Source organism: Vibrio harveyi NBRC 15634 = ATCC 14126 = KCTC 12724 (assembly GCF_001591145.1).
In the GTDB taxonomy this organism is placed as follows: Bacteria; Pseudomonadota; Gammaproteobacteria; order Enterobacterales; family Vibrionaceae; genus Vibrio; species Vibrio harveyi.
Map to the genome: position 1 here is coordinate 57,672 of NZ_BCUF01000013.1, position 51,414 is coordinate 109,085.

45 protein-coding genes and 1 other annotated feature (1 of these 46 cut by a window edge) are annotated in these 51,414 nt (G+C 44.8%); of the genes, 28 read left to right on the top strand and 17 right to left on the bottom strand.

The annotated features are described in order from the left end of the window. The 4 genes from prfB to VHA02S_RS09095 form a co-directional block, all read left to right on the top strand. Window positions 1-534, top strand: a protein-coding gene (gene prfB, locus VHA02S_RS09080) for a peptide chain release factor 2 (RefSeq protein ID WP_100208484.1); it begins 565 nt to the left of the window's first position. Within the gene, window positions 1-534 belong to an annotated coding region that runs on past the window's edge; the region does not span the whole gene. Between the two features lie 34 nt (window positions 535-568). Continuing rightward, a complete protein-coding gene (gene lysS, locus VHA02S_RS09085) occupies window positions 569-2,086 on the top strand; it encodes a lysine--tRNA ligase (protein ID WP_005447896.1) in 1,518 nt (505 codons plus the stop codon). A 246-nt stretch (window positions 2,087-2,332) separates the two neighbouring features. Further along, window positions 2,333-3,667: a cyclic-di-GMP-binding transcriptional regulator VpsR gene (vpsR, locus tag VHA02S_RS09090; RefSeq protein WP_005447897.1), complete on the top strand. Its 1,335-nt coding sequence runs from the start codon at window positions 2,333-2,335 to the stop codon at window positions 3,665-3,667. A 527-nt stretch (window positions 3,668-4,194) separates the two neighbouring features. Beyond that, a complete protein-coding gene (locus VHA02S_RS09095) occupies window positions 4,195-4,446 on the top strand; it encodes a hypothetical protein (protein WP_005447902.1) in 252 nt (83 codons plus the stop codon). Between the two features lie 142 nt (window positions 4,447-4,588). On the opposite strand, the gene VHA02S_RS09100 is transcribed toward VHA02S_RS09095, so the two are convergent. Further along, window positions 4,589-5,623, bottom strand: coding sequence for an NADP(H)-dependent aldo-keto reductase (locus VHA02S_RS09100; protein WP_005447904.1), 1,035 nt, complete (start codon window positions 5,621-5,623; stop codon window positions 4,589-4,591). 154 nt (window positions 5,624-5,777) lie between these two features. On the opposite strand from VHA02S_RS09100, the gene VHA02S_RS09105 reads away from it, so the two are divergent. Further along, window positions 5,778-6,089, top strand: a complete 312-nt coding sequence (locus VHA02S_RS09105) for a DUF6482 family protein (protein WP_005447906.1) — start codon at window positions 5,778-5,780, stop codon at window positions 6,087-6,089. A 139-nt stretch (window positions 6,090-6,228) separates the two neighbouring features. Here VHA02S_RS09105 and mutH read toward each other — a convergent pair whose 3' ends face one another. Further along, window positions 6,229-6,909: a DNA mismatch repair endonuclease MutH gene (gene mutH, locus VHA02S_RS09110; protein ID WP_005447908.1), complete on the bottom strand. Its 681-nt coding sequence runs from the start codon at window positions 6,907-6,909 to the stop codon at window positions 6,229-6,231. A 618-nt stretch (window positions 6,910-7,527) separates the two neighbouring features. Here mutH and rppH point away from each other — a divergent pair. Genes rppH through VHA02S_RS09135 form a run of 5 tightly spaced genes read left to right on the top strand, consistent with a single transcriptional unit; the run spans window position 7,528 to window position 12,823 of the window. Continuing rightward, window positions 7,528-8,046 carry an RNA pyrophosphohydrolase gene (gene rppH / locus VHA02S_RS09115; protein WP_005434895.1) on the top strand — a complete coding sequence of 173 codons (519 nt, stop codon included), beginning with the start codon at window positions 7,528-7,530 and terminating at the stop codon, window positions 8,044-8,046. Window positions 8,047-8,055: 9 nt separating this feature from the next. Next, window positions 8,056-10,302 carry a phosphoenolpyruvate--protein phosphotransferase gene (gene ptsP, locus VHA02S_RS09120; RefSeq protein WP_017190105.1) on the top strand — a complete coding sequence of 749 codons (2,247 nt, stop codon included), beginning with the start codon at window positions 8,056-8,058 and terminating at the stop codon, window positions 10,300-10,302. A 7-nt stretch (window positions 10,303-10,309) separates the two neighbouring features. Then, window positions 10,310-11,101 carry a sulfite exporter TauE/SafE family protein gene (locus VHA02S_RS09125; RefSeq protein WP_005447912.1) on the top strand — a complete coding sequence of 264 codons (792 nt, stop codon included), beginning with the start codon at window positions 10,310-10,312 and terminating at the stop codon, window positions 11,099-11,101. A gap of 39 nt (window positions 11,102-11,140) precedes the next feature. Beyond that, window positions 11,141-11,962: a prolipoprotein diacylglyceryl transferase gene (gene lgt, locus VHA02S_RS09130; protein WP_005447915.1), complete on the top strand. Its 822-nt coding sequence runs from the start codon at window positions 11,141-11,143 to the stop codon at window positions 11,960-11,962. 9 nt (window positions 11,963-11,971) lie between these two features. Further along, window positions 11,972-12,823 carry a thymidylate synthase gene (locus VHA02S_RS09135; protein WP_038899375.1) on the top strand — a complete coding sequence of 284 codons (852 nt, stop codon included), beginning with the start codon at window positions 11,972-11,974 and terminating at the stop codon, window positions 12,821-12,823. Window positions 12,824-13,206: 383 nt separating this feature from the next. Here VHA02S_RS09135 and VHA02S_RS09140 read toward each other — a convergent pair whose 3' ends face one another. Next, the gene (locus VHA02S_RS09140) at window positions 13,207-14,352 is read right to left on the bottom strand and encodes a Na/Pi symporter (protein WP_026000321.1); all 1,146 of its coding nucleotides are present in this window, start codon (window positions 14,350-14,352) and stop codon (window positions 13,207-13,209) included. A gap of 386 nt (window positions 14,353-14,738) precedes the next feature. Between VHA02S_RS09140 and nhaR the strand changes: the two genes are divergently transcribed. Both nhaR and VHA02S_RS09150 read left to right on the top strand, forming a co-directional pair. Continuing rightward, window positions 14,739-15,629 (top strand): transcriptional activator NhaR, encoded by an 891-nt coding sequence (gene nhaR / locus VHA02S_RS09145; protein WP_005447920.1) that lies wholly within the window; start codon window positions 14,739-14,741, stop codon window positions 15,627-15,629. A gap of 127 nt (window positions 15,630-15,756) precedes the next feature. Next, on the top strand, window positions 15,757-16,062 hold the full coding sequence (locus VHA02S_RS09150) for an ArsR/SmtB family transcription factor (protein ID WP_005447923.1): 306 nt from the start codon (window positions 15,757-15,759) through the stop codon (window positions 16,060-16,062). Window positions 16,063-16,193: 131 nt separating this feature from the next. Here VHA02S_RS09150 and rpsT read toward each other — a convergent pair whose 3' ends face one another. Continuing rightward, window positions 16,194-16,454 (bottom strand): 30S ribosomal protein S20, encoded by a 261-nt coding sequence (rpsT, locus tag VHA02S_RS09155; protein ID WP_005447926.1) that lies wholly within the window; start codon window positions 16,452-16,454, stop codon window positions 16,194-16,196. A 294-nt stretch (window positions 16,455-16,748) separates the two neighbouring features. On the opposite strand from rpsT, the gene murJ reads away from it, so the two are divergent. The 6 genes from murJ to ispH all read left to right on the top strand — a co-directional run bounded on the left by murJ (window position 16,749) and on the right by ispH (window position 24,372). Next, window positions 16,749-18,311 (top strand): murein biosynthesis integral membrane protein MurJ, encoded by a 1,563-nt coding sequence (gene murJ, locus VHA02S_RS09160; RefSeq protein WP_005447928.1) that lies wholly within the window; start codon window positions 16,749-16,751, stop codon window positions 18,309-18,311. Window positions 18,312-18,381: 70 nt separating this feature from the next. Then, on the top strand, window positions 18,382-19,317 hold the full coding sequence (gene ribF, locus VHA02S_RS09165) for a bifunctional riboflavin kinase/FAD synthetase (RefSeq protein ID WP_005447930.1): 936 nt from the start codon (window positions 18,382-18,384) through the stop codon (window positions 19,315-19,317). 64 nt (window positions 19,318-19,381) lie between these two features. After that, window positions 19,382-22,210 carry an isoleucine--tRNA ligase gene (gene ileS / locus VHA02S_RS09170; RefSeq protein ID WP_038899374.1) on the top strand — a complete coding sequence of 943 codons (2,829 nt, stop codon included), beginning with the start codon at window positions 19,382-19,384 and terminating at the stop codon, window positions 22,208-22,210. A gap of 73 nt (window positions 22,211-22,283) precedes the next feature. After that, on the top strand, window positions 22,284-22,790 hold the full coding sequence (lspA, locus tag VHA02S_RS09175) for a signal peptidase II (protein WP_005440576.1): 507 nt from the start codon (window positions 22,284-22,286) through the stop codon (window positions 22,788-22,790). 160 nt (window positions 22,791-22,950) lie between these two features. Then, entirely contained in the window at window positions 22,951-23,382 is a 432-nt protein-coding gene (fkpB, locus tag VHA02S_RS09180; RefSeq protein WP_005447933.1) for an FKBP-type peptidyl-prolyl cis-trans isomerase, read from the top strand. A 24-nt stretch (window positions 23,383-23,406) separates the two neighbouring features. Continuing rightward, window positions 23,407-24,372: a 4-hydroxy-3-methylbut-2-enyl diphosphate reductase gene (gene ispH / locus VHA02S_RS09185; RefSeq protein WP_017190109.1), complete on the top strand. Its 966-nt coding sequence runs from the start codon at window positions 23,407-23,409 to the stop codon at window positions 24,370-24,372. Window positions 24,373-24,485: 113 nt separating this feature from the next. On the opposite strand, the gene btsR is transcribed toward ispH, so the two are convergent. The 3 genes from btsR to VHA02S_RS09200 all read right to left on the bottom strand — a co-directional run bounded on the left by btsR (window position 24,486) and on the right by VHA02S_RS09200 (window position 28,536). Next, window positions 24,486-25,214 carry a two-component system response regulator BtsR gene (gene btsR / locus VHA02S_RS09190; RefSeq protein WP_038899373.1) on the bottom strand — a complete coding sequence of 243 codons (729 nt, stop codon included), beginning with the start codon at window positions 25,212-25,214 and terminating at the stop codon, window positions 24,486-24,488. A gap of 32 nt (window positions 25,215-25,246) precedes the next feature. Further along, window positions 25,247-26,923, bottom strand: coding sequence for a sensor histidine kinase (locus VHA02S_RS09195; RefSeq protein WP_038899372.1), 1,677 nt, complete (start codon window positions 26,921-26,923; stop codon window positions 25,247-25,249). Between the two features lie 128 nt (window positions 26,924-27,051). Continuing rightward, window positions 27,052-28,536 (bottom strand): carbon starvation CstA family protein, encoded by a 1,485-nt coding sequence (locus VHA02S_RS09200; RefSeq protein WP_005447938.1) that lies wholly within the window; start codon window positions 28,534-28,536, stop codon window positions 27,052-27,054. A 316-nt stretch (window positions 28,537-28,852) separates the two neighbouring features. Between VHA02S_RS09200 and VHA02S_RS09205 the strand changes: the two genes are divergently transcribed. Both VHA02S_RS09205 and VHA02S_RS09210 read left to right on the top strand, forming a co-directional pair. Further along, window positions 28,853-29,194: a DUF2799 domain-containing protein gene (locus VHA02S_RS09205; RefSeq protein WP_005425322.1), complete on the top strand. Its 342-nt coding sequence runs from the start codon at window positions 28,853-28,855 to the stop codon at window positions 29,192-29,194. Between the two features lie 110 nt (window positions 29,195-29,304). Next, a complete protein-coding gene (locus VHA02S_RS09210) occupies window positions 29,305-29,634 on the top strand; it encodes a hypothetical protein (protein ID WP_005447939.1) in 330 nt (109 codons plus the stop codon). Window positions 29,635-29,720: 86 nt separating this feature from the next. Here VHA02S_RS09210 and murQ read toward each other — a convergent pair whose 3' ends face one another. Then, a complete protein-coding gene (gene murQ, locus VHA02S_RS09215; protein WP_038899371.1) occupies window positions 29,721-30,647 on the bottom strand; it encodes an N-acetylmuramic acid 6-phosphate etherase in 927 nt (308 codons plus the stop codon). 64 nt (window positions 30,648-30,711) lie between these two features. Further along, window positions 30,712-31,824, bottom strand: coding sequence for an anhydro-N-acetylmuramic acid kinase (locus tag VHA02S_RS09220; RefSeq protein WP_038899370.1), 1,113 nt, complete (start codon window positions 31,822-31,824; stop codon window positions 30,712-30,714). 100 nt (window positions 31,825-31,924) lie between these two features. Between VHA02S_RS09220 and nagZ the strand changes: the two genes are divergently transcribed. From nagZ to tyrA, 3 genes are all read left to right on the top strand, one after another. After that, a complete protein-coding gene (gene nagZ, locus VHA02S_RS09225; protein ID WP_038899369.1) occupies window positions 31,925-32,908 on the top strand; it encodes a beta-N-acetylhexosaminidase in 984 nt (327 codons plus the stop codon). Between the two features lie 238 nt (window positions 32,909-33,146). Further along, a complete protein-coding gene (locus VHA02S_RS09230; protein ID WP_005447945.1) occupies window positions 33,147-34,220 on the top strand; it encodes a 3-deoxy-7-phosphoheptulonate synthase in 1,074 nt (357 codons plus the stop codon). Between the two features lie 24 nt (window positions 34,221-34,244). After that, window positions 34,245-35,372: a bifunctional chorismate mutase/prephenate dehydrogenase gene (gene tyrA, locus VHA02S_RS09235; protein ID WP_005447947.1), complete on the top strand. Its 1,128-nt coding sequence runs from the start codon at window positions 34,245-34,247 to the stop codon at window positions 35,370-35,372. A 79-nt stretch (window positions 35,373-35,451) separates the two neighbouring features. Here the strand turns inward: tyrA and VHA02S_RS09240 are convergent, their stop codons facing one another. From VHA02S_RS09240 to ettA, 3 genes are all read right to left on the bottom strand, one after another. Then, window positions 35,452-36,453, bottom strand: a complete 1,002-nt coding sequence (locus VHA02S_RS09240; RefSeq protein WP_038899368.1) for a M23 family metallopeptidase — start codon at window positions 36,451-36,453, stop codon at window positions 35,452-35,454. Between the two features lie 29 nt (window positions 36,454-36,482). Continuing rightward, entirely contained in the window at window positions 36,483-36,851 is a 369-nt protein-coding gene (locus VHA02S_RS09245) for a PilZ domain-containing protein (protein WP_009697646.1), read from the bottom strand. Between the two features lie 257 nt (window positions 36,852-37,108). Further along, window positions 37,109-38,776, bottom strand: coding sequence for an energy-dependent translational throttle protein EttA (ettA, locus tag VHA02S_RS09250; protein ID WP_005447952.1), 1,668 nt, complete (start codon window positions 38,774-38,776; stop codon window positions 37,109-37,111). Between the two features lie 375 nt (window positions 38,777-39,151). Here ettA and sltY point away from each other — a divergent pair, with 375 nt between their 5' ends. Beyond that, window positions 39,152-41,098, top strand: a complete 1,947-nt coding sequence (gene sltY, locus VHA02S_RS09255) for a murein transglycosylase (protein ID WP_038899367.1) — start codon at window positions 39,152-39,154, stop codon at window positions 41,096-41,098. 13 nt (window positions 41,099-41,111) lie between these two features. Next, entirely contained in the window at window positions 41,112-41,414 is a 303-nt protein-coding gene (gene trpR / locus VHA02S_RS09260; RefSeq protein ID WP_038899366.1) for a trp operon repressor, read from the top strand. 93 nt (window positions 41,415-41,507) lie between these two features. Here trpR and yjjX read toward each other — a convergent pair whose 3' ends face one another. The 5 genes from yjjX to VHA02S_RS09285 all read right to left on the bottom strand — a co-directional run bounded on the left by yjjX (window position 41,508) and on the right by VHA02S_RS09285 (window position 46,509). Continuing rightward, entirely contained in the window at window positions 41,508-42,041 is a 534-nt protein-coding gene (gene yjjX, locus VHA02S_RS09265; protein WP_005447955.1) for an inosine/xanthosine triphosphatase, read from the bottom strand. 24 nt (window positions 42,042-42,065) lie between these two features. Further along, complete coding sequence (gene pheA / locus VHA02S_RS09270; protein WP_005447956.1) at window positions 42,066-43,244, bottom strand: prephenate dehydratase; 1,179 nt, start codon at window positions 43,242-43,244, stop codon at window positions 42,066-42,068. A gap of 13 nt (window positions 43,245-43,257) precedes the next feature. Then, window positions 43,258-43,379: a sequence feature (Phe leader region), on the bottom strand. A gap of 108 nt (window positions 43,380-43,487) precedes the next feature. Further along, the gene (gene hpf / locus VHA02S_RS09275; RefSeq protein WP_005447957.1) at window positions 43,488-43,814 is read right to left on the bottom strand and encodes a ribosome hibernation-promoting factor, HPF/YfiA family; all 327 of its coding nucleotides are present in this window, start codon (window positions 43,812-43,814) and stop codon (window positions 43,488-43,490) included. A 360-nt stretch (window positions 43,815-44,174) separates the two neighbouring features. Then, window positions 44,175-45,659 carry an MltF family protein gene (locus VHA02S_RS09280; RefSeq protein ID WP_009697650.1) on the bottom strand — a complete coding sequence of 495 codons (1,485 nt, stop codon included), beginning with the start codon at window positions 45,657-45,659 and terminating at the stop codon, window positions 44,175-44,177. A 121-nt stretch (window positions 45,660-45,780) separates the two neighbouring features. Then, a complete protein-coding gene (locus VHA02S_RS09285; protein ID WP_005447960.1) occupies window positions 45,781-46,509 on the bottom strand; it encodes an outer membrane protein assembly factor BamD in 729 nt (242 codons plus the stop codon). Window positions 46,510-46,645: 136 nt separating this feature from the next. Between VHA02S_RS09285 and rluD the strand changes: the two genes are divergently transcribed. The 3 genes from rluD to clpB all read left to right on the top strand — a co-directional run bounded on the left by rluD (window position 46,646) and on the right by clpB (window position 51,073). After that, a complete protein-coding gene (gene rluD, locus VHA02S_RS09290; protein ID WP_038899148.1) occupies window positions 46,646-47,623 on the top strand; it encodes a 23S rRNA pseudouridine(1911/1915/1917) synthase RluD in 978 nt (325 codons plus the stop codon). Window position 47,624: 1 nt separating this feature from the next. Then, the gene (pgeF, locus tag VHA02S_RS09295) at window positions 47,625-48,353 is read left to right on the top strand and encodes a peptidoglycan editing factor PgeF (RefSeq protein WP_038899149.1); all 729 of its coding nucleotides are present in this window, start codon (window positions 47,625-47,627) and stop codon (window positions 48,351-48,353) included. A 146-nt stretch (window positions 48,354-48,499) separates the two neighbouring features. Beyond that, complete coding sequence (gene clpB / locus VHA02S_RS09300) at window positions 48,500-51,073, top strand: ATP-dependent chaperone ClpB (RefSeq protein ID WP_005447963.1); 2,574 nt, start codon at window positions 48,500-48,502, stop codon at window positions 51,071-51,073. The last annotated feature ends 341 nt before the right edge of the window (window positions 51,074-51,414 follow it).

Sequence of the window (51,414 nt, forward strand, 5' to 3'; positions counted from 1 at the left end):
TACGGCTGGCTACGCACAGAAACAGGCGTTCACCGCCTAGTTCGTAAATCGCCATTCGATTCAGGCGGTCGTCGTCATACTTCATTTGCTTCTGCGTTTATCTACCCAGAGATTGATGAAAACATTGATATCGACATTAACCCATCTGACCTACGTATCGACGTTTACCGTGCGTCAGGTGCTGGTGGTCAGCACGTAAACACCACCGAATCTGCGGTTCGTATTACACACGTACCAACGAACACAGTGGTTCAGTGTCAGAATGACCGTTCTCAACATAAGAACAAAGATCAGGCAATGAAACAGCTTCGAGCGAAGCTATTTGAGCTTGAATTGCAAAAGCAAAACGCGGAAAAACAAGCTAATGAAGACGCTAAGTCTGACATTGGCTGGGGTAGCCAGATCCGTTCTTACGTATTGGATGACTCACGCATTAAAGACCTCCGTACGGGCGTTGAAAACCGTAATACTCAAGCGGTTCTTGATGGCGATCTGGACAAATTTATTGAAGCTAGCCTGAAATCAGGTCTATAAAGCTTTTCACCGACAAAAACAGGATACATCGAAAATGACTGATGCTGTTCAAAACGAAACTGTACAAGAAGAAAACAAGCTAATTGCTGAACGCCGCGCTAAACTGGATGAAATCCGAAAGAGCTGCAAAGCAAATGGCCACCCAAACGACTTCCGTCGTGACGCACTAGCGGGCGACCTTCAAAAAGAGTTCGGTGAAAAGACGAAGGAAGAGCTAGAAGAGCTTAACCACGTAGTTGCAATCGCTGGTCGTATCATGGCTAAGCGTGGTCCATTCCTAGTAATCCAAGAGACTTCTGGTCGTATTCAAGCTTACGCTGACAAAGCGGTTCAAAAAGTACTAAAAGACAAATACCAAGGTCTTGATATCGGTGACATCATCGGTGTTAAAGGTGCGCTGCACAAATCAGGTAAAGGCGACCTATACGTGAACATGGAAGAGTACGAGTTGCTAACTAAAGCACTTCGTCCACTACCAGAGAAGTTCCACGGTCTAACTGACCAAGAGATGCGTTACCGTCAACGTTACGTTGACCTAATCGTTAACGAAGATTCTCGTCAAGCGTTCGTAGTACGTTCTAAAGTAATGTCTGCAATCCGTAACTTCATGATCTCTAAACAGTTCATGGAAGTTGAAACGCCAATGATGCACGTTATCCCTGGCGGTGCGAGTGCGCGTCCATTTATCACGCACCACAACGCACTAGACATGCCAATGTACCTACGTATCGCGCCTGAGCTATACCTGAAACGTCTAGTTGTTGGTGGTTTTGATCGCGTATTCGAAATCAACCGTAACTTCCGTAACGAAGGTCTTTCTCCACGTCACAACCCAGAATTCACAATGATGGAATTCTACATGGCGTACGCGGATTACAAAGATCTTATGGACCTAACTGAAGAACTACTAAGCTCAGTCGCTCTAGAAGTTCTAGGCTCAACGTCAATGCCTTACGGTGATGACACGGTTGAGTTTGGTGGCACTTACACTCGTATGAGCATGTTTGAAGCAATCAAGCACTACAACCCAGACCACGCACAAATCCAAGCGCTAACAGAAGAAGACATTCAAAACCGTGACCTAATGGTTTCTATCGCGAAATCAGTGCACGTTGAAGTCGAACCTTTCTGGACATGTGGTCAGCTTCTTGAAGAAATCTTCGGTGAAACTGCAGAACCTAAGCTAATGCAGCCAACGTTCATCACTGGCTACCCAGCGGACATCTCTCCTCTGGCTCGTCGTAGCGATGACAACCCATTCTTCACAGACCGCTTTGAGTTCTTCATCGGTGGTCGTGAAGTAGCAAACGGCTTCTCTGAGCTTAACGATGCAGAAGACCAAGACGCGCGTTTCAAAGCACAGGTGGAAGCGAAAGAGTCTGGTGATGACGAAGCAATGTTCTACGATGCAGACTACATCACTGCACTAGAGCACGGTCTACCACCAACAGCAGGTCAAGGTATCGGTATCGACCGCCTAGTTATGCTGCTGACTAACACGCACACTATCCGTGACGTGATCCTATTCCCAGCGATGCGCCCACAAGCGTAATCTCCTCGCTGAGTAATGAAAAAACCACCTTCGGGTGGTTTTTTTGTATCTTTAATTTGAATAAATTCAACTGTTTGCATTTGATTGTATATAAGAGGTCTAAATAAGCATTCGCCAAATCTCAATCTGTTGCATAGTCTTAATATTGAGACAGACTTCAGCGCGCGTAGTCTCGATAATGTTACCCGTTCGCAAAGATGGGTTTGTGGCGCGAAATTTCTATGAACAATCAATAAGGGTTAGAGAATGGCTGGGCAGTTTAAGATGGATTCCATTCCGGGATCGCTTGTAGTAGTTGGCGGTACTTATGAACCTTGGCTTTCGGTGCTAGAGCAAGTGGGATGGAAATGTCACCAAGTGGGTGATTTACGTAAAGCCAACACATTGTTAGAAGATATTGGTCCATGTATTGGTATAGTTGACCTTAGCCATGACGAGTTCAGTCTTAATGGTTTGGCGAACTTAGTGAGTTCTCACAAGCACGTTCGTTGGTTAGCATTCATCCGTGAATCTCAACTCGGAACTGATACCATCTGTCAGTTCATTGTGAACTTCTGTATCGACTTTTTCACGGCACCAATCCCTGATGCACAGCTATTGAGTACCATTGGTCACCAACTTGGTATGTTGAAGCTAGAGAAAAAAGTATGGCCAAGCTTTGGTAGCAGCTTAGACATGGGGCTGATCGGCGAATCTATCCCAATGAAACGTCTACGTGACCAAGTGAAACGTATCGGTCCAACCGATGTAAGTATTCTAATCTATGGTGAAAGCGGTACAGGTAAAGAAGCTGTTGCACGTGCGATTCATAAAGTATCCTCACGTTCTCACAAGCCATTCCTATCAATTAACTGTCGCGCACTTAACGAGCAACGCTTCCAAGCCGAAGTCTTTGGCATTGATGCTGATGACGATATGGAAGCAAGTCTGCTTGAGCAGGCTGATGGTGGTACCGTGCTTTTCAACGATATCTTGACCATCTCTAAAGAACAGCAGATGAACCTTCTGCGTTTCTTGCAAGAAGGCACGATTGAAACTCGTGATGGTGCGAAAAATGTTAACGTTCGTATTCTTGCTGCTAACTCTTCTGATGTTGAAAAAGCACTGATTGATGGTGACTTCAATGAAGAGCTTTACCATTACATCAATGTGCTTCGCATTAATGTGCCAAGCTTGAAAGAACGCGCAAGTGATATCGCACTATTAGCGCGCTTCTACCTACAAGAGTTCTCAAAAGAATATAACTCGCAGGCGAAAAGCTTTTCTGAAGATGCGCTGAAAGCACTGACACGTTACTTCTGGCCAGGTAACGTGCGTGAGTTGATGAACCAAGTCAAACGTGCTGTACTGATGTCGGATAGCGTAATGATTGAAGAACATCATCTTGATCTTCCGCAACGCAATGATTCTAAACGTAGCTTGAAGTCAATTCGTGAAAAGAGCGAGCGTGATGCACTGCTTGTTGTGTTGGAATCACATTCCGGTCAGGTATCGAACGCAGCGAAAGAGCTTGGCGTATCGCGCGCAACCATGTATCGACTATTGAACAAGCATAATTTGATTTCAGAGCAGACGGTTTAATCTAATTTGAATCAGTAAGTGCTGACGAAACAACTTGTCCCAAAAAGGAGTGCATATGCGCTCCTTTTTTGTGAATAGAATTCGGTTATTTATAAAACTCGATGTTTTATATATTCCTTAGTTGAATATGTTATTCAAAAAACCATATGAAACCTAATTTTAGGTCATTGGTTTGTTTTTAATCGAAAGGATAAAAATTGTTTGATAAATATCCTCCGTTGCTTACAATTTAGCCGTAACTCAAAGAGTTATACCACATCAATCACGGATTAATTTTTAGCTAGGAGGCGCAAGATGAAACATTACGTTGTTAACACCACTGCTTGCGCTGATCGTATGCCTGCTGTTCGCTCAACCTTTGATGCGACTAAACAGGATGCCACTGGCTCATTAGATTAAATTAATCCGTAACCTATCTCTTTTACTAGGCTGCGGAAAAGTAGCGGCTTAGTCTCAACAGAATTTTTCTGTCCAATTACGCACTATTTTTCCCAGTCGATCCTTTATCGCAATTTGGAGAATAAGTTATGCGTCACTCTATCTATCTGAAACTAGCAACTGTGCTATTGAAAGCAGATCTAAAACGTGAAGAAAAACAATGGCAACGTATGGTTCGTCGTAGCTCACATGATATTCCATGGACTAACGAACACTTGCTAAAAGATATTGGCTTAGATAAAGACGGCCGCTCAACTCGAACTAGCGTCCCAGACGCCGTAAAAGTTGATCGTCGAGTTCGCCATCTTCGCCGAGTTTTAACTTCGCGAATACTGACGTAATCAAAAGCCCAAATTGAACTTTCCTTAATGTACTTGGTTCAATTTGGGCTTGATAGAAACAAAACAGGCTGACCATTATGGTCAGCCCGTTTTGTTTTTAGTGTCCGTTACTTTAGTGTGTTGGTCACGTCAACATGAAGTCTTACGGACAAGGGTTTGAGTAAGTGGTGCCAATCGCTTGGATGTCATTGAGTAATGCTTCACTGAGGTGAACATCGATACTGTCGATATTGGATTTAAGTTGTTCTAGGTTAGTAGCGCCAATAATATTAGAACCCACAAATGGTCGCTGATTGACGAAGGCAAGTGCCATTTGCGAAGGATCCAAACCATGGTCACGAGCTAGATTGACGTATGCTTCTGTTGCTTTCACGCCTTGTGGAGTGAAGTAACGAGCAAAGCGTTCCCAAATAGTGCATCGGGCACCTTCTGGCTTCGCATCGTTGAGGTATTTACCGCTTAAACAACCAAAGGCTAGAGGTGAGTAAGCAAGTAGCTGAACACCTTCATAATGGCTGATTTCAGACAAACCAACTTCAAAGCTGCGGTTCAACAAGTTATATGGGTTTTGGATTGAAACTATTCTAGGCAGATCGTGTTTTTCTGCTAAACGCAGCAGTGACATCACACCCCATGGGGTTTCGTTCGATACACCTATGTAACGTACCTTGCCTGCTTTAACTAGTTCGGTCAGTGCTTCAAGTGTTTCGATCAGTGTGACTTCTTCTTGCTTATCTGGGTAAGGGTAGTTGAGTTGACCAAAGCAGTTGGTTTGGCGTTGTGGCCAGTGCAATTGGTATAGATCGACATAATCGGTTTGTAGACGCTTGAGACTGTCATCGATAGCGGTATGAATATGGCGACGATTCAGACTCATGTTCTCTCGAATATAAGGCACGTTGCGTGGACCAGCGACTTTCGTTGCCAATACCACTTTTTCGCGCTTGCCACTTTTCGCTAACCAATTTCCAATATATTGCTCAGTGAGTCCTTGTGTTTCTGCTTTTGGTGGAACGGGATACATCTCTGCAGTATCAATAAAGTTCACGCCACGGTCGAGGGCGAAGTCGAGTTGTTGAAACGCTTCTTGTTCGGTGTTTTGCTCACCAAACGTCATAGTGCCAAGGCAGATCTTACTGATCTCGAGTGATGAGTGCGGTAGTTTTGTATATTGCATTTCACGTCCTTGAAGAATTACCGACTGAATAAGTCATTCCAATATAGGGGATTTTTAGTCGCTGTCGCAAATGATTTAACTTTCGCTTTGTAGTTAACTCGAAAGTTATCAATACGGTAACTAGACTTAAAAGATCTTGTGAAGGAGGTGCATTATGCAGAAGCATCAACTCGACATGTGGTTGCATGGCCACCACAAAGACTCCTACAAAACACCGAAGGTCTTTGTGATAGGTTGTTCTGATGTCTCTGACTATCTATTAGCAGTGGAGTACAAACACCAACTTGAGCCGATCAAAGATGGCGAAGATCCGATTCACTTTGGATCGTTAGACTTGGTGAAAGAAGAACTGCTTAGGTTGGGGATTGATAAAGCTTATTTAAGACTGCACAACGCGTACGATGAATTTGGTAGCGATGGCGCAGCCTCATATTGTGATATTGAATTGTCACTGGTAACGCATTAGGGGCTGTTGATCTTTTGAGCTGATTTTTGCCGCACTTTGTGGGAAATTTCTACAAGACAAAGGCTTTGAAGCGTAGCTAGCCTACATGAGAAGCCGATAACGCTGTAGAAATGAACCGCAAAAGACCAACAGAACCTAGTTACTCGGATTGAGCGTTGATATAGTGCTTCAGTAGGATCTGCTCAGTAAACTGTGTTCTGAGGTAGAATCCGCGAGGCAGGGTTTTGATCGGTTTACCATTTGAACTGTATGCTTCTGTTAAAGCTTTTGCGTTTGCAGCTTTCGGTCGTAAGTGCAGTGCCTCTCCATGTCTGGCGGAAATTTGATCAAACTTACCTAACACGATCATTTCCATCAGCTCTTCCCAATCGTTTTTTAGGACTAGCTCCTCTTCCTGGTCTGGTGACCAAATCAATGGACTGCCAACTCGTCGCTCTGCTAAAGGAATTTCGCGTTCGCCTTCCACGGGAACCCAAAGTACGCGGGAAAGTTTGTTGCGTACGTGACTGGTTTCCCATGTTAAGCCTTGTACACCAGTCAATGGTGCTACAGAGACAAAAGTGGTTTCTAATGGCTTACCAGAATAACTGATCGGAATGCTTTTTAGTTCGATCCCAAGTTTAGCGAAATCTTGTTGCGGCTTACTACCCGAAGGCGCACCCAAATGCCATTCAAGCAATTGACCAACCCAACCTTTGTCGCGTTTCAAGTTCTCTGGAACGGTCATGCCAGCCTCTTCGGCAAGCTCAGCAAAGCTTAAGCCAGCAATGTCGTGCGCGCGTTCCATCAGTTCAGCTTCGGATTGTGGTTCTGGTTTCATAATGACAAGGTGGTATTGGAAAACATCTAGTCTAACAAATTTGAATAAAATCCTCTGTCTAAGATTTCATCGAGCTGGATTAAGAATGATCAATTCATAACTTATCCACAGATTAGGAAGTGACCAATAGGATCTCTAGCTGAGCTGGATGAATAAACAGGGGTTTAGGTAGCGATTGAGACTTGCTTTTATTGAGATGCCATGAAGTCCTACCTGTCGAATGTGGATAAATAACCGATTGTGCGATCTTTGACCGATCTGTATTTGATGAAAAGATCATCAAGGCAAATAAGATCAATAAATCATCAATATTGCTTTTTATTCCTTTTTAATCATTTAGTTATCTATTTTTGGTTGAGCCTTTATAAATGTCGACAATAATGGTTTTGAACAAAATTCTTTGTTGATAGCGTTTTCTTCACAAAGTTATTCACAGAAAAGGTGAATAAATGTGGGCTATGTCTCAAACTTGTGTTGATAAAACAATGTCTGTTCAAAAGATATCCAAAACGGGGCGAAAGGTAATAAATCTTGCTCATATCACATCAGTAAGTTTGCTAGTAATGGGGATATGTGGAAAAATCACGGTAATAAAAAATTATTCATAGAGGTTAGCCAGTGATAGATGGCGATGGTTACCGACTCAATGTTGGTATTGTGATATGTAATAACCATGGTCAGGTCTTCTGGGCTAAACGATACGGGCAACACTCATGGCAATTTCCACAAGGTGGGATTGACGAAGGTGAAACACCTGAACAAGCCATGTTCAGGGAGTTATATGAAGAAGTCGGTCTGACGAAAAAAGACGTTAAGATCATCGCTACAAGTCGTCATTGGTTAAGATATAAGCTACCAAAGCGATTGGTGCGTTGGGACTCCAAGCCTGTTTGTATCGGCCAAAAACAGAAATGGTTTCTGCTGCGATTAGAGTGCGATGAGTCTCGCATCAATATGCAGCGCGGGAAATCCCCTGAATTTGATGGTTGGCGCTGGGTAAGCTACTGGTATCCAGTTAGGCAAGTTGTTTCTTTCAAGCGTGACGTATACCGTCGAGCAATGAAAGAGTTTGCATCTTTAGCCATGCCTTTTCGAGAGCGTAAGACGAAAGGGAAAAGAAAAAAGCAACGTAGATAGAGGGTTAACATGCTCAGTCAGCTAAGGGAAATAGTTGAGAAAGTCTCCAGAGTCGATGATGTGCATCTGGCACTCGATATATTGGTAAAAGAGACTTGTGCCGCCCTATGCACTGAATGTTGTACTATCTATCTTGCTAACGAAGAAATGCAGCGCCTTGAGTTAATGGCAACTCAAGGCCTTATTTTTGAAGGCGATAGCATCCATATCAACTTCAATGAAGGCTTGGTTGGTTTGGTGAAGCGCAGTGCAGAGCCACTTAACTTAGCAGAAGCTTCCACTCACCCTGATTTCAAATTCTTCCCCCAATTAGGCGAGCAGGTTTACCACTCCTTCCTTGGTACGCCAATCATTCATCGCAAACAAGTACTTGGCGTGTTGGTTATCCAGCAGAAAACACCGCGTTTGTTCAGTGAGATGGAAGAGTCTTTCCTTGTTACCCTATCGGCACAGCTTGCGGTGCTCATTGCCCATGCGCAAAACCTCGGTCATTGGCAACTTGCTTCCAAACCTACGGTGATCAAAGGCCTACCGGCTTCAACTGGGGTAGCGATTGGTGAGTTCTGGTTTGATAATACACAACCAAACTTAAATGATGTGTTTCCTGCGTCAGCGTTAGATAAAGAGCGTGAGCATGAACTTTTAGCGGTTGCAGTAGAGAGGGCATTGAGTGACTTTCGCCGTATGCGGAAAAAGTTCGACAGCGAAATCAATAAAGATGCCTTGGCGATCTTCGACCTTTTTACCCACTTACTTAACGATCCAATGTTGCGTGGTGATCTGAAGAAGCAGATCGAGAAAGGCGACCGAGCAGATTGGGCGTTGCGACAAGTTGTTGAGACCTATTCGAACCGCTTTGCACGTATGTCGGATGTGTACCTGCGTGAACGTGCGCAAGATATTCGTGAATTAGGACAACGCCTGCTCTATTTCTTGCACAATAGCGAGCAAGAACATGCCTCGATCGATCGTCCGGTGATCTTGGTTGCCAATGAACTGACGGCCACGTTATTGGCGTCGATTCCAAAACAACACCTTTTAGCGGTCGTGTCATTGGAAGGTGCAGCGAACTCTCACGCGGCGATTCTTTCAAGGGCATTGGGTGTACCTGCCATCATGGGCGCGAACATTAACACCAGTGTCGTGAATGGCAAGAAGGGGATTGTGGATGGTTACACTGGTGAGATCTATTTAGAACCTAACAGGCAGCTTCTACGCGAGTATCGTAGCCTTGTGAGTGAGGAGTCTGAACTGTTCGCCATGGTGAACAAAGACTTGGCACTGCCAGCCATTACAAAAGACGATTGCCACATTGAAGTGATGCTTAACGCGGGGTTGAGTGCCGATAGCAATATCGCGATCAACTCAGGTGTCGATGGCGTTGGTCTGTATCGAACAGAAATCGCTTTTTTACTTCAGCATCACTTTCCCTCTGAAGATGAGCAGTATCATCAGTACCAAGCAATTCTTAATAGTTATCCGAATCAGCGCGTTGTGATGCGTACCTTGGACATTGGTGGTGATAAGCCATTGCCGTATCTGCCGATTGATGAAGATAATCCGTTCTTGGGCTGGCGCGGTATTCGTTTTACTTTGGATCATCCGGATATCTTTTTGATCCAACTGAGAGCTATGCTAAGGGCGAGTGCTGAAAGCGGCAACTTAAGTATTTTGCTGCCTATGGTTTCGGGAATAAAAGAGCTCGATGACGCGATTACGCTTATCAATCAAGCGTACAGTGAAGTCGTGTTGCTGGATGAGCGAATTCAAGCACCAAAGGTTGGGGTGATGATAGAAGTCCCATCAATGGTGTACTTGTTACCGGCCATTGCTCATCGTGTTGACTTTGTTTCGGTGGGTACTAACGACTTAACGCAATATTTGTTGGCAGTTGATCGGAACAATTCCCGTGTTGCGGATGTCTATGAATCCATGCATCCGGCGGTGTTGTTAGCGTTAAAACAAATTCACGATGTTTGCCACCAGTATCAAGTACCTGTGTGTATTTGTGGTGAGCTAGCAGGTGATCCATTTGGTGCGCTGCTCCTGTTGGGCTTAGGCTACAACAGTTTGAGCATGAACACCTCGAACGTGGCTAAGGTGAAGTATTTGATTCGCCATAGCCAACAAAAAGAACTAGAAAAACTCGTCGAGAAAGCCATGTCATGCTCTTACGGGCAAGAAATCCATCAAATGATGCATGATTTCTTTATCCAGCAAGGCTTTGCCGGCTTTATTCGTGCAGGTAAGAAGTAGGGTAACAGTGACCATCTCTTTATTTATATTATTGCTCGCGCTAGGCGCTTTTGTAGGCGTGATGGCGGGGCTTCTTGGTATCGGAGGCGGGCTGATTGTCGTACCTGCGTTACTATACCTTCTTCCTCTTGCTGGTATCTCTCCTGAAATGAGCATGCATATGGCATTAGCAACGTCATTGGCGAGTATCATTGTCACATCAGGTTCTTCTGCACTGAACCACCTGAAGCTTGGGAATGTCGATATGTTTGTCGTCAAATGGTTGATGCCTGGCGTGGTTATCGGTGGTTTTGTTGGGGCTAATATCGCGGAATGGATCCCGACTCATTACCTACCGAAAGTCTTCGGTGTGATTGTGCTGTGCTTAGCAATACAAATGTTTCGCTCCATCAAGACGAAAAGTGAGAAGCCAATGCCGAGTAGTCCGGTCACTATGATGTACGGAACGGGAATTGGTGTAGTCTCTAGTCTTGCTGGTATTGGCGGTGGTTCTCTGTCGGTGCCTTTCTTAAACAAGCATGGCATTGAAATGCGCAAAGCGGTTGGCTCCTCATCGGTATGCGGTTGTGTCATTGCGATTTCAGGCATGATTGGATTTATCTTGCATGGCTACAAAGTTGAGGGGTTACCTGACTACAGTATTGGCTATGTTTACCTACCAGCTTTAGCGGCGATTGCGATGACGTCGATGCTCACGACGAAAGTCGGCGCTAAAATGGCAACTAACCTTCCGACGGCAGTCTTAAAGAAGATCTTTGCTGTGTTCTTGATGTTTGTTGCAGCGACCATGCTGCTGTAAAGTCCACCTGTTTTATTAGTAATAAGAAGAGAATGAGTTATGTCTCAGGGATACTTAGAATTTCCCAATATTGATCCGGTTTTAGTCTCTATTGGTCCTGTTTCTGTTCGTTGGTACGGTTTGATGTACCTAGTCGGCTTTATGTTCGCACTATGGTTGGCAAATCGTCGCGCAGATAAACCGGGTAGTGGTTGGACGCGTGAACAAGTTTCAGACTTGTTGTTCGCTGGTTTCCTTGGGGTAGTGATTGGTGGTCGAGTTGGCTACGTTATCTTCTACAACTTTGATTTGTTCTTAGCAGACCCCCTATACCTATTTAAAGTTTGGACTGGCGGCATGTCATTCCACGGCGGTTTGTTAGGTGTTATCACGGCAATGTTCTGGTACGCACATAAGAATGGTCGAACTTTCTTCGGTGTGGCTGACTTTGTGGCTCCGCTCGTGCCGTTTGGTCTTGGCATGGGGCGTATGGGTAACTTCATGAACAGTGAACTTTGGGGACGCGTAACAGATGTGCCATGGGCGATCATCTTCCCGAATGGTGGCCCACTGCCTCGTCACCCATCTCAGCTTTATGAGATGTTCCTAGAGGGCATTGTGCTGTTCTTCATTCTGAACTGGTTCATCAAAAAGCCTCGTCCTTTAGGTGCGGTATCAGGGCTATTTTTAGCTGGATATGGTACATTCCGTTTCCTAGTTGAGTTTGTTCGCGAACCGGATGCACAGCTTGGTCTATTTGGTGGTTACATTTCGATGGGACAAATCCTATCGTCACCGATGATCATTCTGGGTGTTCTTATGATGGTTTGGGCGTACAAACGTGGTCTTTACCAAGACAAAGTCCAAGCAGAAACGAAGTAAGGAATTGGTGTGAAACAGTATTTAGATTTGTGTCAGCGTATCGTTGACCAAGGCACTTGGGTTGAAAACGAGCGCACAGGCAAACGCTGCCTAACGGTGATCAACGCAGACTTGACCTACGATGTTGCCAACAACCAATTCCCATTAGTTACGACACGTAAGAGCTTTTGGAAAGCGGCAGTTGCTGAGCTACTTGGCTACATTCGTGGCTACGACAACGCAGAAGATTTCCGTAAGCTAGGTACGAAAACGTGGGATGCGAACGCAAACCTAAATGAAGCATGGCTAAACAACCCGTTCCGCAAAGGTGAAGATGACATGGGACGTGTATATGGCGTTCAAGGTCGTTCATGGGCGAAGCCAGATGGCGGTCATATCGACCAACTGCGTAAGATTGTGGATGATTTAACGCGTGGTGTTGATGACCGTGGTGAAATCCTAAACTTCTACAACCCGGGTGAATTCCACATGGGTTGTTTGCGTCCATGTATGTACAGCCACCACTTCTCACTGTTAGGTGACACGCTCTACTTAAACAGCACGCAACGCTCTTGTGATGTCCCGCTAGGTCTGAATTTCAATATGGTTCAAGTGTATGTGTTCTTGGCAATCATGGCGCAAATCACGGGCAAGAAACCTGGTCTGGCATACCACAAGATTGTTAACGCACACATCTACGAAGATCAGCTTGCACCAATGCGTGACATTCAGTTGAAACGTGAGCCACTAAAAGCCGCAACTTTCCACATCAACCCAGAAATTAAATCGCTAGAAGATTTAGAAACATGGGTAACCTTAGATGACTTCTGGGTAGAAGGTTACGAGCATCACGATCCAATTCAGTACCCGTTCTCAGTTTAACGAGTATGTTGAGTTTTCTAAGCCGCCTGCATGGCGGCTTTTTTACGCCTGAAGGGCGGGGAAAGAAGGGAACGGGCTTCACCCATATAGAATGCTGCGCTTCGAGAGCCGGGAGCGGACTTCGTCGTAAGGAAAGCTTGCGCTTCGAGACGTGAGAGGGAATAAAAGATCTCCCAACTCACTCGTGCCTCGCTCTTGAGGATGACGTTCAATCACTCTGAAATCAAACGGTGTCATTCCCGAAAGCGACGAAGGTGCGTCGTCGGGAATCTCTTTTACCACAGTTTACTGCGTGATTAAGAAATGAGAGCGCTTCTTGCTTCCCCAAAACGAAAAAAGGCTCCACCGAAGTGGAGCCTAAATAAGCGATGGTAATCTTATTATTATGCTGTCAGAGCAAGGATAGAACCTGGTAGTACGATGAATACTGCTAGTAGGTAACCTGCTACAACTGCTTTGTTCTTAATCGCCATTTCTGAAATCACTTCTGCACATTTCACTGGAATCTCACGTAGGAACGGGATACCGAAGATGAACAGTGTCGCCAGAATGTTGAACGTTAGGTGTACTAGTGCAATTTGTAGTGCGAATACTGCGAACTCGCCAGATACCGCTGTTGCTGCTAGTAGAGCCGTGATACATGTACCAATGTTTGCACCAAGAGTGAACGGGTAGATGTCACGTACTTTTAGAACACCTGAGCCTACAAGTGGAACCATTAGACTTGTTGTCGTAGAAGAAGACTGAACAAGAACAGTTACTACTGAGCCCGATACGATACCGTGGATAGGACCACGACCGATTGCGTTCTTAAGGATGTCACGTGCACGACCAACCATTAGGCTCTTCATTAGCTTACCCATAACAGTGATAGCTACGAAGATAGTACCGATACCTAGAGCGATTAGCGCTACGCCACCCATAGTGTCGCCAAATGTTGCTAGTGGCTCTTTGATTGCACTTACTACTGGTTTCGTGATTGGCTTGATGAAATCAAAGCCTTTCATACTCATATCACCTGTGTTTAGTAATGGTGACACCAACCAGTGAGAGATTTTCTCTAGGATGCCGAACATCATTTCCAGTGGTAGGAAGATCAGTACTGCAAGTAAGTTGAAGAAATCGTGGATTGTTGCGCTTGCGAATGCACGTTTGAATTCGTCTTTACAACGAACGTGACCAAGCGAAACCAGTGTATTTGTTACGGTTGTACCGATGTTCGCACCCATTACCATAGGGATAGCGGTTTCTACAGGTAGACCACCTGCAACCAAACCTACAATAATAGAAGTTACGGTACTGGAAGATTGGATCAGTGCCGTAGCCACCAAACCGATCATTAGACCTGCGACTGGGTGAGACGCAAATTCAAAGAGTACTTTAGCTTGATCGCCAGTCGCCCATTTGAAGCCGCTACCAACCATAGATACTGCTAGAAGAAGCAGATACAACATGAATGCCAAGTTAGCCCAGCGTAACCAGCGAGTCGTGCTCGAGATTGGTGCTGCTGTAGAAGTAGCTTGGTTCATCATAATTTTCTCCGTGGACCTTTCAGTTCGTTTATTTGGTCTGTTGTTGAAACTCAGGGCGATGTTAGAGATGAAATATTTCAGTAATATTACAGTTAGGTTTCTATAGAGGATTTTTATTATTCTTTTTGATAGTTATCCGTGAAGAAAATTTCACATCAAATTAAGGTATTGATTATTAAGGGTATTTATTGCTTATAGATCGGCGGGTTTATTTCTGGGTAAGATCAAAAAAGTGCGTTTGGCTTCAAGTTTTATGACAGTGTGAATCTTATATTTTCGGTAAAACCATATGTTTTGTAGCTTTATGTAGGTTTTGTCGAACTTATTGTTTGTCGGTGTCACATTTGATATAAAAAGTGTCATCTTCTTTATAGGGATTGGCTATGTCACATTTAAACTACAACCACCTTTATTACTTCTGGATGGTGTGTAAACAAGGCTCGGTAACAAAAGCAGCAGATGCGTTATTCCTGACGCCTCAAACGGTTACCGGACAAATTAAAGCACTTGAAGACCGTATGAAGGGGAAGTTGACCAAACGGAATGGACGTACAGTTGAACCAACAGAACTTGGGCAGTTAGTTTTTAAGTATGCCGACCGTATGTTTGGTTTGAGCTACGAAATGCTCGATATTGTTAACTATAGCCAACACTCTAATATCCTTTTCGAAGTCGGCGTCGCCGATGCGCTTTCTAAACGTCTTGTCAGCAAAGTCTTGATGACGACAGTTCCTGAAGACAACAGCATTCATTTACGTTGTTATGAATCAACACACGAGTTGCTGTTGGAGCGCTTGTCACAACATAAACTCGATATGATCCTTTCCGATTGCCCAGTAGATTCGACACAAAGCCCGGGTCTGTACAGTAAGAAGTTGGGTGAAAGTAGTATGAGCTTTTTTGCTTCGTCTGAAATCGCAGGAGTGAGCTTTCCTGAAGTCTTAGAGAAGAAAAAGTTGTTGATCCCGGCAAGCCGAACGGCAATGGGTCGTAAAGTATTGCAGTGGTTTGATCGCCAAGGCTTACAACCGGATGTATTGGGTGAGTTTGACGATGTGGCACTCATGAAAGCTTTTGCACGCTACCGCGATGATGTGATCTTTTTGGCTCCAACAGTTTATATGTCGGAGATTGAAGATGACCGAAACTTACAACTGATTGGTCACGTTGAAGACTTAAAAGAAGAGTACTACGTCATTTTTGCGGAACGAATGATACAACATCCAGCGGTTAAGAACGTATGTGATGCAGATTTTAGCCAAATGTTTGAATGAACACGTTCCGTTGCTCAATTAAATAGATTACTATCGATAAAATTATAACTCGAAATTATAAAATTCTGTAACACACAACAAACTGGCCAGGGTTGGGAAAAGTAAGTTGTAGCTAGAGGTCCAACGCATGAATCTACAAGAAATGGAGAAAAACTCCGCCAAGGCTGTCGTGCTGCTCAAGGCGATGGCAAATGAGAGACGCCTACAAATCCTTTGCATGCTGCATAATCAAGAGCTTTCGGTCGGGGAACTTTGCGCAAAACTAGAGTTGAGCCAGTCGGCATTGTCTCAACACTTAGCGTGGCTTCGTCGTGATGAGTTAGTTGCGACAAGAAAAGAAGCACAAACGGTCTACTACACATTGAAGAGCGATGAAGTGAAAGCGCTAATTCAAACACTTCATGGTCTTTATTGTGCAGAAGCAACCGCGTGATGACAGGTCACAAATTAGAAAAGCTGGCAGTGCCAGCTTTTTTATTATCTTGAATTCGAGCTTTGCTGAATTTTAGGTATAAAAAAACCGGCGTTAGCCGGTTTTTTCTTCACTGTAGAATCAATTCTCTATTATAGAGCTTTGATTTGTGCAGTGAAACGAGACTTATGACGAGCTGCTTTATTCTTGTGAATAAGGCCTTTAGTCGCCATACGGTCTAGGATAGGTGTAACTGCAGCGAATGCAGCAGTTGCAGCTTCTTTGTCGCCTGCTTCGATAGCAGCAACAGTTTTCTTCATGTAAGTACGCATCATTGAGCGACGGCTAGCATTGTGCTGACGACGTTTCTCAGCTTGGATAGCGCGCTTCTTAGCAGATTTACTATTTGCCAAGGGTCTAACTCCCAAAAACTTAGTTCTGTGACAATTTAAGGGCGAGGACTATCCCTCATTTGCGCCTAAATGTCAAATGATTTGTGCAAAAACCCATCGAAGCCAAAACAAGTTTTGGTAAGAAAGGTTATCGCGGTTAAGATGGCGGGGATTCTAACAGCATTTTTAGACCATTGCTAATAATTATCCGCTTAGATCTAACAATAACCGGATATATTTTTAACGCCCATTTGTAGCTTTCAAAGGCTTAGAGGAATAGGGTTGGCTATCTTTTGGTGATATTCCGAGGTTACAGTGAGTAAACGACTGCTCAAGTCTGGCATGATCGTCAGTGCCATGACATTAATTTCGCGCGTCCTAGGTTTAGTTCGTGATGTAGTAGTAGCAAACTTGATGGGGGCAGGCGCGAGTGCCGACGTCTTCTTCTTTGCCAATAAAATTCCTAATTTCTTACGCCGTTTGTTTGCTGAAGGCGCATTTTCTCAAGCTTTCGTTCCTGTATTAACTGAAAGTCACGCACAAGGGGACATGGACAAAACTCGTGAGTTGATTGCTCGTGCTGCTGGTACATTGGGTGTGATTGTCTCTATTGTTACCATTCTTGGTGTTCTTGGCTCTGGCGTCGTGACTGCTTTATTTGGTTTTGGTTGGTTTTTAGACTGGATGCATGGTGGTCCCGCGGCTGAGAAGTTTGAACTTGCCAGCGTAATGCTCAAGATTACCTTTCCTTATTTATGGTTCATCACTTTTGTTGCCTTATCGGGAGCCATTCTCAATACACTAGGTAAGTTTGCGGTTTCTTCTTTTACTCCCGTCTTCCTCAATGTGATGATCATTTTGGCGGCGTGGTTTATCTCTCCGCAGATGTCACAACCTGAGATTGGTCTTGCCATTGGTGTTTTTCTTGGTGGGTTGGTTCAGTTCTTATTTCAAATTCCTTTCCTTATTAAAGCGGGAGTTATGGTCAAGCCAAAATGGGGTTGGCGCGATCCGGGGGTGGTGAAGATCCGTACCTTGATGATTCCTGCTTTATTTGGTGTGTCGGTAAGCCAAATCAATCTACTGTTTGACACTTTTATTGCCAGTTTTCTACAAACCGGTTCAATCAGTTGGTTGTACTATTCTGATCGATTGTTGGAATTCCCGTTAGGCCTGTTTGGTATTGCGATAGCGACGGTGATTCTCCCAGCGTTATCACGTAAGCACGTAGATGCTCACAGTGAAGGCTTTGCACACACCATGGATTGGGGTATTCGTATGGTGACCTTACTGGGAATCCCAGCAATGCTTGGTTTAATGGTACTGGCGAAGCCGATGTTAATGGTGCTGTTCATGCGTGGTGAGTTTTCTCCGCAGGATGTGCATCAAGCTTCTCTCTCTTTATTAGCGTATGCTTCTGGCTTGCTTAATTTTATGCTGATCAAAGTTCTTGCTCCGGGTTACTACTCTCGTCAAGACACGAAAACGCCAGTGAAATACGGCATCATTGCGATGCTAACTAACATGGTATTCAATGCGATCTTTGCTTATTTCTATGGCTATGTTGGTCTGGCTATCGCGACTGCGCTCTCTGCTTTTGTAAATATGGCATTACTCTACCGCGGTCTCCATATCGCAGGTGTGTACCAAGTGACCAAACGTACAGTCCTCTTTATTATACGTTTGATGATCGCGGGAGCTGCGATGGTTGCGGCTATTTTGTGGCAGCTAGAAGACATGTCGGTATGGCTAGATTGGAGCTTTGCTCATCGCAGTGGCGTATTAGGAATGCTGATTGCGCTTGGTGCAGGTGTTTACCTAGCCGTCGTGTTTTTACTCGGTGTACGTTTAAAAGACCTAAAAGCTGGGACAGAATAAGGTTGATTGGTATATAATCCGTCAGTTTCACACAGTGCAAAGTAAAAACAGAGGCATAAAGCAGTATCCAATGGAACTGATTAGAGGCATTCACAATATCAAGTCGCACCATCATGGGTGCGTGCTGACTATTGGCAATTTCGATGGCGTGCATAGAGGTCATCAACAAGTATTGCAGCAAGTGTCTGAACAAGCGGAGAAACTTTCGTTACCTTCGGTTGTGATGACCTTTGAACCTCAGCCGATGGAGCTGTTTGCTCGAGATAAGGCACCTGCGAGGTTAACGCGACTGCGTGATAAGTTTGTTCAGCTGAGTAAGCTCGACATCGATCGTCTGCTGTGTGTTAACTTCAATCGTCATTTTGCTGACCTAACGGCGGAAGAGTTTATCCGTGACTTGTTGGTTGGTCGATTGGGTGTTAAGTTTCTTGTCATTGGTGATGATTTCTGTTTCGGCAAAGGTCGAACAGGAAACTTTGCAATGTTACAAGAAGCGGGGAAAAAGTACGGCTTTGAAGTCGTGAGTACCCAAAGCTTTTGTTTACAGCAATTACGAGTGAGTAGCACGGCTATTCGTAAAGCGCTGGCTCGTGATGATTTGCATTCCGCGCAAGAGATGCTGGGAAGAGATTACAGCATCAGCGGTCGTGTTTCTCATGGAAGAAAGCTAGGTCGAACCATTGGGTTCCCTACTGCAAATATTCCTTTGAAACGCTGTGTTTCTCCGGTTTCCGGAGTTTATGTTGTTCAAGCGCTTGGCTTAGGAGATAAGCCAGTTGGCGGTGTCGCTAATATTGGTCAACGACCAACAGTAAATGGTGTTCGCCAGCAGTTAGAAGTACACTTATTCGACTTTCACGCTAATTTATATGGCAAGCAGCTAGAAGTGGAACTTTTGCACAAACTTCGAGATGAGCAAAAGTTTGAGTCGTTTGAAGCACTTAAACAACAAATCGAATTGGATGCTGAAGCAGCAAGGGTGTGGCTGCGTCAGCTTAAGCGTTGAGCGGTTTATTCCACCGTGCAACATAATGTCTAATTTTCGCCCAATATAACGGAATTAAGAATCGATGAGTGAGTATAAAGATACCCTGAACTTACCTGAAACAGGGTTTCCAATGCGCGGCAACCTGGCCAATCGTGAGCCAGAAATGCTTAAGCGTTGGTACAAAGAAGATCTTTACGGTGAAATCCGTAAAGCTAAGAAAGGCAAAAAGTCATTCGTACTGCACGATGGCCCTCCTTACGCGAACGGTGACATTCACATTGGTCACGCACTAAACAAGATTCTTAAAGACATTATTATTAAATCCAAAACACTTTCAGGTTTTGACGCACCTTACATCCCAGGCTGGGACTGTCACGGTCTACCAATCGAATTGATGGTAGAGAAGAAAGTTGGCAAACCAGGACAAAAAGTGACAGCTGCTGAGTTCCGCGAGAAATGTCGTGAGTACGCGGCCGGTCAGGTTGAAGGTCAGAAAGAGAGCTTCAAGCGTCTTGGTATCATGGGTGAGTGGGACAAGCCATACCGCACTATGGATTTCGCAACTGAAGCGAACATCATTCGTGCTCTTGGTAAGATCGCAAGCAAAGGTCACCTACTGAAAGGTTTTAAACCAGTTCACTGGTGTACAGACTGTGGTTCAGCTCTTGCTGAAGCAGAAGTTGAGTACAAAGATAAAGTATCGCCATCTATCGACGTTCGTTTTAAAGCGGCTGACGAAGCGGCACTGCTATCTAAGTTTGAACTGACAGAAGGTCATGAAGGTCAAGGTGACGTGTCTATCGTTATCTGGACAACAACGCCTTGGACGCTGCCTGCAAACCGCGCAGTATGTCTACGTGATGATCTAGAATACGTACTTATCCAAACAGAAGGCGACAACGCTGAGCGTATTATCGTTGCTGCTGAGCTAGCGAAAGACGTAATGGATCGTGCTGGTATCGAGCACTTCCACAACCTAGGCTTTGCAAAAGGTGCGGATCTAGAGCTTTCTCAGTTCCAACACCCATTCTACGATTTCACAGTACCGGCGATCCTTGGTGATCACGTTACAACTGATTCAGGTACTGGTGTTGTTCACACTGCTCCTGGTCACGGTCAAGAAGACTTTGCGGTTGGTAACAAGTACAACCTAGAAGTAGCAAACCCAGTTGGTTCAAACGGCGTTTACCTACCAGATACAGAGCTATTTGCTGGTCAGCACGTATTTAAAGCGAACGATGCAGTAGTCGAAGTACTAAAAGAAAAAGGTGCACTACTACACCACCACGCTTACGAGCACAGCTACCCACATTGTTGGCGTCATAAGACTCCAATCATCTTCCGTGCAACACCACAATGGTTCGTATCTATGGACCAAGCTGGTCTACGTGCTAAAGCACTAGAGTCAATCAAGAACGTTGAGTGGATGCCTGAGTGGGGTCAAAGCCGTATCGAAGGTATGATCGAAGGTCGTCCAGAGTGGTGTATCTCTCGTCAACGTACTTGGGGTGTGCCAATTGCTCTGTTTGTTCATAAAGAAACAGCAGAACTTCATCCAAACACACTAGAGCTTATCGAGAAGGTTGCTCTGTTGGTTGAAGAGAAAGGCATTCAAGCGTGGTGGGATGTTGATTCAGCAGAACTACTAGGTGACGAAGCAGACCAGTACGAAAAAGTACTAGATACGCTAGACGTATGGTTCGATTCTGGTGTAACACACTTCTCTGTTGTTGATGCTCGTGAAGAGTACAACGGCAACAGTGCAGACCTATACCTAGAAGGTTCTGACCAACACCGCGGTTGGTTCCAGTCTTCGCTAATTTCATCTATCGCGATGAAAGATGAAGCGCCTTACAAACAAGTACTGACACACGGTTTCGTGGTTGATGGTCACGGTCGTAAGATGTCGAAATCTATCGGTAACGTGGTTGCGCCAAAAGACGTAACTAATAAGCTAGGTGCTGACATTCTTCGTCTATGGGTTGCTTCAACAGACTACACTGGTGAAGTTGCGGTTTCTGATGAAATCCTAAAACGCAGCGCAGATGCGTACCGTCGTATCCGTAACACAGCGCGTTTCTTCCTAGCTAACCTGAGCGGCTTCAACCCAGAAACAGACATCGTTCCTGTTGAAGAGATGGTTGCGCTAGACCGCTGGGCGGTTGGTCGTGCACTAGCAGCACAAGAAGAGATCGTTAAAGCATACGAAGAGTACAACACACACGGTGTAACTCAGCGTTTAATGCAATTCTGTTCAATCGAAATGGGCTCTTTCTACCTAGACGTAATTAAAGACCGTCAGTACACAGCAAAACGTGGCGGTAACGCTCAACGTAGCTGTCAGACAGCACTTTACTACATCGTAGAAGCGCTAGTTCGTTGGATGGCGCCAATCATGTCGTTCACTGCAGATGAAATCTGGAACGAAATGCCAGGCGAGCGCGACAAGTTCGTATTCAGTGGTGAGTGGTTCGACGGTCTATTCGGTCTTGCTGAAGGTGAAGAGCTGAACAACGAATTCTGGACTGAGATCCAAGCGGTTCGTGGTGCGGTAAACAAACTTCTAGAAGATGCGCGTAAAGAGAAAACCATCGGTGGTGCACTACAAGCTGAAGTGACGCTATTTGCTGATGACGCTCTAGCGGCGAAAATCAACAAACTAGAAGATGAACTGCGCTTTGTTCTACTAACTTCTGCTGCGAAAGTTAAGTCTCTAAGTGAGAAGACTGATGCAGCACAAGCGACAGATATCGAAGGCTTGTTTGTTGAAGTGGCAGCCGCTGAAGGCGAGAAGTGTGACCGTTGTTGGCACCACACGCCAGACGTAGGCACAATCGAAGGTCACGAGAAGATCTGTGGTCGTTGTGTGTCTAACGTTGACGGCGAAGGTGAAGTACGTAAATTCGCGTAATTACCCAGTACAACTGAACTTTTTTTAAAATTAACAGCCCCAGTATTTACTGGGGCTGTTTGTAGGTAAAGTAATGAGTGAAAAAGCACTGACGTTAAAGCAATCTGGAGTTCGCTGGCTGTGGTTAGCAATTCTGGTATTTATTGCAGATATTGGCATCAAATTGGTGGTGATGGACAACATGGGCTACGGATGGGCAAACCGAATTGAGGTGCTGCCATTCTTCAACCTACTTTATGTTCATAACTACGGTGCAGCATTCAGCTTCTTGAGCGATCAAGCGGGTTGGCAGCGCTGGTTGTTCACAGGTATCGCGTTTGTTGTTACAGGTCTTTTGACCTACTGGATGAGCAAGCTTCCAGCGAAAGAAAAATGGAACAACATCGCTTACGCACTGATTATTGGTGGTGCAGTGGGCAACGTGTTTGACCGTGTTGTTCATGGCTTTGTTGTTGACTACCTAGACTTCTTCTGGGGTAACTACCATTGGCCAGCATTCAACCTTGCAGATACAACTATCTGTATTGGTGCGGCAATGATCATTCTTGATGGCTTCCGCAAAAAGGACGCTGACAAGTAATCTTTTGCGATATATCGAATAACCCTAAGCGTCGTCCGTTGATTCGGACGACGCTTTTTATTATGTTGGAGCGCAATCCGCGTATCTTCGTACAATAAAAGTAATCACGGTGAGTGATCATATAGAGCGCTGGAAAACCCAAGAACAAGGAAGCAGTAACGTGACAACAATAAATCAAGATTCAGCAGTAACACTGCATTTCACCATCAAAATGCAAGATGGCTCTGTAGCGGACAGCACACATAACATGGGCAAGCCTGCTAAGTTCGTGATGGGCGACGGCAGCTTAAGTGAGAACTTTGAGCAGTGCCTATTAGGCTTGCAAGTAGGTGAACAAAAGGCAATTGAACTAAAAGCGGCTGACGCTTTTGGCATGCCGAATCCAGACCATATCCACCATATGGATCGCACTAAATTTGTGGGCGAAGCGGAAGTTGAAGTCGGCACTATTATGGCGTTCAGTGGTCCCGATGGTATGGAAATCCCGGGCATCATTACTGAGATTGCTGGCGACTCAGTAACAGTGGACTTCAACCATCCACTCGCGGGACAAGACGTGACTTTCGAAGTCGAAATTTTGTCAGTAGAATAGCGAACCAAATAAAAGATAACTTCCATGAGCAATGAAATGAAAATCCTGTTAGCTAACCCACGTGGTTTCTGTGCTGGTGTTGACCGCGCGATTAGCATCGTAGAACGTGCGCTAGAGATGTATCAGCCACCTATCTATGTTCGACATGAAGTAGTGCACAACCGCTTTGTGGTTGAAGGTTTAAAACAGCGTGGTGCTATCTTCGTTGAAGAACTGCACGAAGTGCCAGACAACAACATTGTGATTTTCTCCGCTCATGGTGTATCTCAAGCGGTTCGCCAAGAAGCGAAGTCTCGTGATTTAACTGTGTTTGATGCGACCTGTCCGCTGGTAACCAAAGTACATATGGAAGTTGCACGTGCAAGCCGTCGCAATATGGAAGTGGTATTGATCGGTCACGCTGGTCATCCAGAGGTGGAAGGCACAATGGGTCAGTATTCAAGTGATACAGGCGGTATGTACCTTGTGGAAACACCAGCGGATGTTGAGAAGCTAAAAGCGATCGTAAAGGATCCATCCGATCTACACTACGTGAGCCAAACGACACTGTCTGTTGATGAAACCGCTGACGTAATTGAAGAGCTACGCCGCGTATTCCCAGACATTCAAGGTCCTCGTAAAGATGACATCTGTTACGCGACGCAAAACCGTCAAGATGCTGTGCGTGAGCTTTCTGCTGACGTAGATGTGATGGTCGTGGTAGGTTCCAAGAATTCATCAAACTCAACGCGCTTAAAAGAGCTCGCTGAAAAGCTAGGTACGCCAGGATACCTAACGGATTGTCCTGAAGACATTAAGCCTGAATGGTTTGAAGGTAAAGGCAAGGTTGGTGTGACTGCTGGTGCATCTGCGCCTGAAGAGCTGGTTAATCAAATCCTAGATCGCATCAAAGAGTTGGTTGGGGCGCAAGCCGTAGATGAAGTGCTTGGTCGCGAAGAAAACATGTTCTTCGAAGTACCAAAAGAGCTACAAATCAAGCAAGTTGATTAAGGCGATGAAAATATGCAAAAGGCGACCAGAAGGTCGCCTTTTTTGATTGTGTGGTTTCTATCTATTCGTGATGGTTTATACCCAGCCATTTCGGGGTTATTTTGGTATATACCCTAATGACTAATGCCGAGTAGCTCTTTGAGTACTTTTAAATAGCGGCGGCTCACGGGGATCTCAAAGCCTGTTTTGGTAATGATTTCTGCCAGCCCGTTTTCTAATAGCTTAATCTCGCTGATGGCTTTAATACTTACGAGATACTGTCGATGACAACGTACCAGTGGCGTTTTCTCTTCCAAGGTTTTCAGGGTCAATTGAGTACTTGCGGTTTGGCTGGTTGAGCGCACATGTACACCGCTAATATCACTGTAAGCACACTCAACTGTCTCCGTCGCCATGATCACTATGCGGTTGTGCCCAATACATGGAATTTGGTCGAGGTTTTCTGGTGCGATGCCTGACAGTTGCTGAGTGAGCGCAGATTGACTCATCACCTTGCTAAGGCGTTTGACGGTTTTGGTCAAACGACATGGATCAACGGGCTTGAGTAAATAATCGAAGGCATTGTCTTCAAAGGCTTGAATAGCGTATTGATCATAAGCCGTCACAAACACCACGTAAGGCATGGTTTCTGGGTCTAACATTCCCAGCAGCTCAATGCCCGTCACCTGAGGCATTTGGATGTCGAGAAACACCACATCTGGTTTCAGCTCATTGATTTTCTTCAGTCCCATGATGGCGTTTGACGCGTCGCCAATCACCTCAATTTGACCCGTTTCATCCAATAGCTCTGCCAACTCTTCACGAGCAAACTGTTCATCATCAATGACGAGGGCGGTTAACATCCAAGATTACCTTTTGTGCGTTTTCATTGCGCTTATCGCGAGTGGGGAATGATAAAACTCATTTTAGTAAATTGATGCTGCTGAGAGGTAATTTTTAGCGCTGAATCACGCCCAAATTGATTCGACAAGCGCTTATCGACGATTTCCATACCCAAACCAGAATGATTCTCTTTTGGCGGCTTATAACTACCTGCGTTGTCCTCAACCGTTATCAGCGCACCTTGAGGGTGTGCTTGGCTATAAATCTTCACTTTTCCTCCCTCTAACATATTAGAAACACCATGCTTGATGGCATTTTCGACCAGAGGTTGAAGAGTAAAACTCGGCAGCTTGATATCCAGTAATTCTGGTTCAATATCAATCTCAACTTCTAGGCGATCGGTAAAACGTGCTTTTTCGATCGATAAGTAGGAATTCACGTGCGCCAATTCTTCTTTTAGCGTCACTGTATTGATGTTCTGCTTTAAGTTACTGCGGAAGAAATGAGACAGATTTTGGATCAGTTCTCGTGCTTTGTCAGGATCACGACGAGTGATGGCACTAATGGTATTTAACGCGTTGAACAAGAAATGTGGATTCACCTGAGCATGCAGCAGTTTGATTTCTGCCTGAGCCAGTAGAGTTTGTTGCTGCTGATAATCACCATACAAGATTTGGCTTGAAAGAAGCTGAGCAATCCCTTCTGCCATTGGCATATTCGCAGTAGAGAACAGTTTGCGTTTTGGTTCATAAAGCTTAATGGTTCCCACCACCTCTTTGCCTGCACGCAGAGGAATTATCAATGCAGAGCCCAACTTACAGTCTTGTGCTAATGAGCATTGATACGGTCGTTCGCTACCATCAAGGTAGATGATGTCGTTCTTTTCCATCGAATCTAGCGTGCTTTGCGATGAAATAGGAGTATTTGGCTTATGGTGATCATCGCCGATACCAACGAAAGCTAGGATCTTTTCTTGGTCGGTGATCGCGACGGCACCTACTTTGGTTTCGTCGTAGATGATGCGGGCGATTTTGTCTGCATTCTCACTGTTAAAGCCGGTACTTAGAATACCAACTGAGCGATCGGCGATGCTTAATGCTCGGCGGGAGAAGGTGGCTGAGTATTTTTCGAAAATGGTTTTACGGTCTTGCAGGATACTCATAAACAGTGCCGCACCAACCGAGTTAGCAATGATCATTGGAGCTGCAATCGCTGAGACAAGCGCATAGGCTTGGTCGAAAGGTTTGGCTACAGCGAGTAACAGAATCATCTGCACAATTTCTGCTACGAAAGTGACACTGAATACCACGCTTGGATTGAACAGCATGGCTCCCTTGTTACGCTTGATAAGGTAGACATGCAGCAAGCCGCCAATCAAGCCTTCAGCCGTGGTAGAAATTGCGCAGGCTAAGGCTAAATCGGTAAAACCGCCAAGTGTGTAGCGGTGAATACCACCGGTTAACCCCACAGCAAAACCGACCACAGGACCACCAAACAACCCACCCATCACAGCACCAATGGCACGCGTATTGGCGATAGCATCGTTAATATGCAAGCCGAAGTAGGTGCCGAGAATACAAAAGCCAGAGAAGAGTACATAACAAATGAGCCGATGACTGAGGCGAGAGGAGATACTCAGCAGGGGCAAAATGATCGGCGTTTTACTCAGCATGTAAGCCAGCACCAAGTAAACACACATTTGTTGTAAAAGGGAGATGACCAGTTCCATAGCGAACCTAACCTAAAAATGATGTTGTTATTGTAACGTAGAAGAGAAACAAAAAGAGCCTGCGGTGGGCAGGCTCTTGGTTTTATCCAGTCATTGATAATGAATCGGTTAGCAAGCGAAGGTATTCATTATGCAGTTTCTGAAGCAGCTTGTGGTTTCTCTTCGTCAGCAAGCTCAGTCTCACCTTTACCTTTAGAGATTTTAATTACGTAGCCAGCAGCGGCTAGTGAGAACAGAATACCTGCGATGGTCGAGATTTGCATTGGCAGGCCAAAGCCTAATGTACTGTTGTTTAGAATGAACGTAACACACACGGTTGTCATGAAGACCGCTGGGACAGTCGTGATCCAGTGGAACTTGTTATGGCGCAGTAGGTAAGCCGATGCAGTCCAAAGCATCATTACTGCTGTTGTTTGGTTTGCGAAGCCGAAGTAGCGCCAAATGATACCGAAATCTACTTGAGTCAAAACGCCACCGATAACGAATAGTGGTACAGCCATTAGAAGGCGGTTACGTAGTGTTTTTTGTTCCATACCGAAGTATTCAGCAAGAATCAGACGGCTAGAGCGGAATGCTGTGTCACCTGATGTGATTGGAAGAATTACAACACCTAGGAAGGCAATCACACCACCGAATACACCTAGTAGACCAAATGAAGCACTGTATACCACGTTACCAGGACCGCCGTTTTTCACTGCTTCTGCAAGACCGTCAAGCGTACCGAAGAAAGACAGAGCGATAGCACACCAGATTAACGCGATAACACCTTCACCAATCATCGCACCGTAGAATACGAAGCGACCGTTTTTCTCGTTTTCCATACAACGAGCCATCAGTGGTGACTGAGTTGCGTGGAAGCCAGAGATAGCGCCACATGCGATAGTGATAAACAGCGCTGGCCATAGAGGCATGTCGTTAGGATTCAAGTTAGTGAACATATCGCTTACTTGGAAATCACCCATCACTGTGTGTTCGCTAGAAAACGCGACAGCTGTCATCAGACCAACAGACATGAAGATCAGTAGTGCGCCAAACAGTGGGTAGAAGCGACCAATGATTTTATCAACTGGAACAATTGTAGCGATGATGTAGTAAGCGAAAATCAATACAACCATCGTTGTCATGCTGACGCTTAGGCTAGTTTGGTCGTTAATTAGGTTCGTGATCATGCCAGCAGGCGCAGATACGAATACCACACCAACAAGAAGCAGCAGGACAATGGCAAAGATGTTCATAAAGTGTTTTGCGCCATTACCTAGGTAGCGACCTGTAATCGTTGGTACTGATGCACCACCATTACGAACAGAAAGCATGCCTGAGAAGTAATCGTGTACTGCACCTGCAAAGATACAACCTACAACAATCCACAACATAGCGGCAGGACCGTATAGGGCACCCATGATTGGACCGAAAATAGGACCAACACCAGCAATGTTGAGTAGTTGAACAAGGTAAACGCGTTTGGTTGACATTGGAACGTAGTCAACACCGTCGGTTTTTGTATGGGCAGGAGTTTGGCGATTCTCATTGATACCGAAAACTTTCTCAACGAAAGCACCGTAGATGAAGTATCCGCCGATAAGGGCTGCGACACAGGTTAGAAACCACATCATAGCAATTGTCCTTGGTTTATTAGGTAGGGTAATTTTTTAAGCTCAGGATGTATGGTATTCGCCTCTTTTGATAAGTGCATTCGCTCAGTGGATGAGTGGTCGAATAGAGAAGCGAGTGGTCGATATAAAGATTAAGTGGTTTTATCGTTTGCTTAGTGGTAGCACGATGGGTTAAGTGGTTCTATTCACCATTGAGTGGCTGTGATTAAGGGTAAGTGGTTACCTCAAGAGTTAAGTGGCGAAATCGACAGATAAGCGGCACATTACGGGCTTTAGTGGTAAGCTTGTTTGGAAAACAACTAGTTAAGGAAGAATCATGAAAAAGGCAACGTTAGGTTTGGCGCTGGCTTTATTGGCAGGCTGTGCGGCGACCACGGAAGAATTAGCGCAATCTGGTGATTGGTATCAGATCGGTTATCAAGATGGCATTGCAGGGCATACTTCTCGTACGGTGAAAGAACTCAATCAACTCGGTAATGCTAAGCAAGGTGACTACGACCAAGGTTATCTCGAAGGGGTGACGGAATACTGTAATCCTGATTTCGCTTACCAGATGGGATTGTCTGGTCAGTACTATGAAGGTGTATGCGAAGGCACACCACAAGCGCAGAAGTTTCGAATGGAATGGCAACGCGGTTGGAACGAATACAGTAACTAGTTCTGTTTCATAATCAAGACAGCAATTTGCCTTGTTAATCTTCTGACATTTGAATTTTATCGCTTTGATGTACTGATATGATTAGATTCAATCAGAAGTGAAATAGAAGCATGAAAAAAGTCTTTTTGGTCGTATTAGCACTGTTCCCTTTGACCGTTGGCGCAACCAATGTATTGAAAGAGTCGATCAAGATGAAGCGAAAGTATGACCATGACAAGCATCATATAACCAACACCATCAATCACACTAAGCGTAATATCAAAGAGATCACCGATGGCACTTATGTGGAGAACCAGGTTAAGCGCAAGGTAAACAATACCACTAGCAAGTACACCAATAAGGTCGACCGTGTGAAAAACATGACGAATCCTGATCAAATCAAGCGCAAAGCGAATGACAAGCTTAACCAAGAGTTTGATGAGTGGCTATATGAAGACTGATTCTTGATATCAGAATAAGAAAGGAGACCTTGAGGTCTCCTTTTTGTTTTTCTTGTGTTGGTCAATCTGGTTAACCATCTCACCCGTCATTTTGGCTGGTGACTTTCAACTGCTTTACGTAAGAAGCCATCTTGATGATGCAGATGCGCACGAGCTGAATCGATATCAAGATCGGTCAGGATCATCAAGATCGCCAGTTTTACTTCATAGTCTGTTTGCTTAAGTACTTCGGTTGCTTGTTCTTTGTTGCAATCGGTCGCTTGCATAACGATGCGTGCGGCGCGCGCTACCAGTTTGTTGTTGGTCGCTTTCACGTCGACCATCAGGTTTTGATAACTCTTACCTAAACGGATCATGCTCGCTGTGGTCAGCATATTCAGAACCAGCTTCTGCGCGGTTCCTGATTTTAAACGTGTTGAACCGGTTAAAGCTTCAGGACCTACGACAGGACAAATGGCGATGCTAGCGAGCTCTGCAATTGGTGAGTCTGGGTTACAAGACAGTGCCACTGTCGTCGCACCTATCTCGTTGGCGTACTCCAAACCACCAATCACGTAAGGTGTGCGTCCACTAGCGGCGATGCCGACCACGACATCATGATGAGTGAACTCGATGTCTTTCAAATCTTGTTCACCTAAAATTGGAGAGTCTTCTGCGCCTTCTTTCGCTTTGAGGATGGCTTCTGGACCACCTGCAATCAAGCCAACCACCATCTTGTCAGACACACCAAATGTTGGTGGGCATTCTGATGCATCAAGCACCCCTAAACGACCACTGGTGCCTGCGCCCATGTAAACCAAACGACCGCCTACCTTAAATGCGTCGGTGATTTTATCTACCGCGAGGGCGATCTCCGGCAACGCTTTCTCAACGGCAAGTGGAACGAGTTTGTCTTGTTGATTAAGACGCTGAACAATATCCAGAGATGGTAATAAGTCGATGTCCATCGTATCTGGGTTGCGACCTTCTGAAACAAGGTGAGCGAGAGCGGCAATAAGCGCGTCATTTGTCATAGTGATTTAAGCCTTTTGAATACTGAATTCGTTTCATCTTTAAGCTGTATTTAGAACAACTCATTTAGTTTTTAGGATAGAGCACACCGAGTGAAGCAAGACGACTTGCCCCTGTCACTTCTGGCAAGTTGCTTGGCAATCCATGAACGTGGCGCTGTGCAAGCCAAGCAAAAGCCATGGCTTCCATATAGTCTCCGTCGACACCCTTGTCGTTGGTTGTTGCGACTTGCCACTGAGGGAGAAGGGCTGCCAAACGTTGCATCAATAGTGGGTTTCTTGCTCCACCACCACACACTAAAAGCTGAGGCTTTTGACCATGAGTGAACTTTTCCACTTCGGCAGCAATGGTCATTGCCGAGTATTCGCAAAGTGTGCGTTGCACATCTTGTACAGAGACACGGTGATCCGTTAGCTGTTGATGTAACCAATCGATATTGAACAGTTCTCGCCCTGTGCTTTTAGGCGGTGGCATCGCAAGATAAGGAGCCTCCAACAGTTGAGCCAGTAAAGCTGCATTGATCTTACCTTGCAGAGCAAATTGGGCGTCTTTGTCGAAGCCTTGTCCAGTATTCTGCTCACACCATGCGTCCATCAACATATTACCTGGACCGGTGTCATAACCAATCACCGGCTGTTCGGGATGTAATACAGAGATATTGGCGATACCACCGATGTTAAGCACTACCGTTGTGGAGTCTTGCATCGCAAAGATACTTTTGTGAAACGCAGGAACAAGTGGTGCACCTTGTCCACCTAGCGCCATGTCTTTGCGTCGAAAATCTGCCACGGTATCAATACCGGTTTTGACCGCAATGATGTTGGCATCACCCAGTTGAGTAGTGAAGGGCAGATCGCCAGTTGGCTGGTGGAAAACGGTTTGACCATGATTGCCAATGGCTCGGACTTGCTCAGCGGAATAGCCAGATTTATTCAGTAGTTGTAATACGGCATCGGCAAACAAATGCCCGAGTTGGTGGTCCAGTTCGCCAAGTGCTTTCAGGTTAGTGTCTTGTCCTGTGCAAATCGACAGAAGCATTTGTTTAATGTGAGGCGGCATTGGGTAATCATCGTGCGCAATTAGGCAAACATGGTCATTTTCAATTTCTACCAGTGCCGTATCCACACCGTCCATGCTGGTTCCAGACATTACGCCAATGTACAGATTGTTAAGATTCACAGCCGATTCCGTCAATTCTTCGATTCACTTATTGTAAAGCAATTCTGAAGCGAATAACCTCATCGAATACGAGATATTCAGCCGATTTTGAGGAGAAACAATGGGACCGTTATGGGTTGATGTTGCAGGCTACGAACTGACTGCAGAAGACAGAGAAATTTTGGAACATCCAACGGTTGGTGGTTTGATTTTATTTACACGTAACTACCACGACAGCAAGCAGCTTCAAGCTCTTACCCAGTCTATCCGTAAAGCGGCGAAACGTCCGATTTTGATTGGTGTTGACCAAGAGGGCGGGCGCGTTCAGCGTTTCCGTGAAGGCTTCTCTCTCATTCCAGCGGCTGACGAATATGCCAAGCACCAAAATAGTGAGGAACTGGCACGCATGGGTGGTTGGTTGATGGCTGCAGAGCTGATAGCTCATGACATTGACCTAAGTTTCGCGCCTGTGCTGGATAAAGGTCATCAGTGTAAAGCGATCGGCAGTCGAGCTTTTGGTGAGGATATGGACACAATTTTGCGTCACAGTTCTGCTTACATGCATGGCATGAAGAGTGTCGGTATGGCAACAACAGGTAAGCACTTTCCTGGTCATGGCGGTGTGATTGCTGATTCACATCTAGAGACTCCGTACGATGAGCGCAGTGATATCTTTGAGCAAGATATGGCTATTTTCAAAGCGCAAATCGATTCCGGCATCTTAGATGCGATGATGCCTGCTCATGTCATTTTCCCCAATTATGATGTTCAACCTGCAAGTGGTTCAGAGTACTGGTTAAAACAAATCTTGCGCCAACAACTTGGTTTTAAAGGGTTGATCTTCTCTGATGACTTGACCATGGAAGGTGCCGCAATTATGGGTGGTCCTGCCCAGCGAGGCATACAGGCATTAAAAGCAGGTTGTGACATGCTATTAGTTTGTAACAAGCGCGATGCACAAGAGGAAGTACTCGATAACCTGCCAATTACTTCCGTTCCTCTTGCTGATGCCTTGCTGAAAAAACAAAACTTTACACTAAGCGAGTTAAAATTGTCTCAAGAGTGGAAAGACGCTACTGAAGCCATGAAGCGATTGATTGGTTAGCCATGTAAACCTTGAGTATTGGTTTACTTGGGGGATACGTAAACTGTCGAAAACACCTATTTTAAGCCGAAGTGCCTTGCATTTCGGCTTTTTCTTTGTGTGTAAATTTAAATTTACACTGAATGTTTTTTATTGTGTACGCTTGTATTTCTTTTTTAGCCTGTTATCTTGTCGATAAAGCTTAGTTGGCTCACCAAGGAATTGGTTGAGTGTAAATAAAAATATACAGGTCGAAGTTATGCAAAGAAGTGAATTGAGCAACATCAACATCAGCGAAGAACAAGTACTGATCACGCCTGAGGAGCTAAAAGTTAAGCTTCCTTTGAGTGAAAAGGCACGTCGTTTCATTCAAGAGTCTCGTCAAACCATCGCTGACATCATTCACAAGAAAGATCATCGTCTGCTTGTTGTATGTGGACCATGTTCTATTCATGACGTAGAGGCAGCGAAGGACTACGCTAAGCGCCTAAAAGCCCTTTCAGAACAACTAAGCGACCAACTGTATATTGTAATGCGTGTTTACTTTGAAAAACCTCGAACCACGGTTGGTTGGAAAGGTTTGATCAATGACCCACACCTAGATGGTAGCTTCGACATTGAACATGGTTTGCATGTTGGTCGTGAACTGCTGGTTGAATTGGCAGAGATGGAAATCCCGCTAGCAACAGAAGCTCTTGATCCAATCAGCCCACAATACCTTGCGGATACTTTTAGCTGGGCGGCGATCGGTGCTCGTACAACGGAGTCACAAACTCACCGCGAGATGGCAAGTGGTCTTTCTATGCCTATTGGTTTTAAGAATGGTACGGATGGTAGCTTGGCAACTGCTGTTAACGCGATGCAAGCGGCTTCTTCTAGTCATCGTTTCATGGGAATTAACCGTGAAGGCCAAGTGGCACTGCTAACGACACAAGGCAACCCAAATGGTCATGTCATTTTACGTGGAGGTAAGCAAACCAACTACGATTCAGTATCAGTGACTGAATGTGAGCAAGAGATGGCGAAGTCTGGTCTCGATGCTTCGCTGATGGTGGACTGTAGCCATGCGAACTCGCGTAAAGATTACCGTCGTCAACCATTGGTCGCAGAAGATGTGATTCATCAAATCCGTGAAGGAAACAAGTCAATCATTGGCTTGATGATTGAGAGCCATATCAATGAAGGTAATCAATCTTCTGACCTGCCACTCGAAGAGATGAAATACGGCGTATCGATCACCGACGCATGTATCAATTGGGATTCAACTGAGGCACTATTACGTCATGCACACGAAGAGCTGGTGCCTTTCTTAGAGAATCGTCTAAAAGGCTAACAACACGGGATTTAAGGAACATCAATGGCAGTTGAACTTAACGCATTACGCGATCAGATTGATGCAGTCGACAAGCAAATGTTGGAGCTATTAGCTCAGCGTTTGGCTCTAGTAGAGAAAGTAGGGGAAGTAAAAAGCGAACACGGTTTGCCAATTTATGCCCCAGATCGTGAGGCGGCAATGCTGGCATCACGACGAGCTGAAGCTGAAAAAATGGGGATCCCTCCACAACTGATTGAAGACATTCTTCGTCGAACAATGCGTGAGTCTTATGCCAGCGAGAAAGATTCCGGTTTTAAGTGTTTGAACCCAGAATTGCGCTCAGTGGTTATTATTGGTGGTAATGGTCAGTTAGGTGGTCTGTTTGGTCGAATGTTTAAGCTGTCTGGTTACCAAGTTAAAGTGCTGGGCAGTAAAGACTGGGATCATGCAGACGACATCTTGGAAGATGCTGGGCTGGTGGTGGTTACTGTTCCGATTCACCTGACAGAAGGTGTGATTGAAAAGCTAGGCAACCTACCAAAAGACTGCATTCTTTGTGACCTGACTTCCATCAAGTCTAAGCCATTGCAAGCAATGTTGAATGTGCACCAAGGTCCGGTTGTTGGTTTACACCCTATGTTTGGTCCAGATGTGCCAAGCTTAGCGAAACAGGTAATTGTGTACTGTGATGGTCGTGGTAACGAACAATACCAATGGCTATTGCAACAATTTGGGATTTGGGGCGCAAGCCTGTGCCAAATTGATGCGCAAGAGCACGATCATGGCATGACATTGATTCAGGCGCTGCGCCACTTCACTTCGTTTGCTTACGGTATGCACCTAAGTAAAGAGAATCCAAACATTGAACAGTTGTTAAAGTTGAGCTCGCCAATTTACCGCTTGGAGTTAGCGATGGTAGGGCGTTTGTTTGGTCAAGATCCAAACCTCTACGGTGACATTATTCTTTCGTCGCAAGAGAACATCGATATGATTAAGCGATTCCACCAACGTTTTGGTGAGGCGCTGAGCATTTTGGATAGCAAAGACAAAGCAGAATTTGTTGAAAGCTTTGAACAAGTCAGTGATTGGTTTGGTGAGTACTCTCAACAATTTATGAACGAGAGTCAGAATCTGCTAAAACAAGCGAATGACAATATCCATCGTGGATAAACACCGACTTGATAGATAAAATGAGCAGCCCTGAGGCTGCTCATTTTATATGTGAAGTGAAGAAAAGGAGCGCAAAACCTTAGTTGGTTGCGGTTCCTGTCTTATCTTCGCTTGATACGGTGCTGATGCTAGTATCACGGTAAGGTGAGTTAGTCAGATTGATTTGCAGACGAACGACATTATCAATCAATTGAACCAATGGTCCCCATTTCACCTTTTTCTCTTTCTCGAATGCGTAGTTGAAGTTTTCTGGTGTCCAATCCATCAGATATTGAGGGTTCAACGCACGACCTAAGAAGCGCACCTCATAATGTAAGTGTGGTCCAGTTGAGTTGCCTGAATTACCACATTGTGCAATCACATCACCTTTACTTACGAACTGACCACTTTTCACTTTAAAACGGTTTAAGTGGGCAAAAGAGCTCGAGAAACCAAAAGAGTGACGCAGAGTTAGGTAGTTGCCGTAACCTCTGTTACTTGGTCGTACTGTCTCCACAACCCCATCGGCTGGAGCCAGGATCTCTTCACCGCGTTTGCAGGTGAGATCGATACCGGTGTGAACATGACGTTTACCAGAAATAGGGTTAATACGACTGCCATATGAAGATGAAATACGTTGGTAGGTCATCGGGCTGTCGTTTGGTATCAAGCGAAACATGGTAGCTCTGACCGCTGAGTCTATCGCAGCTGCATCGATCCGCTCTTCTAACGCGAGATTGCTTTCTTCACCTATTAACTCTTCATCTGCCAAGCCGAGTACGGATTCAACATCAAATACGCGCTTCCCGAGAAGTTGTATTTGGTTATTTTTGTCCGTCAGAGACTGAGATAATGCATGGTTGGTGTCCAACTGCTCTTCGTACAATGCAGTGATTTGTGCTTTCTCGCTCTCAAGCTTTGCGATGGTCTGGTTTAATGTTTGTGCGTCATGAACCTGTTTTTGGTTCATATACCAAGCTCCACCAATGACAGCCGGTAGCGCAATGACCGATGCGCAAATGGTTAGGATCGAAAGGCGACCCAAATGAAATTGCTGATTCCCATCTTTGGTTGGGATCTGCATGATGATTTTTTTAGACATGATTATTGTTACTAAAGCAGGCGTTCAGTTTATTCTTCCCCTAAATCCGAAAGGTGTTCTAACTCTCGATTTAGGAGCTCGTTATTGCCTACATTCAATTCTATGAATCGTTTTAATTGGCTAATACTGTCGATGTCTATGTTGCTGATCTTTAGCCGAACTTCATTGTCTGCAATTGAAATGACATCAGCATTTAATCGCATGGTTTGCTCTGATTGAATAAACGAAAAACCGACTTCTACGGGCTGTAATAAATTCAGTTTTTTTGCATCTTCAGCTTTTAATAACAAGCCATGTAAAGAAAGGTCTTGAATGGTAGCTGGTATTACCAAATCTCTCTGTTCAATTAAGGCTGGTACTTGGTAGATGATGCGTGAAAAGCGTCGTCTTTCCGTCATAGAGCTTTCTCGTAAAGTGTCAAACAATGGCAAGACTATACCAAATAGAACAAAAAATGTTCGATTTTTGTGTTTGAAATGTCGAAAATGCTACAGAGTTATGCTGGCTAAAGGTTAGGCTCTTTACATGCTACAAGGGCATTTGAGCTATTTATGCAACACATACAACAAAGGTCGCTATGATAGCGACCTTTGTACGAATTACAAGCAAAGGTGAGATGTAAGGTGAAATACCGCACATCAACCTGCGGTCGAAATTACTTCGATACGCGCTTGTATTTGATACGGTGTGGCTCAGCCGCTTCAGGACCAAGCGTCTTCTTCAGCCATTCCATGTACTCGTTATAGTTACCTTCGTAGAAGTTAACTTGACCTTCATCGCGGTAGTCGATGATGTGTGTCGCGATACGGTCTAGGAACCAGCGGTCGTGCGAGATAACCATTGCACAGCCAGGGAACTCTAGTAGAGCTTCTTCTAGCGCACGTAGTGTTTCAACGTCAAGGTCGTTGGTTGGCTCATCGAGTAATAGTACGTTACCGCCAGCTTTAAGAAGCTTAGCAAGGTGTACACGGTTACGCTCACCACCAGACAGTTCGCCGATAATCTTCTGTTGATCTGAACCTTTGAAGTTGAAGCGAGAACAGTAAGCACGTGCAGGAATTTCGAAGTTGTTGATCTTGATGATATCAGCGCCTTCAGAAATTTCTTGGAATACGGTGTTCTTGTCGTTCATTGAGTCGCGGAACTGCTCAACAGACGCTAGCTTCACGGTTTCACCTAGCTCAATCGTACCTGAATCAGGCTGTTCTGTGCCGCTTAGCATCTTGAATAGGGTCGATTTACCAGCACCGTTGGCACCGATAATACCTACGATTGCACCCTTAGGCATGCTGAATGATAGGTCATCAATAAGAACGCGACCGTCGAATGATTTCGTCAGGTTGTTCACTTCGATAACTTTATCACCTAGACGCTCACCCGGTGGGATGAACAGCTCGTTGGTTTCGTTACGTTTTTGGTGGTCAGTGTTTTGCAGCTCTTCAAAGCGCGCCATACGTGCTTTAGACTTCGCTTGACGACCTTTAGGGTTTTGACGAACCCATTCAAGTTCTTTCTCAATGGTCTTTTGACGAGCTTTTTCTTGAGATGCTTCTTGTTGTAGACGTGCATCTTTTTGCTCTAGCCAAGACGTGTAGTTACCTTCCCATGGAATACCTTCACCACGGTCAAGTTCTAGGATCCAACCCGCAGCGTTATCTAGGAAGTAACGGTCGTGGGTAATCGCAACTACAGTGCCTGTGTAATCAACTAGGAAGCGCTCTAGCCATGCAACAGACTCAGCATCCAAGTGGTTGGTTGGTTCGTCTAGTAGTAGCATGTCTGGCTTCTCTAGAAGAAGACGACAGATAGCAACACGGCGACGTTCACCACCAGATAGGTTTGCAATCTTTTGATCCCACTCAGGTAGACGAAGTGCATCAGCCGCGCGCTCTAGCGCGTTGTCTAGGTTATGACCGTCTTTCGCTTGAATTAGCGCTTCTAGTTCGCCTTGCTCTTTTGCAAGTGCATCGAAGTCTGCGTCTGGTTCTGCATACGCAGCATATACCGCATCCAAACGCTTCAGCGCGTCTGCAACATCAGATACCGCTTCTTCAACCACTTCACGAACGGTTTTTGATTCGTCTAGTACTGGCTCCTGAGGTAGGTAACCTACGTTTAGACCAGGTTGTGGACGTGCTTCACCATCGATATCAGTATCGATGCCCGCCATGATACGTAGCAGAGTTGATTTACCCGCACCGTTCAGACCTAGAACACCGATTTTTGCACCTGGGAAGAAGCTTAGAGAGATGTCTTTAAGAATTTGACGCTTAGGTGGCACGATTTTGCTCACCCGCGACATGGTATATACGTATTCAGCCATTGCCGATCGTTCCTAAATTAACTGTCATTCAAAGCGTCTATTTTATACCAACTCCTTGAGTTTTGTTACCGCATTGCAAGAAATTCGCCGCTCATGTGATTTCTTCTTCATTGCTGACCGGAAACTCACAACTTTAGGGTATACACTTTTCTTGTTCATCCTTAATTCAATGTGCTGCGATTCATCAGGAAGAATGGATTGTTGGGAATCTATTTGTCTTTAAGGGTTCTAAAGTTTCACGAGTACAACATTTATTACATCAAGTCGCTTTACAATGAGAACTTAATACGGTGTAAATAGATGCATATGCTTTATGACTTACTACGCTTTGTATTCTTCATTAGTAAGGCATGGAGTGATAAACGTCTGAGGAAAATGACGCACATGAGATTCAACGTATCTGAATTGGCTAAAAGAGTATGTTATGCAGCCGCTTTATGTGCGGTTAGCGTATCAGCAAACGCTGCGCTGAGTTTAGAAAAGCAGCGCCAGGTCTATGAACAAGCTCAAGACCTATTAGATAAGAATGACATTGATGGTTACTTATCTATCCGTTCAAAAATCGCCAACTATCCACTGACTCCTTATGTGGATTATCGGGTGTTTCTGAGGCAATTATCGAGTAAGTCTCCACAACAGGTAGACGAATTTATTAAAGACCATGAGGCTTTTCCATTCTCGCGTCGAATTCGTGCCCCTTACTTAGATAACCTTTATCGTCAGAAAGATTGGAAAACCATTACTGAGTTTCAGAGAGTGGAACCAAGTGGTGAGCGCTATCAATGTATTTTTTACGTCGCCCAATTAAATCAAGGCAAACAAGTGGCTGCGTTCAAAGGTGCAGAACACATGTGGTTGCGTGGCAGCAGCATTGCAGATGAGTGTGACCCATTATTCTCTGCGTGGGATAAAGCGGGTGAGCGCTCTGATGAACTTATCTTACAACGCATGTTGCTGGCGTTTGATGCGCGTAACGGTGGTTTATTGAGTTACCTACAAAAACTGCCTAAATCAAGCAAGGCGCAGCAGCAAGCCAAAGCGATGAAGGCACTGTTTGATAAACCAGAAACGGTCGCTGCATTTGCTAAGAAACAACCTGCTAATGATTTCAACCGTGCTCAAAGTGAATTCGCGTTAGAAAAACTAGCGCGTAAGGATACAAAAAAGGCGCAAGACGCTTACGCAATCGTTGTGAAAGGACAGAAGTTTTCACCAGAGAAAGCACAAGCATTAGCTGACTATATTGCGATTCGTTTGATTCGTACCGAGTCAGATTCGTTGGCTCAATGGCGTGATGATAAGACGAGATCGAGTAAGAATTTACCCTTGATTGAAAGCCGCATTCGTTTATCGATTCAAAATGGTGATTGGAAAGGGGTACAGAAGTGGATTGCAGTTTTAAATGAAAAAGAACAAGCGACGCTTCGGTGGCAATACTGGTTAGGACGCAGTGAGATGGCGTTGGGTGATAAAGTCGCGGGCAAACAGCGCTTGGCTAAATTGGCGGGTCAACGGAATTTTTATAGTGTTGCTGCAGCGAATGCGATTGGTCAGTCGATTAAGTATCCATCGAGTAGCGTGAAGCTCGATAAAAAGGTGGTTCAACCTTACCAAAAATCGTTAGTGCGAATTGAAGAGTTGATTGAAACCGACAAAATTGCTGCTGCCAAAAGTGAATGGGCACATTTGCTGCGTCGTGTTGGTAAAGAAGAGAAAAAGATGTTGGCGGCTTATGCTGCTTCTAAACGTTGGCATAATTTAACGGTAACAGCGAGTATTCAAGCTAAAATGTGGGACAACATTCCTCTGCGTTTTCCTGTCGCTCACCGCTGGTGGTTTAATTTCTATGCCGAGAAACATAACATCGATCCTATTACTATGATGTCTTTGGCTCGACAAGAAAGTGCACTGGACTCTGAGGCTCGCTCACCCGTTGGCGCTCGTGGCTTGATGCAAATTATGCCTGCAACCGCGAAGTACACTGCTCGTAAATATAAGCTTAAATACCAAGGCACGGAAGACTTGTACAATGTAGGTAAGAATATTGAAATCGGTAGTCATTACTTACAAGGGTTAATGGAGGATTACGATAATAATCGTATTTTTGCGCTCGCCGCTTATAATGCAGGACCTAACCGAGTAAAAACGTGGCGAGAGCGAACCCAAGGAAAAGTGGACGCTTATTCCTTTATTGAAGCGATTCCGTTTAAAGAGACTCGCGGTTATGTGCAGAACATTTTGATGTTTGAAACGTATTACCGTGACCTTTTAGGTGTCGATGGTGCGTTCTTGACCCCAAATGAGATCAATACCAAGTATTGAGTGAGGTAACTTGATGTCACACGAACCTGAGTACAAAGACTGGCAGCAGATTGTTGAATTGATCCGCTCAAGTGTGGATAACCAGCAACATGAGATGTTGTTGACCATGCTAATGACACCGGATGAGAGAGAATCACTCACCGCACGTGTGAACATTCTGAATGAATTGCTGAAAGGTGAGCTTTCTCAACGTCAAATCAGTCAAATGCTGGGTGTTGGCATAGCAACTATCACTCGCGGCTCAAATGAGTTGAAGTCAAAGTCGGAAATCGATAAGGACAAACTCAAGACGTTGCTCGAGCAAGGTGCTCAGTAAGGTCGTTTGAGTTTCTATATCATAGACAGTAAAAAGGGCGGAAAAACCGCCCTTTTTAATACGTGTATTATTTAGCCATGAGTCTAAAAGCGGTTATAAATTCGCAGGGAAGTGCTCGGGATTCGTAAATGGAATCAACGCCAGAATCAAAGCTTGATGATACACCGAGCTACGAGTCAGTTGGTTTTGAGTTAGCAACCCAATTGCACCACCTTTCTGTTTGATGTTGTCGGTACCAAAAACTTCATCCATCACATCACCAAGTTCATTGGCATGTTTAAGCTTCTGTAGTACTTCTGGTGGCAACATCAAGCTTGCAGAGCGAGATTCCCCGCGATGCGTATCAGATTCAATCACCATCCAAGCAAATGTGACTTTCCCTTCAATACCTGCTTCTAAACCGACATAGAAATCGGCATTCGTTATTTCGGCTTTAGCGTTACGAACGCGATTCAGAGCTCCGAGGTGCGTTTCATCATTTGTCATTGGTTGATCTGCGACTTCACTTGGAACGCTGACCCCAATGAATTCAAACTTCTGCTCAGGGAAAGCGCTGTGAAAAGCACTCTCTACGGCTTTGATTTTCGCTGGGTTAAGTGATGCGATAACGACTTTTTGGCCTGCCATGATCTTTTTACCTACGGATGTCTTTTAGCTCAGTTTAACTTGAGTCGGTTTCACGTTCTCACTTGGATAACAACCTAGTACTTTCAAGTGCTTAGTGATTTTAGTTAGCTCATCAATTGCCTGTTGCATTTCGTTCGAACCAAGATGAGATTCAAGGTCAACGTAGAACATTTCTTCCCATGGGTTACCCATGATTGGACGTGATTCTAGTTTGGTCATATTGATGCCGTAACGTTGAAGTACCAATAGCGTTTGAACCAGTGAGCCTGCTTCTTGAGAAGTCGACATGATCAGTGTGGTTTTTGCAGGGATCTGTGTCGATACTTCTACTGGTTTACGCGCAACTACGATAAAGCGTGTGTGGTTTTCGGTTTGGTTTGCGATATTGCCCTGAATCGCTTGTAGACCATAAAGCTTACCGCTTGAAGCATTACCGATTGCCGCTACATCATCACGATTGAGCTCTTGCACTTTTTGCATCGCATCTGCAGTACTTGCACAAGATTCTAGTTTCACGCCTTTCATGCGACTCAGGAACTCGCTGCATTGTTGGTGTGGTTGTGGATGAGAGTAAAGCGTTTTGATGTTCTCAAGACGAATGTCTTTGGTTGCCACCAAGCAATGTTCAATTGGTTGAGTCAGTTCACCAACGATGTACAGCGTTGTGTGTTGCAGTAGGTCGTAGACTTCATTGATCGAGCCTGAACTGGTGTTTTCAATTGGCAGCACACCATAATCAGCATGACCTGATTCGACCGTTTGAGTCACTTCTTTGAAGTGTTCACAGTTGAGTTCAATTAACTCTGTGTTCTTGCGGCTGAAGTATTCGCGACTTGCAAGGTGTGAGTAAGAGCCTTTCGCACCAAGAAAAGCAACACGAGCAAGTGGCTTACGGCTTTGCTGTGGGTTAACAAGGTTTTGTAGGTAGCTTTGTTGAAGAAGGACCGAGTCTTCAATAATGGTATGGAAAAGTTTGGTGATGTACTGAGCGTCGAGTTCGTATTTATCACGACCATTGGTGATCAGTTTTACTAGAAGCTGTTGTTCACGGACGGCATCACGAACAGGTTTCGAAGTTTGAACTTTGCTTTTAGCGACTTCAATGCTGAGCTTACGGCGTTCGGACAGCAGGCTTAATAACTCGTCATCGAGTTCATTCAAACGTAAACGAATTTCTTCCAGGGAAATAGGTTGGTCAGTCATCAATTCTTTCCTTATAAAAAAAGCCCCCCGATTTGGGAGGCTTTCTGTTTGTTTTTGACTTTTCTTTCACAAACGAGTTAGCCCCTCCAACTATGGAAGGAAAAAGAAGTCAAAAAGAAACAGGTTAGTTGAGTGCATAAATAGTGCTTAATTTGTGAGTGTTTAAACACAATAAGCAAGCAGGCGGGGAGCGTCAAGCAAAAAAATAGCGCCTTTCGGCGCTACTTCCTCAATCTGGACGTTTTACTCTTCTTCTTCCACTAGCTCAGGCTTATTCGCACGTCGAGCTTCAGGTTTGTGGGTCAGCTTATTCAGTTGTCGTTCTAGTTTTTGCTCCACTTCATTAATAGCTGCGTAAAGATCTTCGTGAGTTGCTGAGGCGATTAGCTGGCCTTTAGGAACTTTAATAACGGCTTCGAATTTCTTCTGTTTGTTTGGTTCCTCGCTGAATGTTGCTTGGCATCCAATGATGTCTACTTGCCATTTCTCCAGCTTTTTAAATTTGCTCTCAATATGAGCGCGGATTGCAGAGGTGATTTCGATGTTTTTACCAGTAATGTTCATTGTCATAAATGTTTTTCCTCTGTTTCATCCCTCATGGGTTGAGTTCAGATTACCGCTTTGAGGAGAAAAGAATGTGATCTAGATCGCTTTTTGGGATGGGTTTTTCGAGATGAAAAATGAATGTGATCTCACTCAAGAACTGCTGAGATTTATGTGAAAATTGCTTGTTATCGGATTCGAAATCATTAGATTGGATAGAGTACTGAGCTGAAAACTAACCCGTTTTTAGGGGAGTTATACGGCCTGTAATTCTAGTTAGTTAAAAATTAACCAGATCAAAGATGTGAATCAGATCACTCTTAAAGTGCACAATAAGTTAGATTCAAAAACGCCGCTCAACAAATGAGCGGCGTTTTTGGTTTCTAGCTAGTGTGTTTTCAATTGAGGCGTTTGGCTGACGCTGCGCAATGGCGTCATAAAGACAGGGTCATCAGGCACAAGCAGAACATTATCGAGAGTTTTTGCTAGGTCGAGACTTTCTAACTGTTTGTAGATCACGTAGTAGCGGTTCACATTCGTTACGTACCTGATGGTTTCCCCTAAGCTTCTACGTGTTACGACCTCCACATTATTGAACCATACATTCGGATCGTAACCTTGCTGAGCGGCACGTTTACGCATTCTCTCAATGTTTCCAGGTCCAGCATTGTATGCAGCTAACGTTAAGTAGAGCTTGTTCTCTTTAGTTATGTTGCTATCACTGAAGTAATACCGGCGAAGAAACGCTAAGTATTTCACCCCTGCATGAACGTTGTTCTCTAGATTACGGACATTCTTAATGTTCACATTAGGGTCACTCGCCGTACTCGGTAAGATTTGCATAATACCAACGGCACCACGGCTTGATACTAGACTGTTATCGAACCCTGATTCCTGATAGGCCACCGCTGCGATGAGGAGGTAGTCAAAGTCGTACTTCTCCCCATACTTAGCAAACAGTGATGAGAGCTTTTCAAGCTGAGCAATCTTTTTGGGGTTCAGTGCTTTGTTGAGCCAATTGGTGTTATCGATGTATTTTCCATAAATGACGTTGCCCAGTAGTGTTCCTGACTTGGAAGTTTGGATGAACTTGTTGACCGCTTTTCTTAGCTCCGGGCTGTTATGGCGCATGGCCCAACCAATTTCACCCCCTTCTCTAATCGGAATCTTGGTGTGTGCTCGGATGTCATCCATAAAGTTCATCCACAGCTTGGCTTTGTGGCTATCAAGTACGATAGCTTTGATATAGCCATTGTTTAGCATTCCTACCAGTTCATAGTCTTGCAGCGTCTCTTCAATAAAGTGCACCACCACTGGTGGTAAGCCTTTTTTATTAAGCTGTTTGTTTAATACCTGAATGCTCTCGAAATAACTTGAACTGGCACGAACCCAAATTTCTTTGCCACTCAGTTGTTCAATCTTCGTCATTGCTGGTGTTTTTTTGTTAGTGATGACCCATTCTTCAATCCCTGTAATAGCAGGATCGCTAAAATCGACCAGCTTCTTGCGTGCATCGGTAATGGTGAGATTGGCAACCACTAAATCCCCTAAACCTTGCTCAAGAGAAGGTAGCAACTCATCGCGTGAAACTGGGATAATTTGAATGTTGAGTTTTGGTTTGAGCTTACGGAGCTCTTTTTCGAAATGAGCCAATAGTTCTGCACCAATGCCTTTTGGTTCTCCACCTTCTATGTAATAGAAACCAAGGTCGGCAGACACTAATACGCGTAAAACATTTTTCTCTTTAATGACATCCAGATCCCCCGTGTAAGGTGGTTGTCTAAGAGGGGAGAGCTCAAGAGAAAAGCTCGATGCTGAGAGTAGAAGCAGCAATCCTATCCATAACTTTGATAATGTCACGTTCACATCCATGTTGATGGTGAAGGAGAACTTTAAGCATAAGTAGCGCTCAAAAAATCATCAAGTTAGCGGGTGGAGCAAAAATAAGAAGGGAAAACAAAACCGCCACAGTTTGAGCTGTGGCGGTTGAGGATTAGTTTGCTGGGTTTAGCTTGATAAGCTCTTCCGTTCTGGCAACGGCGTCATCCAGTTTCAACTGTTTGTAAGCTTCTAGTTGAATCTCAAGCGACTTGCGAGCTGCTTCTGTATCAGGGAAAGTCTTTTGAAGCTCTTGAGAACGGTTAATCGCCGCAATCCAAGCTTCACGACGCAAGTAGAAATCTGCTGTCGCAAGATCGTAGTTTGCAAGACGGTTCTTCAGCGCCACCATGCGTTTCTGTGAATCTTCCGCGTATGGGCTGTTCGGGTAACGCTCTAGCAGTTTTTTGAAATCATCAAATGCTTTCTTAACGGGCTCTGGGTCACGGTCACTGCGATCAACGTTAAATAGGTCATGCATGAAGTTACGATCTTGTGCCATGTGGCTCAAACCACGCATGTACAATACCCAGTCCATTTTTTCATGAGTCGGGTTCAAACGCATAAAGCGAGAAATAGTTGCTAGACCGAGTGCTAGGTCGTCGTTTTTGTAGTACGCGTAGATAAGGTCAAGTTGTACCTGCTCAGAGTAGGCACCAAACGGGTAACGCGAATCCAAAGCTTCTAATTTCTCGATGGCAGAAAGCCAGTTACCGCTTTGCAGAGAAGTTTGCGCGTCTGCATACAGTTCAGAAGGTGGCACATCAGGAACGATTTCTTCTTTGCTTGCACAGCCAAACAGAAGGGATACCGCTAAAAGGCCTGTTAAAGTCTGATGTTTCATATCAGGAGTCTGTTCCTTGAATCTAAATATTTCTTAAGCTGCCGTTACTTTCTTTCCAGTAACAGATACAATGACGTAATAGTCTATTTTTCCACAGTCGTGAGCATTAGTCTCACAGTTTTTAAAAAAGTTCGATATGGCTCAGCAGATTGTTTTAACCAACACCGTAAAAGATAGCCAGTTAGGTCAACGTTTAGACCAAGCTATCGCCGAATTGTTCGCGGACTTCTCTCGTTCTCGCTTGAAAGAGTGGTTGCTTGACGGGAAGGTACAAGTGAATGGTGAAGTTGTCACTAAACCTCGCACCAAAGTAATGGGTGGTGAGGAAATTACCTTGCAAGCCGAGCTGGAAGATGAAGAACGCTGGGAAGCACAAGATATCCCGCTAGATATCGTCTACGAAGATGAAGATATCATCGTAATCAACAAGCCTCGTGATTTTGTTGTACACCCAGGAGCGGGTACACCAGACGGCACAGTACTAAACGCATTGCTGCATCACTACCCAGACATCGCCGAAGTACCTCGTGCAGGTATCGTACACCGTCTAGATAAAGACACCACTGGTCTGATGGTGGTTGCGAAAACTGTTCCGGCACAAACTCGTCTGGTTCGCGCTTTGCAAAAACGTAACATCACCCGTGAGTACGAAGCGATTGCAATCGGTCGTATGACGGCGGGTGGTAAAGTGGATCAGCCAATTGGCCGTCACTCGACTAAGCGTACGCTAATGGCAGTTGCGCCTCTGGGTAAACCGGCGGTAACGCATTACCGTGTTGCAGAGCATTTCCGTGAACACACACGTATCCGTCTTCGTCTAGAAACCGGTCGCACGCACCAAATCCGTGTTCATATGTCTTACCTACAGCATCCGCTACTCGGTGATACTGCTTATGGCGGTCGTGCTCGTATCCCAACAGGTGCATCGGAAGAGCTAACAGCCATGATTCGTGGTTTTGATCGTCAAGCATTGCACGCGGTAATGCTACGTTTCGAACATCCTATCACTGGTGAAGAGCTAGAGTTCCACGCTCCAGTTCCTGATGACATGGTAAAGATGACAGAAGCGCTGCGTAAAGATACAGAAGAGTTCGGTCTACCTGACGAGTTCTAATATGAAGACGATTGTTCCCAATTGGTCCGCGCCGAAAAATGTTAAAGCTTTCGCCTCTACAAGAGTCGGAGGCTTTTCGACTTCGCCATATCAAGGGTTGAACCTTGGTGCGCATGTTGGGGATGATGCGTCTATAGTAGAGAAGAACCGTAATTGGTTGGCGCAACAAGCGAATATGCCAAATGCGCCAATTTGGTTGAATCAAACTCACTCTACAGTGGTAGTTCAAGTAAGCACACCAACAACACAAGTACTTGACGCTGATGGTGTGTTTACTTCTTCAAATAATATTGTCTGTTCTGCGATGACTGCAGATTGTTTACCTGTTCTATTAACCAATACACAGGGCAGCCAAGTGGCAGCCGTGCATGCTGGTTGGCGCGGTTTAGCAAATGGTATTGTTGAAAATGCACTAGCGCTATTTTCTGGTGAAGTAATAGCGTGGCTTGGTCCTGCAATTGGACCTCAAGCATTTGAAGTGGGTGAGGATGTCTTACAATCCTTTGTAGATTTTGACTCTCAAGCGCATCAAGCATTTACACCTCGTAATGTTGAAGGTAAGTGGCTGGCTGATATGTCCAAGCTTGCAACTCAACGTCTTAACAAAGCTGGGGTCACTCAAGTATTTGATTCCGGATTGTGCACTTTCCAAAATAGAGAAGATTTTTACTCATATCGTCGTGATGGTGTGACGGGTAGACAAGCGACTTTTATTTGGATCGAGGACTAACCACTACAACCCAAAAGTACAAAGATGCATAGCTTCATTTTTGCAAAGCTATCTTTATTAATTCTCTCCCTTGAAATTCCCTCTCTGCGTATCCATCTTTCTAACTGTCAAAAGAATTTTCTTCAGTTGAGGTTAGGAAGGAAGATATGCGTCTTGATAGATTCACAAGCAAGTTTCAAATCGCTATCTCTGATGCTCAGTCACTAGCGTTAGGGCGCGATCATCAATATATCGAACCAGTGCACCTAATGGTGGCATTGCTTGATCAGAACGGTAGCCCAATTCGTCCACTGCTAACAATGTTAGATGTCGACGTGACTCATCTACGCTCTAAATTGAGCGAAATGTTAGATCGACTACCTAAAGTCAGTGGCATCGGCGGTGATGTTCAGCTGTCTAGCTCTATGGGTACACTTTTCAATTTGTGTGACAAAGTGGCTCAAAAGCGTCAGGACTCCTACATTTCCTCCGAAGTCTTCTTGCTTGCAGCATTAGAAGACCGTGGTCCACTTGGTCAGTTATTGAAAGAGATGGGCTTGACCGAGCAAAAAGTGAGTCAAGCGATCGAAAAGATCAGAGGTGGCCAAAAGGTTAATGACCCGAATGCGGAAGAACTTCGCCAAGCGTTGGAAAAGTTCACCATAGACCTTACTGAACGTGCAGAGCAGGGTAAGTTGGATCCGGTTATTGGTCGTGATGACGAAATTCGTCGTACAATCCAAGTACTGCAACGCCGTACTAAAAACAACCCTGTGATCATTGGTGAACCAGGTGTTGGTAAAACAGCAATCGTAGAAGGTTTGGCTCAGCGCATCATTAATAATGAAGTTCCAGAGGGGCTACGTGGTCGCCGAGTGCTTTCATTAGATATGGGCGCCCTTGTTGCGGGCGCGAAGTACCGTGGTGAATTTGAAGAGCGCTTGAAGTCGGTATTGAATGAACTAGCCAAAGAAGAAGGCAACGTCATTCTGTTTATTGATGAGCTTCATACTATGGTTGGCGCAGGTAAAGGTGAAGGCTCTATGGATGCCGGTAACATGCTAAAACCAGCGCTGGCTCGTGGTGAGCTTCATTGTGTGGGCGCTACAACACTAGATGAATACCGTCAGTATATAGAGAAAGATGCTGCACTTGAGCGTCGTTTCCAAAAAGTGCTGGTGGATGAGCCAAGTGTTGAGGATACCATTGCAATTCTGCGTGGTTTAAAAGAACGCTATGAGCTTCACCATCACGTAGAAATTACAGATCCGGCGATTGTTGCGGCGGCTAGCTTGTCGCATCGTTATGTTTCTGATCGTCAACTACCCGACAAAGCGATCGATTTAATTGATGAAGCCGCTTCTAGTATTCGTCTACAAATTGACTCTAAACCAGAGTCGCTAGACAAACTTGAGCGCAAAATCATTCAACTGAAAATCGAACAGCAAGCGCTGAGCAACGAGCATGATGAAGCGAGTGAAAAACGTTTGGATGTGCTTAACGATGAGTTGAACGAGAAAGAGCGTGAGTATGCAGAGCTTGAAGAAGTGTGGAATGCTGAAAAAGCAGCGCTATCAGGTACGCAACATATTAAAGGTGAGTTAGAACAAGCTCGTATGGATATGGACTTTGCTCGTCGTGCTGGTGACTTAAACCGTATGTCTGAGCTGCAGTATGGACGTATTCCTGAATTAGAAAAGCAATTAGACCTAGCAACTCAAGCAGAAATGCAAGAGATGACGCTACTGCGTAATAAGGTTACTGACAATGAAATTGCAGAAGTGCTTTCTAAGCAGACGGGTATTCCTGTTTCAAAAATGCTTGAAGCAGAAAAAGAGAAATTACTCCGTATGGAAGATGTTCTGCATAAACGTGTCATTGGCCAGGCTGAAGCGGTTGAGGTGGTATCGAATGCTATCCGTCGTAGCCGAGCTGGTTTATCCGATCCAAACAAACCAATTGGTTCCTTCTTATTCTTAGGTCCAACAGGCGTAGGTAAAACAGAGTTGTGTAAGACACTCGCTAGCTTCATGTTTGATAGTGAAGATGCCATGGTACGTATCGATATGTCAGAGTTCATGGAGAAACACTCTGTGGCAAGGCTGGTTGGTGCGCCTCCGGGTTATGTCGGCTATGAAGAGGGGGGCTACTTAACTGAAGCGGTTCGTCGTAAACCTTATTCCGTCATCTTATTAGATGAAGTAGAAAAGGCTCACCCTGATGTGTTCAATATTCTACTGCAAGTATTAGATGACGGACGCTTAACTGACGGACAAGGTCGTACGGTGGATTTCCGTAACACGGTCGTCATTATGACATCGAACCTAGGTTCGGCTCGTATTCAAGAGAACTTTGCTACTCTGGATTACCAAGGAATCAAGAATGAGGTGATGGATGTTGTAAGCAAACACTTCCGTCCGGAGTTCTTAAACCGTGTTGATGAAAGTGTCGTCTTCCACCCACTAGGTCAAGAACACATTAAATCTATTGCGTCTATTCAACTAGAACGTTTGGCTAAACGTTTAGAAGAAAAAGGCTACCAATTTGAGGTATCTGATAAAGCCCTCGATTTGATCGCCCAAGTTGGCTTCGACCCAGTATATGGTGCACGACCTTTAAAACGTGCAATTCAACAGAATGTAGAAAACCCATTAGCGAAGTCGATTTTGGCTGGAGAGATATTACCAGACAAGAAAGTACAGCTGATTGTTAGCAATGACCAAATCATTGCTCATCAATAATTGCATTGATGCACTGAAAAGTGGGATAAAGTTCAAACTTTAGGGGGCTATAGCCCCCTTTTTAATACACTTTTATTGAGTTTTGTTTGTTTTCTATACGAACGAACTAAAAAGCCAAGTTTTTTTGAAAAATAGGCTTGTGTTCCTTAGGGAACTCCCTATAATGCGCCTCCGTTGTCACGGGAAAGCAAGCTAAGCGAAACCAAGATAACAAGGTTAGTGAGTTAGAAGTTAACTCACAGAGAAATAACTTAAAAAAGTGTTTGACACGGCAAGTTATCTCGCTAAAATGACCGTCCACTTTGAAGAGAACTTCAAAGTCTGCTCTTTAAAAATAAGAA

Bases quoted from the DNA above. Each gene is read 5' to 3' on its own strand.
- lysS (WP_005447896.1), top strand. From the start codon at position 569: ATGACTGATGCTGTTCAAAACGAAACTGTACAAGAAGAAAACAAGCTA.
- vpsR (WP_005447897.1), top strand. From the start codon at position 2,333: ATGGCTGGGCAGTTTAAGATGGATTCCATTCCGGGATCGCTTGTAGTA.
- VHA02S_RS09095 (WP_005447902.1), top strand. From the start codon at position 4,195: ATGCGTCACTCTATCTATCTGAAACTAGCAACTGTGCTATTGAAAGCA.
- VHA02S_RS09100 (WP_005447904.1), bottom strand. From the start codon at position 5,623: ATGCAATATACAAAACTACCGCACTCATCACTCGAGATCAGTAAGATC.
- VHA02S_RS09105 (WP_005447906.1), top strand. From the start codon at position 5,778: ATGCAGAAGCATCAACTCGACATGTGGTTGCATGGCCACCACAAAGAC.
- mutH (WP_005447908.1), bottom strand. From the start codon at position 6,909: ATGAAACCAGAACCACAATCCGAAGCTGAACTGATGGAACGCGCGCAC.
- ptsP (WP_017190105.1), top strand. From the start codon at position 8,056: ATGCTCAGTCAGCTAAGGGAAATAGTTGAGAAAGTCTCCAGAGTCGAT.
- lgt (WP_005447915.1), top strand. From the start codon at position 11,141: ATGTCTCAGGGATACTTAGAATTTCCCAATATTGATCCGGTTTTAGTC.
- VHA02S_RS09140 (WP_026000321.1), bottom strand. From the start codon at position 14,352: ATGAACCAAGCTACTTCTACAGCAGCACCAATCTCGAGCACGACTCGC.
- nhaR (WP_005447920.1), top strand. From the start codon at position 14,739: ATGTCACATTTAAACTACAACCACCTTTATTACTTCTGGATGGTGTGT.
- VHA02S_RS09150 (WP_005447923.1), top strand. From the start codon at position 15,757: ATGAATCTACAAGAAATGGAGAAAAACTCCGCCAAGGCTGTCGTGCTG.
- ribF (WP_005447930.1), top strand. From the start codon at position 18,382: ATGGAACTGATTAGAGGCATTCACAATATCAAGTCGCACCATCATGGG.
- ileS (WP_038899374.1), top strand. From the start codon at position 19,382: ATGAGTGAGTATAAAGATACCCTGAACTTACCTGAAACAGGGTTTCCA.
- lspA (WP_005440576.1), top strand. From the start codon at position 22,284: ATGAGTGAAAAAGCACTGACGTTAAAGCAATCTGGAGTTCGCTGGCTG.
- ispH (WP_017190109.1), top strand. From the start codon at position 23,407: ATGAGCAATGAAATGAAAATCCTGTTAGCTAACCCACGTGGTTTCTGT.
- btsR (WP_038899373.1), bottom strand. From the start codon at position 25,214: ATGTTAACCGCCCTCGTCATTGATGATGAACAGTTTGCTCGTGAAGAG.
- VHA02S_RS09195 (WP_038899372.1), bottom strand. From the start codon at position 26,923: ATGGAACTGGTCATCTCCCTTTTACAACAAATGTGTGTTTACTTGGTG.
- VHA02S_RS09200 (WP_005447938.1), bottom strand. From the start codon at position 28,536: ATGATGTGGTTTCTAACCTGTGTCGCAGCCCTTATCGGCGGATACTTC.
- VHA02S_RS09205 (WP_005425322.1), top strand. From the start codon at position 28,853: ATGAAAAAGGCAACGTTAGGTTTGGCGCTGGCTTTATTGGCAGGCTGT.
- VHA02S_RS09210 (WP_005447939.1), top strand. From the start codon at position 29,305: ATGAAAAAAGTCTTTTTGGTCGTATTAGCACTGTTCCCTTTGACCGTT.
- murQ (WP_038899371.1), bottom strand. From the start codon at position 30,647: ATGACAAATGACGCGCTTATTGCCGCTCTCGCTCACCTTGTTTCAGAA.
- nagZ (WP_038899369.1), top strand. From the start codon at position 31,925: ATGGGACCGTTATGGGTTGATGTTGCAGGCTACGAACTGACTGCAGAA.
- VHA02S_RS09230 (WP_005447945.1), top strand. From the start codon at position 33,147: ATGCAAAGAAGTGAATTGAGCAACATCAACATCAGCGAAGAACAAGTA.
- tyrA (WP_005447947.1), top strand. From the start codon at position 34,245: ATGGCAGTTGAACTTAACGCATTACGCGATCAGATTGATGCAGTCGAC.
- VHA02S_RS09240 (WP_038899368.1), bottom strand. From the start codon at position 36,453: ATGTCTAAAAAAATCATCATGCAGATCCCAACCAAAGATGGGAATCAG.
- VHA02S_RS09245 (WP_009697646.1), bottom strand. From the start codon at position 36,851: ATGACGGAAAGACGACGCTTTTCACGCATCATCTACCAAGTACCAGCC.
- ettA (WP_005447952.1), bottom strand. From the start codon at position 38,776: ATGGCTGAATACGTATATACCATGTCGCGGGTGAGCAAAATCGTGCCA.
- sltY (WP_038899367.1), top strand. From the start codon at position 39,152: ATGACGCACATGAGATTCAACGTATCTGAATTGGCTAAAAGAGTATGT.
- trpR (WP_038899366.1), top strand. From the start codon at position 41,112: ATGTCACACGAACCTGAGTACAAAGACTGGCAGCAGATTGTTGAATTG.
- yjjX (WP_005447955.1), bottom strand. From the start codon at position 42,041: ATGGCAGGCCAAAAAGTCGTTATCGCATCACTTAACCCAGCGAAAATC.
- pheA (WP_005447956.1), bottom strand. From the start codon at position 43,244: ATGACTGACCAACCTATTTCCCTGGAAGAAATTCGTTTACGTTTGAAT.
- hpf (WP_005447957.1), bottom strand. From the start codon at position 43,814: ATGACAATGAACATTACTGGTAAAAACATCGAAATCACCTCTGCAATC.
- VHA02S_RS09280 (WP_009697650.1), bottom strand. From the start codon at position 45,659: ATGGATGTGAACGTGACATTATCAAAGTTATGGATAGGATTGCTGCTT.
- VHA02S_RS09285 (WP_005447960.1), bottom strand. From the start codon at position 46,509: ATGAAACATCAGACTTTAACAGGCCTTTTAGCGGTATCCCTTCTGTTT.
- rluD (WP_038899148.1), top strand. From the start codon at position 46,646: ATGGCTCAGCAGATTGTTTTAACCAACACCGTAAAAGATAGCCAGTTA.
- pgeF (WP_038899149.1), top strand. From the start codon at position 47,625: ATGAAGACGATTGTTCCCAATTGGTCCGCGCCGAAAAATGTTAAAGCT.
- clpB (WP_005447963.1), top strand. From the start codon at position 48,500: ATGCGTCTTGATAGATTCACAAGCAAGTTTCAAATCGCTATCTCTGAT.